The organism is Paenibacillus apis, from assembly GCF_018333295.1.
GTDB lineage: Bacteria > Bacillota > Bacilli > Paenibacillales > Paenibacillaceae > Fontibacillus > Fontibacillus antibioticophila.
Window position 1 is genome coordinate 1 of the sequence record NZ_BORS01000017.1, and the last position, 56,548, is coordinate 56,548.

General features: G+C 48.6%; 61 protein-coding genes, 1 pseudogene and 1 other annotated feature (1 of these 63 cut by a window edge). Of the genes and pseudogenes, 46 read left to right on the top strand and 16 right to left on the bottom strand.

Going from position 1 to position 56,548, the window contains the following annotated elements; translation table 11 throughout:
* Positions 1–527 precede the first annotated feature (527 nt).
* A complete protein-coding gene (locus KI362_RS20535; RefSeq protein ID WP_301630029.1) occupies positions 528–992 on the bottom strand; it encodes a MarR family winged helix-turn-helix transcriptional regulator in 465 nt (154 codons plus the stop codon).
* A gap of 200 nt (positions 993–1,192) precedes the next feature.
* Here KI362_RS20535 and KI362_RS20540 point away from each other — a divergent pair, with 200 nt between their 5' ends.
* Both KI362_RS20540 and KI362_RS20545 read left to right on the top strand, forming a co-directional pair.
* Positions 1,193–1,681, top strand: a complete 489-nt coding sequence (locus KI362_RS20540) for a glutathione peroxidase (RefSeq protein ID WP_301630031.1) — start codon at positions 1,193–1,195, stop codon at positions 1,679–1,681.
* 223 nt (positions 1,682–1,904) lie between these two features.
* Entirely contained in the window at positions 1,905–2,072 is a 168-nt protein-coding gene (locus KI362_RS20545; RefSeq protein WP_301630033.1) for a CxxH/CxxC protein, read from the top strand.
* Between the two features lie 151 nt (positions 2,073–2,223).
* Here KI362_RS20545 and KI362_RS20550 read toward each other — a convergent pair whose 3' ends face one another.
* Positions 2,224–3,531, bottom strand: a complete 1,308-nt coding sequence (locus KI362_RS20550; protein ID WP_301630035.1) for an MFS transporter — start codon at positions 3,529–3,531, stop codon at positions 2,224–2,226.
* A 472-nt stretch (positions 3,532–4,003) separates the two neighbouring features.
* Between KI362_RS20550 and KI362_RS20555 the strand changes: the two genes are divergently transcribed.
* Positions 4,004–5,749 (top strand): Imm51 family immunity protein, encoded by a 1,746-nt coding sequence (locus KI362_RS20555; protein ID WP_301630036.1) that lies wholly within the window; start codon positions 4,004–4,006, stop codon positions 5,747–5,749.
* Positions 5,750–5,874: 125 nt separating this feature from the next.
* Here KI362_RS20555 and KI362_RS20560 read toward each other — a convergent pair whose 3' ends face one another.
* Positions 5,875–6,420: a hypothetical protein gene (locus tag KI362_RS20560; protein WP_301630038.1), complete on the bottom strand. Its 546-nt coding sequence runs from the start codon at positions 6,418–6,420 to the stop codon at positions 5,875–5,877.
* A gap of 320 nt (positions 6,421–6,740) precedes the next feature.
* Between KI362_RS20560 and rlmH the strand changes: the two genes are divergently transcribed.
* Genes rlmH through KI362_RS20575 form a run of 3 tightly spaced genes read left to right on the top strand, consistent with a single transcriptional unit; the run spans position 6,741 to position 8,750 of the window.
* The gene (rlmH, locus tag KI362_RS20565) at positions 6,741–7,220 is read left to right on the top strand and encodes a 23S rRNA (pseudouridine(1915)-N(3))-methyltransferase RlmH (RefSeq protein ID WP_301630040.1); all 480 of its coding nucleotides are present in this window, start codon (positions 6,741–6,743) and stop codon (positions 7,218–7,220) included.
* A 34-nt stretch (positions 7,221–7,254) separates the two neighbouring features.
* Positions 7,255–8,019 carry a helix-turn-helix domain-containing protein gene (locus KI362_RS20570; protein WP_301630042.1) on the top strand — a complete coding sequence of 255 codons (765 nt, stop codon included), beginning with the start codon at positions 7,255–7,257 and terminating at the stop codon, positions 8,017–8,019.
* A 29-nt stretch (positions 8,020–8,048) separates the two neighbouring features.
* Complete coding sequence (locus tag KI362_RS20575) at positions 8,049–8,750, top strand: transglutaminase-like domain-containing protein (RefSeq protein WP_301630044.1); 702 nt, start codon at positions 8,049–8,051, stop codon at positions 8,748–8,750.
* A gap of 107 nt (positions 8,751–8,857) precedes the next feature.
* Here the strand turns inward: KI362_RS20575 and KI362_RS20580 are convergent.
* A pseudogene (locus tag KI362_RS20580) lies at positions 8,858–9,060 on the bottom strand (hypothetical protein); the annotation flags it as partial.
* 331 nt (positions 9,061–9,391) lie between these two features.
* A complete protein-coding gene (locus KI362_RS20585; RefSeq protein ID WP_283248997.1) occupies positions 9,392–9,517 on the bottom strand; it encodes a hypothetical protein in 126 nt (41 codons plus the stop codon).
* Between the two features lie 183 nt (positions 9,518–9,700).
* On the opposite strand from KI362_RS20585, the gene KI362_RS20590 reads away from it, so the two are divergent.
* The 9 genes from KI362_RS20590 (at position 9,701) to KI362_RS20630 (ending at position 19,109) form a co-directional block, all read left to right on the top strand.
* A complete protein-coding gene (locus KI362_RS20590) occupies positions 9,701–10,075 on the top strand; it encodes a GntR family transcriptional regulator (protein ID WP_301630048.1) in 375 nt (124 codons plus the stop codon).
* Positions 10,076–10,077: 2 nt separating this feature from the next.
* The gene (locus tag KI362_RS20595; RefSeq protein ID WP_301630050.1) at positions 10,078–10,941 is read left to right on the top strand and encodes an ABC transporter ATP-binding protein; all 864 of its coding nucleotides are present in this window, start codon (positions 10,078–10,080) and stop codon (positions 10,939–10,941) included.
* A 1-nt stretch (position 10,942) separates the two neighbouring features.
* Complete coding sequence (locus KI362_RS20600) at positions 10,943–11,569, top strand: ABC-2 transporter permease (RefSeq protein ID WP_044481509.1); 627 nt, start codon at positions 10,943–10,945, stop codon at positions 11,567–11,569.
* 54 nt (positions 11,570–11,623) lie between these two features.
* Positions 11,624–12,904 (top strand): TraB/GumN family protein, encoded by a 1,281-nt coding sequence (locus KI362_RS20605; RefSeq protein ID WP_301630053.1) that lies wholly within the window; start codon positions 11,624–11,626, stop codon positions 12,902–12,904.
* A 183-nt stretch (positions 12,905–13,087) separates the two neighbouring features.
* Positions 13,088–13,771, top strand: a complete 684-nt coding sequence (locus KI362_RS20610; RefSeq protein ID WP_301630055.1) for a response regulator transcription factor — start codon at positions 13,088–13,090, stop codon at positions 13,769–13,771.
* A complete protein-coding gene (locus KI362_RS20615) occupies positions 13,772–14,773 on the top strand; it encodes a sensor histidine kinase (RefSeq protein WP_301630057.1) in 1,002 nt (333 codons plus the stop codon). It begins immediately after the preceding gene.
* 101 nt (positions 14,774–14,874) lie between these two features.
* Entirely contained in the window at positions 14,875–15,813 is a 939-nt protein-coding gene (locus KI362_RS20620) for a VanZ family protein (RefSeq protein ID WP_301630059.1), read from the top strand.
* Between the two features lie 24 nt (positions 15,814–15,837).
* Complete coding sequence (locus KI362_RS20625; RefSeq protein WP_301630061.1) at positions 15,838–16,521, top strand: ABC transporter ATP-binding protein; 684 nt, start codon at positions 15,838–15,840, stop codon at positions 16,519–16,521.
* On the top strand, positions 16,518–19,109 hold the full coding sequence (locus KI362_RS20630) for an ABC transporter permease (RefSeq protein WP_301630064.1): 2,592 nt from the start codon (positions 16,518–16,520) through the stop codon (positions 19,107–19,109). The genes KI362_RS20625 and KI362_RS20630 overlap by 4 nt, the downstream gene beginning before the upstream one ends.
* A 207-nt stretch (positions 19,110–19,316) precedes the next feature.
* Here KI362_RS20630 and KI362_RS20635 read toward each other — a convergent pair whose 3' ends face one another.
* The 3 genes from KI362_RS20635 to KI362_RS20645 are packed head-to-tail and all read right to left on the bottom strand — an operon-like array spanning position 19,317 to position 21,233.
* Positions 19,317–19,931, bottom strand: a complete 615-nt coding sequence (locus tag KI362_RS20635) for a DUF2306 domain-containing protein (protein ID WP_301630066.1) — start codon at positions 19,929–19,931, stop codon at positions 19,317–19,319.
* A gap of 57 nt (positions 19,932–19,988) precedes the next feature.
* Positions 19,989–20,993, bottom strand: a complete 1,005-nt coding sequence (locus KI362_RS20640) for a DJ-1/PfpI family protein (protein ID WP_301630068.1) — start codon at positions 20,991–20,993, stop codon at positions 19,989–19,991.
* A gap of 42 nt (positions 20,994–21,035) precedes the next feature.
* Positions 21,036–21,233: a hypothetical protein gene (locus tag KI362_RS20645; protein WP_301630070.1), complete on the bottom strand. Its 198-nt coding sequence runs from the start codon at positions 21,231–21,233 to the stop codon at positions 21,036–21,038.
* Positions 21,234–21,453: 220 nt separating this feature from the next.
* On the opposite strand from KI362_RS20645, the gene KI362_RS20650 reads away from it, so the two are divergent.
* Entirely contained in the window at positions 21,454–22,161 is a 708-nt protein-coding gene (locus KI362_RS20650) for a response regulator transcription factor (RefSeq protein WP_301630072.1), read from the top strand.
* On the top strand, positions 22,139–23,212 hold the full coding sequence (locus KI362_RS20655; protein ID WP_301630074.1) for a sensor histidine kinase: 1,074 nt from the start codon (positions 22,139–22,141) through the stop codon (positions 23,210–23,212). The genes KI362_RS20650 and KI362_RS20655 overlap by 23 nt, the downstream gene beginning before the upstream one ends.
* Here KI362_RS20655 and KI362_RS20660 read toward each other — a convergent pair.
* Entirely contained in the window at positions 23,152–23,775 is a 624-nt protein-coding gene (locus KI362_RS20660) for a GNAT family N-acetyltransferase (protein ID WP_301630076.1), read from the bottom strand. The two genes, KI362_RS20655 and KI362_RS20660, sit on opposite strands and share 61 nt — an antisense overlap.
* 176 nt (positions 23,776–23,951) lie before the next feature.
* Positions 23,952–24,347 carry a hypothetical protein gene (locus tag KI362_RS20665; RefSeq protein WP_049895095.1) on the bottom strand — a complete coding sequence of 132 codons (396 nt, stop codon included), beginning with the start codon at positions 24,345–24,347 and terminating at the stop codon, positions 23,952–23,954.
* Between the two features lie 138 nt (positions 24,348–24,485).
* Here KI362_RS20665 and KI362_RS20670 point away from each other — a divergent pair, with 138 nt between their 5' ends.
* Positions 24,486–24,833 carry a helix-turn-helix domain-containing protein gene (locus KI362_RS20670; RefSeq protein WP_301630079.1) on the top strand — a complete coding sequence of 116 codons (348 nt, stop codon included), beginning with the start codon at positions 24,486–24,488 and terminating at the stop codon, positions 24,831–24,833.
* 105 nt (positions 24,834–24,938) lie between these two features.
* Here the strand turns inward: KI362_RS20670 and KI362_RS20675 are convergent, their stop codons facing one another.
* Positions 24,939–25,355, bottom strand: a complete 417-nt coding sequence (locus KI362_RS20675) for a MerR family transcriptional regulator (RefSeq protein ID WP_301630081.1) — start codon at positions 25,353–25,355, stop codon at positions 24,939–24,941.
* Between the two features lie 184 nt (positions 25,356–25,539).
* Between KI362_RS20675 and KI362_RS20680 the strand changes: the two genes are divergently transcribed.
* From KI362_RS20680 to KI362_RS20690, 3 genes are all read left to right on the top strand, one after another.
* Entirely contained in the window at positions 25,540–26,580 is a 1,041-nt protein-coding gene (locus tag KI362_RS20680) for an NAD(P)-dependent alcohol dehydrogenase (RefSeq protein ID WP_301630083.1), read from the top strand.
* 55 nt (positions 26,581–26,635) lie between these two features.
* Positions 26,636–26,900, top strand: a binding site (T-box leader).
* Between the two features lie 42 nt (positions 26,901–26,942).
* Positions 26,943–28,577 carry a methionine--tRNA ligase gene (gene metG, locus KI362_RS20685; protein WP_301630086.1) on the top strand — a complete coding sequence of 545 codons (1,635 nt, stop codon included), beginning with the start codon at positions 26,943–26,945 and terminating at the stop codon, positions 28,575–28,577.
* A 130-nt stretch (positions 28,578–28,707) separates the two neighbouring features.
* On the top strand, positions 28,708–29,589 hold the full coding sequence (locus KI362_RS20690) for an AraC family transcriptional regulator (protein WP_301630088.1): 882 nt from the start codon (positions 28,708–28,710) through the stop codon (positions 29,587–29,589).
* A 99-nt stretch (positions 29,590–29,688) separates the two neighbouring features.
* Here the strand turns inward: KI362_RS20690 and KI362_RS20695 are convergent, their stop codons facing one another.
* Positions 29,689–30,048, bottom strand: a complete 360-nt coding sequence (locus KI362_RS20695; RefSeq protein ID WP_301630089.1) for a DUF4190 domain-containing protein — start codon at positions 30,046–30,048, stop codon at positions 29,689–29,691.
* Positions 30,049–30,269: 221 nt separating this feature from the next.
* Between KI362_RS20695 and KI362_RS20700 the strand changes: the two genes are divergently transcribed.
* Both KI362_RS20700 and KI362_RS20705 read left to right on the top strand, forming a co-directional pair.
* Positions 30,270–31,400, top strand: coding sequence for a hypothetical protein (locus KI362_RS20700; RefSeq protein ID WP_301630091.1), 1,131 nt, complete (start codon positions 30,270–30,272; stop codon positions 31,398–31,400).
* A gap of 249 nt (positions 31,401–31,649) precedes the next feature.
* Positions 31,650–31,955 (top strand): hypothetical protein, encoded by a 306-nt coding sequence (locus tag KI362_RS20705; protein ID WP_301630093.1) that lies wholly within the window; start codon positions 31,650–31,652, stop codon positions 31,953–31,955.
* Between the two features lie 151 nt (positions 31,956–32,106).
* Here the strand turns inward: KI362_RS20705 and KI362_RS20710 are convergent, their stop codons facing one another.
* Positions 32,107–32,577: a pyridoxamine 5'-phosphate oxidase family protein gene (locus KI362_RS20710; protein WP_301630095.1), complete on the bottom strand. Its 471-nt coding sequence runs from the start codon at positions 32,575–32,577 to the stop codon at positions 32,107–32,109.
* A gap of 244 nt (positions 32,578–32,821) precedes the next feature.
* Between KI362_RS20710 and KI362_RS20715 the strand changes: the two genes are divergently transcribed.
* The 13 genes from KI362_RS20715 (at position 32,822) to KI362_RS20775 (ending at position 46,560) form a co-directional block, all read left to right on the top strand.
* Entirely contained in the window at positions 32,822–33,664 is an 843-nt protein-coding gene (locus tag KI362_RS20715; RefSeq protein WP_301630097.1) for an alpha/beta hydrolase, read from the top strand.
* Between the two features lie 111 nt (positions 33,665–33,775).
* Positions 33,776–34,012: a DUF6953 family protein gene (locus tag KI362_RS20720; RefSeq protein ID WP_301630099.1), complete on the top strand. Its 237-nt coding sequence runs from the start codon at positions 33,776–33,778 to the stop codon at positions 34,010–34,012.
* A gap of 94 nt (positions 34,013–34,106) precedes the next feature.
* A complete protein-coding gene (locus KI362_RS20725; protein WP_301630102.1) occupies positions 34,107–34,466 on the top strand; it encodes a collagen-like protein in 360 nt (119 codons plus the stop codon).
* Between the two features lie 782 nt (positions 34,467–35,248).
* Positions 35,249–36,706, top strand: coding sequence for a nitrogenase cofactor biosynthesis protein NifB (gene nifB / locus KI362_RS20730; protein WP_301630104.1), 1,458 nt, complete (start codon positions 35,249–35,251; stop codon positions 36,704–36,706).
* A gap of 286 nt (positions 36,707–36,992) precedes the next feature.
* A complete protein-coding gene (gene nifH, locus KI362_RS20735) occupies positions 36,993–37,856 on the top strand; it encodes a nitrogenase iron protein (protein ID WP_044481478.1) in 864 nt (287 codons plus the stop codon).
* A gap of 59 nt (positions 37,857–37,915) precedes the next feature.
* Entirely contained in the window at positions 37,916–39,370 is a 1,455-nt protein-coding gene (gene nifD / locus KI362_RS20740; protein WP_301630107.1) for a nitrogenase molybdenum-iron protein alpha chain, read from the top strand.
* A complete protein-coding gene (gene nifK, locus KI362_RS20745; RefSeq protein WP_301630109.1) occupies positions 39,367–40,899 on the top strand; it encodes a nitrogenase molybdenum-iron protein subunit beta in 1,533 nt (510 codons plus the stop codon). The genes nifD and nifK overlap by 4 nt, the downstream gene beginning before the upstream one ends.
* Positions 40,900–40,973: 74 nt before the next feature.
* The gene (gene nifE, locus KI362_RS20750) at positions 40,974–42,341 is read left to right on the top strand and encodes a nitrogenase iron-molybdenum cofactor biosynthesis protein NifE (RefSeq protein WP_301630111.1); all 1,368 of its coding nucleotides are present in this window, start codon (positions 40,974–40,976) and stop codon (positions 42,339–42,341) included.
* Positions 42,331–43,656 carry a nitrogenase iron-molybdenum cofactor biosynthesis protein NifN gene (gene nifN / locus KI362_RS20755; protein ID WP_301630113.1) on the top strand — a complete coding sequence of 442 codons (1,326 nt, stop codon included), beginning with the start codon at positions 42,331–42,333 and terminating at the stop codon, positions 43,654–43,656. Before nifE ends, nifN begins: the two co-directional genes overlap by 11 nt.
* A complete protein-coding gene (locus tag KI362_RS20760) occupies positions 43,631–44,041 on the top strand; it encodes a NifB/NifX family molybdenum-iron cluster-binding protein (RefSeq protein WP_301630115.1) in 411 nt (136 codons plus the stop codon). The genes nifN and KI362_RS20760 overlap by 26 nt, the downstream gene beginning before the upstream one ends.
* A 16-nt stretch (positions 44,042–44,057) precedes the next feature.
* Entirely contained in the window at positions 44,058–44,573 is a 516-nt protein-coding gene (locus tag KI362_RS20765) for a DUF269 domain-containing protein (RefSeq protein WP_301630117.1), read from the top strand.
* A 26-nt stretch (positions 44,574–44,599) separates the two neighbouring features.
* Positions 44,600–45,400: a HesA/MoeB/ThiF family protein gene (locus KI362_RS20770; RefSeq protein ID WP_301630119.1), complete on the top strand. Its 801-nt coding sequence runs from the start codon at positions 44,600–44,602 to the stop codon at positions 45,398–45,400.
* A gap of 32 nt (positions 45,401–45,432) precedes the next feature.
* On the top strand, positions 45,433–46,560 hold the full coding sequence (locus KI362_RS20775) for a homocitrate synthase/isopropylmalate synthase family protein (RefSeq protein ID WP_301630121.1): 1,128 nt from the start codon (positions 45,433–45,435) through the stop codon (positions 46,558–46,560).
* A 152-nt stretch (positions 46,561–46,712) separates the two neighbouring features.
* Here the strand turns inward: KI362_RS20775 and modB are convergent, their stop codons facing one another.
* Positions 46,713–47,387, bottom strand: a complete 675-nt coding sequence (modB, locus tag KI362_RS20780; RefSeq protein ID WP_301630123.1) for a molybdate ABC transporter permease subunit — start codon at positions 47,385–47,387, stop codon at positions 46,713–46,715.
* Positions 47,388–47,396: 9 nt separating this feature from the next.
* A complete protein-coding gene (modA, locus tag KI362_RS20785; protein WP_301630125.1) occupies positions 47,397–48,245 on the bottom strand; it encodes a molybdate ABC transporter substrate-binding protein in 849 nt (282 codons plus the stop codon).
* 190 nt (positions 48,246–48,435) lie between these two features.
* Between modA and KI362_RS20790 the strand changes: the two genes are divergently transcribed.
* The 6 genes from KI362_RS20790 (at position 48,436) to KI362_RS20815 (ending at position 52,854) form a co-directional block, all read left to right on the top strand.
* Positions 48,436–49,455 (top strand): helix-turn-helix transcriptional regulator, encoded by a 1,020-nt coding sequence (locus KI362_RS20790; RefSeq protein WP_301630127.1) that lies wholly within the window; start codon positions 48,436–48,438, stop codon positions 49,453–49,455.
* Between the two features lie 963 nt (positions 49,456–50,418).
* Entirely contained in the window at positions 50,419–50,748 is a 330-nt protein-coding gene (locus KI362_RS20795) for an ArsR/SmtB family transcription factor (protein ID WP_301630214.1), read from the top strand.
* The gene (locus KI362_RS20800; protein WP_301630130.1) at positions 50,745–51,143 is read left to right on the top strand and encodes an SRPBCC family protein; all 399 of its coding nucleotides are present in this window, start codon (positions 50,745–50,747) and stop codon (positions 51,141–51,143) included. The genes KI362_RS20795 and KI362_RS20800 overlap by 4 nt, the downstream gene beginning before the upstream one ends.
* 57 nt (positions 51,144–51,200) lie before the next feature.
* Positions 51,201–51,911: an FAD-dependent oxidoreductase gene (locus KI362_RS20805; protein ID WP_301630132.1), complete on the top strand. Its 711-nt coding sequence runs from the start codon at positions 51,201–51,203 to the stop codon at positions 51,909–51,911.
* Between the two features lie 16 nt (positions 51,912–51,927).
* Complete coding sequence (locus KI362_RS20810) at positions 51,928–52,296, top strand: iron chaperone (protein ID WP_301630216.1); 369 nt, start codon at positions 51,928–51,930, stop codon at positions 52,294–52,296.
* Between the two features lie 156 nt (positions 52,297–52,452).
* Positions 52,453–52,854, top strand: coding sequence for a hypothetical protein (locus KI362_RS20815; RefSeq protein ID WP_301630134.1), 402 nt, complete (start codon positions 52,453–52,455; stop codon positions 52,852–52,854).
* Between the two features lie 3 nt (positions 52,855–52,857).
* Here the strand turns inward: KI362_RS20815 and KI362_RS20820 are convergent, their stop codons facing one another.
* Entirely contained in the window at positions 52,858–53,796 is a 939-nt protein-coding gene (locus KI362_RS20820) for an SDR family NAD(P)-dependent oxidoreductase (protein WP_301630136.1), read from the bottom strand.
* 247 nt (positions 53,797–54,043) lie between these two features.
* On the opposite strand from KI362_RS20820, the gene KI362_RS20825 reads away from it, so the two are divergent.
* The 4 genes from KI362_RS20825 to KI362_RS20840 all read left to right on the top strand — a co-directional run.
* Positions 54,044–54,898: an ABC transporter ATP-binding protein gene (locus tag KI362_RS20825; protein WP_301630138.1), complete on the top strand. Its 855-nt coding sequence runs from the start codon at positions 54,044–54,046 to the stop codon at positions 54,896–54,898.
* Positions 54,891–55,547 (top strand): ABC-2 transporter permease, encoded by a 657-nt coding sequence (locus KI362_RS20830; protein WP_301630140.1) that lies wholly within the window; start codon positions 54,891–54,893, stop codon positions 55,545–55,547. Before KI362_RS20825 ends, KI362_RS20830 begins: the two co-directional genes overlap by 8 nt.
* Position 55,548: 1 nt before the next feature.
* The gene (locus KI362_RS20835) at positions 55,549–55,914 is read left to right on the top strand and encodes a GntR family transcriptional regulator (protein ID WP_301630142.1); all 366 of its coding nucleotides are present in this window, start codon (positions 55,549–55,551) and stop codon (positions 55,912–55,914) included.
* Positions 55,915–56,070: 156 nt separating this feature from the next.
* Positions 56,071–56,548 carry the 5' end (the start) of a hypothetical protein gene (locus tag KI362_RS20840; protein WP_301630144.1) on the top strand. The gene runs 545 nt beyond the window's last position, so only the first 478 of its 1,023 coding nucleotides appear in the window; its start codon is at positions 56,071–56,073; its stop codon lies off the right edge, out of view.

Here is a 56,548-nt window from a genome sequence, read left to right on the forward strand (position 1 = left end):
TCAAAAAGTATCGCCGGAAAGAGCCACCTGTCAAGAAAGGCGCTTGACAGGCTCTTATTTAAGCGCGTCAAAAACGAGAGAGTCACAGAGGCGCTTGACAGGTTTCGTTCATATCAACGGACATTATGTCTCCTTACGTTCCGCCTTTGGATGAACCCGAATTGTAACGGACATTTTGGCTGTTTAGAGAGTAGAATGGAGTGAACCAGAGTCGTTTGAGCGTCCTAAGCGCCCGAAATGTCCGTTACCCCTTCGAATCATGAGAACAAGTCTCCTAAGAGTCTAGAATGTCCGTTAGCGAAATGTCCGTCAGTGAGTTCAAAATGTCCGACAGTGAGCAGCAGATGGCTAATCAGAGAACCGGTTCCTCCCAAATAGGAGCCTGATTAGGAGAGGCAAGCATCACAATGGATTTAGAAGAAGACATTCCCGCAAATCACCTCGTTCCGTAGTAAGCACTGCCGTCAATTGTCTCGACGATTGGTAGGAATGATCCAAAGTGTACTTTGGGACAGCCCCTTGTCTTTTTAGAGCGCGCCATCTGATTCAAGCTTATGCAGAAAGCCGCGGATTTGGGCAAGCTGTACCTGGATGTCCTCTGGATTGATGTTGGTGTCTTGGTAGATTTTGCAGGGGATTTCCTTGGCCTGGTGCCGGAGTGCCTGCCCCTTCTCGGTCAGGGTGATGATGACGTTGCGCTCGTCCTTCACATCACGGGTGCGGGTCAGCAGTCCCATGGCTTCGAGCTTCTTCAAGAGCGGTGTCAGTGTCCCGGAATCGAGGAACAGGCGGCCGCCAAGCTCCTTCACGGTGACTGCATCCTGCTCCCACAGCGCCAGAAGGGTAATATATTGGGTATAGGTCAGTCCCAGCTCTTGCAGCAGCGGGCGGTACAGCTTCATGATGCCCCGGGAGCAAGCATAGAAGGCGAAGCAGAGCTGGTCATCGAGTTGGAGTGAGATGTTTGTGTTAGTGCGATTGGTCTCGGACATTGTTGTTAGTTCACCTGCCTGCGATTGAATTGGACACAATTCATTTGTTGGTCGAATTATAGCATGAGGTATGGAGCGGGGTCAAAGCGGCTCAAAGCGGTATGAAAGCGCACGAAAGGGTGCAGCGGCATTTGACTTCAATAATTAAATTGCATACAATTTAATTAGGAAAAATTGAATTCAGCAAAGGAGATGGAATCATGTCAATCTATGATATCGAGGTAACTACGATCCGCGGGGAACAGCAGACGCTGGCACCTTACAAGGGACAGGTGATGTTGATCGTCAATACGGCGACGAAGTGTGGATTTGCTCCTCAGTTCAAGGGGCTCCAGAAGCTACATGAGGATTATGGCAATCGCGGATTGGCGGTTCTCGGCTTTCCGTGCGGTCAATTTGCAAATCAGGAGCCGGGAGAGAATGAGGATATCGCTGCCGCTTGTGAGTTGAATTTTGGCGTGACTTTCCCGTTGTATGCAAAGATTGAAGTGAATGGGGATGATGCGCATCCGCTGTTCAAGCATTTGACACAGGAGGCTCCCGGGCTGCTCGGTTCGAAGGCGGTGAAGTGGAATTTCACGAAGTTTCTGATCGACCAGGAGGGCAAGGTGGTTAAGCGGTTCTCACCGACAGATGAGCCGTCCAAAATCGAAGGCTATATTCAAAAGCTGCTGGAAGAAGGCAAGTGATAGGAGCTTTTTTGGACAAGGAATAAGGGTTATAATCAGCAAGGCGGTACCGGGAGTTCAGTTCTGGGTGCGGCCTCTTTTTACTGTAATTGTAAGAAAATGTTCGCTAGATGGAGTGAGAGAGCAGGTTCCTTTTTTGCGCTGAGTATGATAGAACAGATAAAGGACAACCTGAATACGAGAAGCGCGCCGCAGGAGCGGTAGAGGAAAGGATGCTTTGAGCATGTACGTGGTATGCAAGGATCATGTGGAGCTAGCGATTGATATGTTTGTGGACGAGTTCGAGGAGGCCCCGGACGTGGTGGATCTCGAGCACACGAAGTTCATTGATTGGGAGCCGCCGGTCAAGTGCGAGGAATGCGACTGTGAGGCGCGGTTTTTGGTGGTGTAAGAATAAGGTAATGATAGGCGGTAGTCTGCTCCTTTGCGGGTAGAGGCCGCCTTTTTGCTGCCGATAAGAGATGGATAGGTTGGGAAAAAGAAAGCAGGACAAGCGCTGGCTTGTCCTGCTTTTATGGAGCGTGTACGAAGGTTGGCGGAGATTAATCGGCTGCGATATCTTGCTCGGCGGGGGCGCGGAAGCTTCGGCGGCCAAGCACGCCTACGATAAAGGCAACCATAGTTAGCACGGCAGCGAGCAGGTAAAGGTTCACAATGCCGAACCATTCAGCCAGACCAGCCATGCCAAGCAGCGAGATGCAGAAGACCAGGTGCAGCAGGGAGGCCTGGGCGGACATGACCTTGGGCAGCATGAGCCTGCCGACACTACGCTGGATGAGTGTGCGGCGATTGACGATGGACAGCTCGGCGAACGGGCCCATCAGCAGCACAAGAATGAGGGCGATGTAGGGCTCGGTGTTAACGGCATAGACGGCAGTGAGTAGACCGTAGCCCGCCATGCCGATCAGCATCGCCGACAGGAAGCGATCGCCAATGGTCCGCACTAACGCCAGCACCAGCAATCCACCGCTGACCGTTCCTGCGAAATACGCCGCATTAATGAAGCCCCACCATTCCTCACCTTGCCCAAGCGCGGTCTGTACGAAGGCGAGCGTGAAGGCACCGACCCAGACCGAGCCGCCCAGCATGTCGATGATGTCCATAAAGGTCAGCAGGCGAAGGCGCGGCATGCGCCAGATCGTCTTCCAGCCTTCGGTGAGTGTGTGCCAGCGGGAGGGGCCGGTGGTGGCGGAAGCACTAGAAGTACCGTCGGTGCCAGACATGCCGGAAGCTGCAGTGGTGGCATGGGCTGCGGAGTCACCGGACTCAGCCGGTTCCTTCACGCCCAGGGTAAAGGCCGCCGCCAAGCCATAGATCACCGCTGTCACCAGCAATGTCGGACTCGGGCCAAGCATTGCGACGACGATACCGCTCAAGCCCCAGCCGGCAAACTGCACCACCTGATCGCTGACACTGATGAGACCATTGGCTTTGAGCAGGCTTTGCTCATCGGGAACGAGCCGCGGCACAAGCGCATTACGGGTCGGTACCGTCCATCCATCAAGGAAAGACATAACAAAGACGAGTGCAAACACAAGAATAAGGGAAGCATCGCTCCCTTGTATTTGCAGATAGACTGCCAGGACGATGAACAGCAGAAACTGGCCTGATTGTGATAAGAGAAGTAAGGAAGGCAGCCTAAAGCGATTGATCAGCAATGGTGCGATCAGACCGCTGATCATTTGAGCGAAGCTGCGCATCAAGGGCGTTAGCGCCGCTGATACGAGCGAGTTCGTCTGGTTCAGCACCAGCACTGTGAGCGCCATAATGTAGAGCACGTCTGCGGCATTGGCCGCAGTCTGAGTGGTCCACAGATAATAAAAAGGCCGGGACATCGGCGAGGATTTCATGGTAGTTCGGGTCTCCGTTTCTTGGGATGTAAGGATAGGGTAAGCAGATAGATAGCTGAAGATAGGAAAATAAGTACAAATAATACTAACATAGCAACAAGATTAAGGATAAGGGAAGTTATAGGGTCTTGCAACCGGGCTATCAATGTAACATATCAAATCGGTGATAGTTGCATTGAGAGAATAGTAGCATCTTCTTAAAATAACATCTAACGTTCGTTTAATGAAACCGCAGCAGTCCAGGACTTTATTTGATCTGTCCATGGGTGCTGCTGTTTCTATTCCTTTGCCTATGGGTCATCATGACTGCCTGTTGCTACCGATTGGAAGGACCAGGGTTATGGTTGGGGAGAGCAGGAGTAGATCAAATTACTCAATTTACGGGGGAGCAGGGGGATTGCGCTGGATCGCAGATGCATATTATAGGGAGGGTTTGGTAGGATGGAGAAAACGTCTTTATTTCTGGAGGTAGATGAAAGTGGATCAAGCGTTGCGGTTGCAGTTGGAACAGTGGTATGAGGAAGATGAGCATCAGAATATTGTAGACGCTTTGGAAGCTATCCCTGTTGCTAATAGAGATTATGAAATGGTCGGTCAGTTGGGCCGTGCTTATAACAATGTAGGGCGTTATGAGGATGCGTTGACACAATTTGCCCAAGTTGATGAGCAGGGGGAGAACGATACTGCGTGGCATTACCGGTCAGGGTACTCTTATTATTTTCTGGGGAGATTTGAGGAAGGAGCGCAGGCATTTACGAAGGCGCTGGAGCTCGATCCGGAGGATGAGCACTCACGAGAGTTGCTTGGCTGGTGTCAGGAACGCCTTGATCGTCAGCAGCAGAATCAGATGATTCGGGAACAGGCGTTGCGGCAAAAAGAGCAGACTCCAACGAAGCCGATCTTCGAGGGTCTGGATTTGTCTGAATTTTGGGATAACGGCAGCTATGCCGAGAGTACATATACGATGGATCCGCCTAGTGATGCATTGATTGCCAGTGTGGAGGAGGAGCTAGGCTACAAGCTGCCCGCTTCCTATATCGCTTTAATGAAACAGCGTAATGGGGGCGTTCCTCGGAATACCTGCTTCCCAACGCAAATTTCTACCTCTTGGGCTGACGACCATATAGCGATCTCATCGATCATGGGAATTGGGCGAGATAAAGATGAATCGCTCTGTGGGAATATGGGTAGCCGATTCATGATCGAGGATTGGGGATACCCGGATATCGGGGTCGTCATTTGTGACTGTCCTTCGGCGGGTCATGATGTGGTCATGCTCGATTACCGTCATTGCGGCAAGGATGGGGAGCCCGAGGTAATCCATGTGGATCAGGAGTCGGAGTATGAAATTACTTTCCTGGCGCCGGATTTTGAGACCTTTATTCGCGGCTTGGTGAGTGAAGAGGAGTACGATACCTCAATGGAGGATAAAGCGAACGATTTGCGCAAGGTGGCGGAAGGAAAGTTCTCACCTTTGCTGGAGGAGCTGTGCAGCAAGGCGGAAGCGGTGGATGCCGAGCAGCTTGAATCGCAGATCCGGGCGGTATGTACACGTATTGTGGGGGAAAAGGGACATTTCTCCTTCCATGCGGATGACTTGTCGCTGCTGATGTACGATGTGCAGTTCTGGCTGTACACAAATGCTTATCCACGGCCTACGCGGGAGGAATATCTCGATATTTATCCGAAGATGATTGCGTTCGGCGGGGAATTTGGCCAAAGCGGCTATGCTCCTGCCTGGATCACGGACTGGCTCGATAAACGCATGCAAGAGGGCTTGATTAAGAAGGATCAGGGGACTCTGAGCTTGGCAGAGGATGCGCGTAAGGAGATCATCGCTCGTCTGGAGCTGGAGGCCGGAGGAAATGCGGCGGAAGACGAGGATATGGATGTAGCTCCGTTTAAGCTGGTGGATCAAGGAGAGCGGGGGATGTCGGTCATTTTGCCGGTTGGATCATATTTGACGGAATTGTTTGCGTCGCGGGCCGACGAAGGCTTTGAGGGCAGCGGGTATGATTGGGCGTCTCTGGCCTTTGTGTATCTGGCTGAGCAGATGCCCGACCTGCAGGGCATCATCCGCTTCGACCCGGAAGGGTCGATGTTCTGTGCCTATTCCTCCGATCGGGAGGCGCTTCAGGCCTTTGCGGTTGGCTTTAAACAAGCCTGTGAGAATGAGGCGCTGATACGCGATTTATTCTTGCGGGCGGAGTTGGATTAATTAGCGCAGCTTACTGTATTGGGCGAAATGAAGAACTAAACAGCAAGCGTCAGGGCCGGGGGAGATTTCTCCCGGGTGGCTCCTGACACTTGCTGTTTTTTTGCGATTGCAGAGGGACTTTTGCTTTAATTGAGCGTAATTTCTTGTTCCCAAGTCAATTCCTGACCCTGCTCATTCACGAATACGAAGGTGACCTTGCCTGCTTCGCCCTTCATGTCTTCGGGATAGAAGAAGCCCATAAACTGCCCGTCGCCGCTGATATAGAAGCCGTCTTCGCCGGTTTGTCCATGCTCTATGGCCTCTTCAAACGTATTGACGGTGTTGTTATTTTCGGACGACCACTGCATTTCCTGAAGTCTGTAGCCTTCGGGGACTTGCTTCACCTGAAAATCAAAGCTTCCTTTGTTCTCAATCGGCTTTGGCGTCTGATCAATATCAATGAGGATCTCCTCACTAGGCTTATCATTCTCCGGGTTAGAGTCGACAGGGTCTGTGAGGGCGTTGTTGGCTGAGTCTGTGTTGTTATTCCCTGCTTGTGTCTGATTCGTCGCATTGGATTCGGGTTGATTGCCAGGGACCGTTGTGCCTGCTTGCGAGTTGTTTCCGCAGGCGCTCAATAGTAGTACGGCGCTTAAAGCAGCCATCAACATTATTGGTTTGGGTTTCGTCATGTGATTTCCTCCAGTTGTGTTCAATGTATTTCATAGACAAAGACAAGACTAGGGCAGAGCCGCGTATCCTGATACAGCGTGCTGGGAAAGCGAATCACGATCAGGAAAAAGGGACGATATAGGTTATTTACCGCCAGATAAAAAAACTAAACATGGGCTGTATGGCTAGGAGCGGGCTAATTGATAGTTTATGCTGGGATTAAATTGTGTATTAGGACGGTTTTGGCGAACTATACTATAGGCAGGAACAAGGCATTTTTGTGATATGCTAGAGATATATGCGGCGTTATACATAATGAACATGATGGTGGTGCAAATCATTGAATATACAAATTATTGCAGTAGGTAAGCTGAAAGAGAAGTACTTGACCCAGGGCATTGCGGAGTACGCGAAAAGGCTCACCCCGTACATCAAATTGACGTTAACGGAGGTCCCTGATGAAAAGGCACCCGAGCAGTTAAGCGCTAGTGAGGAAGAGCAAGTGAAACGCAAAGAAGGAGAACGAATCCTCGCGCACCTGAAGCCAGACACTTATGTTGTGGCAACTGCCATTGAGGGCGAGCTCTGGACGTCGGACAAGCTGGCCCAGCATATGGAGGAATTAGCCACCTATGGCCGCAGCCAGATCGCCTTTGTCATCGGCGGAAGCTTGGGCCTGTCCGATGAAGTCCTTCAACGTGCCAACCTGAGGATATCATTTGGCCGCTTCACCTATCCCCACCAGCTTCTGCGGCTGGTACTTGTGGAGCAGGTGTATCGGGTGGTGAAGATTATGAGGGGGGAGCCTTATCATAAGTGACGGCGAAACTAGATGAGCTTGGAGTGATTAGAGGATGATGAATTTATATGGAGCGGAGCATCACTTGATGGTGGTGTCAGATTCTATTGATGCGGAAGAGCACCGGCATTCTTTTTTACAGGTGACGATTTCATTAACAGGCGAATTTGACATTGAGGTAGCGGGGCAAAGCTTGAGTGGTCCAGGTATCATTATCAATTCGAACGTTGTTCATCGCTTAAAAGAAGCGGGACACCTGTTGATGCTCCTTCTGATAGACAGCACCTCTGAGATGGCTGCAGGCTTTAAGCGGTATCTGGAGGAGCAGCCGTATCATGTGTTTCCGCAAGGAGAGATGAAGAGCATTCGCGAATTTGTGCAAAAAGAGTATGCTGGCGTTAAGGACCCGGACAGCTATCGTTCTTTTCTGGGACAACTCATGATGCTATTGGGCGTACAACAGGTGAATACAGCTATTGTTGATCCGAGAATAAGAGAGTTTATTCAGCTCATAAAAGATTGCACCGACTCCGAACACTCCGTCAGTCAATACGCCCGGCAATTTGGTTTATCCAACAGCAGAATGTCGCACCTCTTTAAAGAAAATACAGGCATTTCGCTTAGCGGGTACATGGTGCTTCACAAGCTGCAGAAGGCAACCTATTTCATTTTTGAGGGGCTCAGCATTACGGATGCGGCTATGGCAGCAGGATTTGATAGTCCGTCACATTTAGCCGCCACCAGCAAACAGTTGCTGGGAATGACGGCGAAGGATATCCGCAAAGATAGCGTCTTTTTAAAAGTTTCTTGCCTGTATTAACCTTACAATGGGTGCAGGAGGTGTGTTCCATGAGTGCATACTTGAAGGAAACCGCATTGCTGAACTATTCTCACCCATTGATTCTGCAAATTGTTCACAGCCGCCAGTGGGATTCGATGTCCAGGAAGGAACAAATTCTCGGCATATATAACTACGTCCGTGACGAAATCCGGTTCGGCTATAACCGGGCGGATGATATTCCGGCCTCGGAAGTCTTGCAGGATGGCTACGGTCAGTGTAATACAAAGGGTGTGCTTTTTATGGCGTTGCTAAGGGCTGTGGGCGTGCCATGCCGTATGCATGGATTTGCCATCGATAAGAAGCTGCAAAAGGGGGCAATGAAAGGGTGGTATTACCAACTGTCCCCCCAGGAGATCATTCATAGCTGGGTTGAAGTGCTATATGAAGGTAATTGGTTGAAAATTGAGGGATTTATACTGGATATCCCCTATTTGACCAAGCTTCAGCAAAAATTCGAGCAGTGTACGGGTTCATTTTGCGGTTATGGCGTTGCAACCGATAATTTTCAAAATCCGGATATATATTGGAACGAAAATGATACCTACGTGCAAAAAGAAGGAATCGTTCAGGATTTCGGGATTTATGACAGCCCCGATGCCTTCTTCACGGGCCATCCGCAAGGGCTCAGTCCGTTCAAGAAAATAATCTATAGCAGGGTGGTTCGGCATCTGATGAACCGGAACGTCGATCAGATAAGGCAGGGGAGCTGACTGATTCTAAATGTGAAAAGCTGCTTACGATTCTTGGCAGCCACTACTTATTCTTAAAATAGTAAGAAGAGTCAGCCATCATCGGACTGACTCTTCACCACGTCATTTTACCTTTGCCTTTTTAGAGCAATAATTTCAGCCTCAGACAGTCCAGATGCCTTCACGATAATAGCTGTTTCGACTCCAAGTTTGAGAAGTTCCAGAGCCATCTGAGCAGCTTTTCTGTTCTCGCCTTCAGCTAATGCTCCTTCAATCATAGAAGCTCGTCATGCAGATACTTTTGTCTGTCTTCGTACAATCGGCGGGCCTCGAAGCAGACACCAAAAGTGACTTTGCGTGCCTGTATTAACCGTTGTATGCGAATGTAACAGAGTAGCCATGTCACCCGATAGTTTATCCTAAAAACCGTTACGGTGAACCGTATCACAAGTAGGGCGAAATTTTGAGGTCTGGGTAAAAAAGCCTCCCCTGTGGTCTTAACCCTGTCAAGTAGACAGTATAAAAGAAGACAAGATTTAAGCTACGGCCGTTTCCCGGTATTCTACCGGGGAACGGTCGTTTAGTTTTTTCTGAAATCGGTTTGGTTGTAAAACAGTATGTATTCGCTCAAGCACTCGCAAGTCCTCTACAATCTGGAATATTCAATCTCCGCTCGCAAATAAGCCATTTCTTCTTGCATACTGGAAAACTTCTTCATTGACCAGCCGGGCTGCCTCCAATTTTAATTCCAAGGAGTACCTCCAGAAAGTTTGTCCTTTTTTAGCCATGAAAAAATCCCCTCCATTAGGCAAGATTAAGTCCATCTTAACAGATGTCTTTTTTCTCTTGTCTACTAAAAGGGATAATACCACTGTGGAGTTTTTTCTTCCCTTTTTTATTGACAAAACGACAAAATCGAATCATAGTGTACTTATACAATAAGTACACTATGATTCAATTGGGGGATTAGTGTGGATATCATCATCAGCAGTAACACCAGTAAGCCCATTTATGAGCAGATCACGTCGCAAATCAAAGCCATGATTATGAATGGGGATCTACAAACAGGTGATCCGATTCCATCCATGCGCTCACTGGCCAAATCAATCCACGTCAGCGTGATTACGGTGCAAAAAGCTTATGAAGATTTGCAGCGGGATGGATTTATAGAAACAACTGTTGGCCGCGGCAGTTTTGTGGCGGCGAAGAACAGAGATTTTATGCAGGAAGAGCTGCAGAAAAAAGTAGAAGAACATTTAAATCTTGCGGTTGAGACTGCCCGTACCGGCGGAATTAAATTAGAAAAAATGATTGAGCTGTTGACCATTTTTTATACGGAGGAGTAATTATGACTTACAGCTTGGAAATAAAAAATCTGACCAAAACCTATCCCCAGTCCGATTTTCGTCTGGACAATGTATCGTTTTCTATTCCCCGCGGAACGATTATGGGGTTTGTCGGCGAGAACGGATCGGGAAAGACGACAACCATGAATGCCGTTTTAAATACCATTAAGAAAGACAACGGCACCGTGAAAATCCTTGGCCGGGAAATGGGTGACAAGGATACGGATATTCGCGAGCAAGTGGGCGTAGTGTTCGATGCGGTCAACTTCTCCGGGATACTGACACCGGCAAAACTGGCGAAGGTGATGGCGGGTGTATATAAACAGTGGGATCAGGAATTTTTCCTGAAAACTACAGCGAGATTTAATATTGACATGGGCAAAAAAATCAAACAGTTTTCGCGGGGAATGACGATGAAGCTGGCACTTGCCGTAGCCTTGTCACACCGGCCGCAACTGCTCATTTTGGACGAAGCAACCGCCGGTTTAGACCCTATTGTCAGAGAGGAGATTCTAGGTGTATTTCTGGAATTTGTCGAAGACGAAAACCATTCTATTCTGATGTCCTCACACATCACCAGCGATTTAGAGAAGATTGCCGATTACATCACCTTCATTCATCACGGAAAAGTGATTTTGACGGAGAAAAAAGATCATCTGATCTATGATTACGGCATTGCCCGCTGTAAAGCCGAACAGTTTCAGCTTATCGACCGGACGGACATGATGGCTTATAAAAAGAGAGATTATCAAATCGATGTGCTGGTGGAGAACAGGAAAGCTTTCGAACGAAAGTACAGCGGGATTGTTGTCGATACGGGAACCATTGATGAAATCATGCTTTTGCTGATAAAGGGGGAACGGTAAGATGAAAGGTTTGCTGGCAAATAACTTATATTCTATGCAGGAAAATATCAAGCTGTCACTCTATATCACTTTGCCGATGGCGTTTGTCCCGCTTCTGGAAGCTTCCATGATTTCCATGATCGTTGCCATGCAGGTCTTCATGTTTATCTCCAATATGGGCGCCTCTTTGAAGATGGATGAAACCTCCGGGTGGAACAAGTGGGAAATTACCATGCCGGTCAGTAGAAAGACAATTATCAATGCCAAATATATTTCGTTTATCCTTCTAATCCTAATGGGATTGGCGGTCAGCTTGGTTACAGTGGTGCTTCTAAGCTTGCAGAACGAGTTCAACGATACACTCATCTTCGGCTACAGCTATGGCTTGCCGTTGTCCATTTCAACCGCTGCGATCGCCTATCCGCTTATTTTGAAGCTTGGAGCCGAAAAAAGCGATACTCTGCTGATTACGGCGGGCGGACTGTCGGTGGGACTGCAGCTGCTGGTCTGGTATCTCTTGCATTTGTCCGACAGCACTATTACTTACAGAAGTCCTGTCGTGGGGCAGGTCTCCCTGGCCATTGCGTTAGTGATGTTTGTTTTGTCCTATTTTTTATCTGTACGAATCCATCGGAACAAGGAATTTTAAGGAAGGCGGTAAGCTATCCTTGCAAATAATACTTTGAAAGTAGGGAAGAATGAAATGAAGAAATTAACGGCATTATTTTTAAGCTTTGTCATGTTGTTTGTATTTGCCACTGGTGCACAAGCGCAAGCTGCTACACCTTCCGTACCGATCATGCTTGGTGAAAAGCAGCTTACATTTGATAACGGACAGCCGTTTTTTGAAAATGCAACCACGTTGATTCCAGTTAAGCCCTTCCTGGAAGGACTGGATTATGAACTGAGCTGGGAAGCGGAGACCTCTACTCTTTATGCATCGAAAGGCGAGCTATCCTTTGCCCTGAGACGCGACAATAATCAGGCCATGGCGAACGATGAGGCGCATCAACTGACGGTTGCTCCAAAAATCGTAAACGGTACACTCTATGCTCCGCTTCGTTTCCTGGCTGAAAATGCAGGTTACCGCGTTGGCTGGGATGCCAAAAACCGTGCTGCTGCTCTGGAGCAGCAAGACAGCAAGGGCTTTTTCTGGAAAGTAGAGAAGGACGGCTCGGTAGTGTACTTGCTTGGTTCTATCCATGTTGGCAGCGACGATTTGTACCCGATGCGTCCTGAAATGAATGTGGCGTATGCTAATTCCGATCATCTGGTTGTGGAAGTAAACACTGTTGCTCCAATGGACGAGGAAGAGATGGCTGACATACAAAAAAAATATATGCTGTATGATGATAACACAACTCTGGCTGACCATATTGATGCCAAAACGTATGCAAAGCTTCAAGACATTTTAAAGGAACTCGGAGCACCTGAAACAGCATACGATTCTATCAAAGCTTGGTTGGTCTACAGTAGGTTGGTTCTTATCAAATCCCAACTAAACGGTTATGAAGGCGGTCTTGGCATTGATACGTATTTCCTGCAAAAGGCGCTGGCTTCCGGGAAGTCTGTACTGGAACTGGAGTCCCATGATTCCCAGTTTTCAATGTTAAACAATTTCTCGGATGAGCTTATAGCTTCTTTGCTGAAGGAAACGGTTGAAACATTCCATCAACCTGATAACAGCGCTGAGACAATGGCTGGTGTGTTTCGTACCAACAGCATTGAGCCAATGGTGAATGTGTGGCTTGCTGGAGACGAAGCTGCGCTGACGGAATCGACGGAAGCCATGAAGGAAAAACCGGAATATTATAAAGCCGTGATCAAAGACCGCAATATCGGAATGATTGAAAAAATTGAAGGTTATCTGGACAATGAAAACAAAGAAACATATTTTGTAGTTGCCGGAGCGGGTCATATGCTGGGTGAAGACGGGATTGTAACCAAGCTGAAGGAAAAAGGTTATACCATTACTCGCCTGTAAGTCGCAACGCAATGGTCATCCAAGCAATTAGTACGCGTAAAAGCTAACGAGAGATCCCGGAATTCGTTTTCTTTATATCACTAATGCAATCCAAAGCAACGGTGAAGCCTGCCCGGGAAATCTGTTATAATATCGAAACTAAGATGAGGAGTGAATTTACTCTAACGTAAGGATGATCTGCATATGAACATTTTATTGGTCGAAGATGATAAGACGATCGCGTCGGGACTGGAATATTCGTTGCAGCAAGATGGATATCAAACTGTTCTCTGCCATGATGTCGCTTCAGCCAAAAAGGTGCTTGCCGAAGACATCGATCAGTTCGCTTTATGCTTGTTCGATTTACAGCTTCCGGACGGAAACGGCTATGAATTGTGCAAGATGGTGAAGGAGCGGCGAGACATTCCGGTCATCTTCTTAACGGTGATTGACGATGAGGTCAATGTCGTGATGGGGCTCGACATGGGAGCCGATGATTACATTACCAAGCCTTTTCGAGTTCGTGAGCTTCTCTCCCGGATCAAGTCTGTCTTACGGAGATACCAGAAGCCGTCCCACACCGGAGCGATCATCGATATCGACCATGTTCGAATCCATACGCTGGAAGGCAAAGTGCATAAAAACGGTGTCGAAATTCCGCTAACTGCCTTGGAATATCGCTTATTGCTAATCTTCGGCAACCACGTTGGACAGGTTCTCACACGGAGTCAGCTCTTAGAGCAAATCTGGGACGTGGCCGGCGAATTCGTGAACGACAATACGTTAACGGTATATATCAAACGGTTGAGGGAAAAGTTGGAGGATGACCCAGGGCATCCGACTTTGATCAAAACGGTACGCGGTTTAGGCTATAAGGTTGGTGATTAGATGCTGCGAAATCGGGAAAACCAAATATTATTGCTCGTTATGGGCTCGATTGGTATAACGGCGACCGTGGTCGCCGCTTTCTTTTCGTCCGTCGCGGCGATATTTGTTTTCATTGTATCCTTGCTGCTTATTGGCACGAGCTTGTTGTTCACGAGCTGGAGATACCGCGAGTTAGCGAAGCTCTCCGTCTACTTGCGGGAAATAAGCAACGGCAATGACTCCCTTGACGTTCGCGATAACCAAGAAGGCGAGCTTAGTATTTTAAAGAATGATATTTACAAAGTAACGCTCATGTTATCGGAGCACCGTTCACTATTGCAGCGGGACAAAGTTCAACTGACGGATGCCATCTCCGATATTTCACATCAGCTCAAAACGCCGCTCACCTCCATGACGGTGATGGCTGATTTATTAAGCGCCCCTGACCTGCCTCCGGCCAAAAGAGCGGAGTTCACCCATCATATCCGCGTCCAGCTTGAACGCATCGATTGGCTTGTTTCTTCCTTACTTAAGCTATCGAAAATAGACGCGAAGACGATCCCCTTCAAAAAAGATCGAATACTCATGAAAAACCTGATCCAAAAGGCACTAGAGCCGGTTATGATTCCGATGGATATTAAGGGACAGACAGTGTCCATCGCGGGCGATGACGATGTCTCTTTTGTCGGAGATTTCAATTGGACTGCCGAAGCGGTCATCAATATTTTGAAGAACGGCGTGGAGCATACACCTGTAGGCGGAGAGATCGCCATCACATTTTCCGAAAACGCGCTATTTACGGAAGTCGTCATTGCTGACAATGGAAAAGGCATTCCAAAAGAGGATTTACCGTATATTTTCAAACGTTTTTACAAAGGAAAGAACGCTAGCGAAGGGAGCATCGGTATAGGGCTTGCGATGGCTCACAGCATCATTGCCAGCCAGAACGGCGTGATCGATGTGACGAGCGACAGCGAGAAGGGTACGCAGTTTCGGATTAAATTTTATAAGCACGTGATTTAGCGGCACTCTGTAAGTGACTGAATTGTCACCTCCATCGTCACGGGAAAGTCATTTTAGACCGTTAAACTGATATTCATCAGACGAACGATGGAGGTAAGACTATGCATGTAAAGCAACAGCGTAAGATTATTTTTGCAATCACAATATTCTATACCCTGTTGATTCTTTATTTTTTGTTTTTCGCTTTCGGCAGAGCAGATAAGACAGATCAGATCAGTGAGTACACCTTTATTTTTTTGCCGGACGCTTTTTTTAAGCTGCCGGGTCTATCCGATCTTCTACATCCTGTGCTGATGGATTTGGTGGATTTCGGGAACATCGCCGCCTTCATCCCTTTTGGCATATTGATTCCGTTGTTATATCGAACCCACTTTGCCCGCTTTATGACTTTGTTCCTCCTGTCCATTCTCGTGCTGGAGACCATTCAGGCCCTAACCTTCCTTGGCAGCTTTGATATGAACGACGTCATCCAGAACTCTTCGGGCGCAGCCATCGGATTCGGGGCGTACAAGCTTGGCTTTCGTACAAAAAACAACTGGAGAAATATTGCCGCTACGGGTATTTCCGGCATTGTCTTGATGCTCGGAGTGTGGGGGTTCTTCGGGATGCTTGATCAAGTATTCACCAAAGAGATGGGGCCCTTTGTGGCGATAAACGAATTGAAGGATAGTACCGGGAACACATTAACGGGAAGTAAACCGTCCAATCTTAAGATTGGCGGTCAAGACGTGGAGCCTCAATATAATGTGTATAGCATCGAAGGTAAAAAGAAAGAAACGTACACGTATACGTTGGACAATAAGGAGGAGTTGTATCTTTTCTTTAATTATGGAATTCCCGATCAAAAAGATTTCCAGGGCAGCATCAAGCTGATCGTCGATGGACATGAGTTCCTATCCGTATCTGCAAAAGATCAACGCCATGAGCCGGAGATGAACAAAATTTTCCTCCCGCAGGCCAATGAGCTTACGATAACCATCGAGGGGAATGAAACCCTATGGGATTTTGGATATCGAGAGATGGTATATTTCTGGAATTGAACATCAAGGGGAGAGGGGACAGCCATGGAAATTTTAAAAATTGAGCATCTGTCTAAAGTATACGGCACAGGCGAATCGGCGGTGAAGGCGCTTGACGATGTTTCCTTTTCAGTCCAAAAAGGCGAATTCGTCGCGATTATCGGCCCGTCCGGATCGGGGAAATCGACGCTCCTTCATATGCTGGGCGGCGTGGATCGGCCGACTGGCGGGAAGGTTTATGTTCAGGATACGGACATGTATGGCTTAAACGAAACGCAGCTGGCCATCTTCAGGCGCAGGCAAATCGGCCTGATCTACCAGTTTTTTAATCTGATTCCCGTCCTGACGGTGGAAGAGAATATTACGCTGCCGCTCTTGCTGGATAAACAAAAGGTTGATCAAAAACAATTGGATGGCCTTGTGAATACGTTGAATTTGCAGCATCGATTAAACCACCTGCCGAATCAGCTATCCGGCGGACAGCAGCAACGTGTATCGATCGGCCGAGCGCTCATCGGCAATCCTGCGATCATGCTGGCCGATGAACCGACCGGGAATCTGGACAGCAAGAATAGCAGCGAGATCATCGACTTATTAAAAATGCTGAATAAGACCTATCATCAGACGCTGATCGTGATCACGCACGACGAACGGATCGCCTTGCAAGCCGACAGGATCATTTCGATTGAAGACGGGAGGATTGCCAAAGACGAGGTGATCCGGCGATGAATATTGTCAATACATTAACCATCCGGCATCTGAAGCAGAACAAGAGACGAACGCTTGTCACCATCATCGGCGTCATCATTTCGGTTGCCATGGTGACCGCTGTCGCTACGCTTGTCTTTTCCTTTTCGGATTTAATGATTAGGCAGACCATCGCGGATACAGGGGAGTGGCATGTCCAATATCAAGATGTAACCAAAAAACAGCTGGCGGCGATACAGGGCGATGACAAAGCCAAAACCGTTGCGGTCTCAAGAGACCTTGGCTATGCCTCATTAGAAGGGGGACAAAATCCCAATAAGCCGTATTTGTTCATCAAGGAATATGATGCACAGGGCTTCGCGCAGTTTCAGATTGAACTAAGCCAGGGGCGTCTTCCGCGTACGGGCCAGGAAGTTGTGATCTCCGAGCCCGTTGCCACGAACGCCAAAGTGAAGTACGACATCGGCGATCGTCTAACCCTTCGCGTCGGTGAGCGATTCGAACAAGGGGGCGATCATCCCCTGGATCAGACTGAATCGCTGCGCAGGGAAGACGGCGCATTGACCGAAACGTTGCAGCATATCAAGCTAAGGGATTATACGGTGGTAGGCTTCATCAAGCGTCCCGTATGGGAAGCGGCCTGGGCCCCGGGCTATACGATCATTAGCTATGTCGATGATCATATCATCGGGGGGAACGATCGAGTCGATGCGTCGGTAGTCTTGCAGAGTGTCAATCCGTCCTTGTTCGCTCATGCGGAGGAATTGGCTAAGCAAAACCAGATTGAAACCGTCCAATTTAATAACGATTTGCTTCATTATTATGGCTTGTCCAAAAGCAAAGCCTCGTACAGCATGATGTTCTCCTTATCGGCGATCATCATGGCGGTTATTATGATGGGCTCGGTTTCACTCATCTATAACGCTTTTGCGATCTCCGTCTCGGAGCGTTCCCGCCATTTAGGGATGCTCGCGAGCGTGGGGGCTACAAAAAGCCAGAAGCGAAATTCAGTGCTTTTTGAAGGGTTCGTCATTGGCTTGATCAGCATTCCCATTGGCATCCTATCCGGTCTTGCCGGGATCGGGATCACCTTTTGGTTCATGAACGCGATGATTGAAGGGGCATTAGGGACCAGTGAAAAGCTGAGGCTCATCGTCACGCCGTTATCGCTCTTGATAGCTTGTCTTGTTTCGATGCTGACGATTTTCGTCTCGGCGTATCTCCCGGCGCTCAAAGCATCCAAGGTATCCGCGATGGACGCCATTCGCCAAACGACCGACGTAAAGCTTACGGCCAAAGCGGTGAAAACGTCGAAGTTCATTCGCAAGCTCTTCGGGATCGAGGCAGAAATCGGGCTGAAAAACTTAAAAAGGAACAAACGGAGATATCGTGCTATTCTTTTTTCACTGGTCATCAGCATCGTTTTGTTTTTGACGGTATCTTTTTTTACGGCTGGCATGATACGCTCCCTGGAACTGTCGCGGGAAGGCGTCAATTACGATATTGAAGTGTCGTACAGCAATGGACAAAGAATAGATGGCCGGTTGCTGCAATCGATTGTATCCCTGGATGGCGTCACGGAATACAACGTGATTCACGAGTTATACGGGAACGCTTGGGTCGATGCGGCGATCATCGCTGATGAATTGCAAGAGTGGGTTAAGAAGGATAACAGTCTGCTGCAGGACGGGAAATACCCTTACGATATTAAGATTCTTGCATTGAACGATTCGAGTCTGCAAGCCTATGCCAAAGCGGTTGGTGCAGACTACGAGCAGCTTACGGATCCGGATCATCCCGCCGCGATCGTGATGGATACGATTCATTACAAAGATATGGGTACGGGGAAATATGTTCAGACAAAGGCCGTGTATACGAATGTCGGTCAAAGTATCGAGCTAACGAACTTTTATAAAGAGAATGGGGAAGAAACGAAGCCAGACAACGTGATCGTTGCCGCATTGACGGATCAAGCCCCTATGGGGATGAATCCGATAGGCTTAGGCGGGCTAAATATGATCGTGTCGGAACGCGTCATGAATCGGATGGCAGACGACGAGGATCTAGCTAACGCTGCGACGTACCTCCACTTGAAAAGCACGGAGCCGATGAGAACGCAGCAGGAAATTGAAGAGATGTATGAGACCAATCTGAATGTCTACAATGTATATCAATCCAGAAAAAGCGAAGAACGTCAGATTCTCTTGATGTCCGTCTTTTCTTACGGTTTTATCGTATTAATCTCTGCGATTTCCATTGCGAATATTTTTAATACGATCTCGACGGGGTTGTCTCTTCGCAAGCGAGAGTTTGCGATGCTGAAATCCGTAGGCATGACGCCAACAAGCTTTGCAAAAATGGTGAACTATGAAAGTGTTTTTTACGGGGTCAAATCGCTGTTGTTCGGGCTTCCCGTTAGTTTCGTCGTGATGGTTCTGATCTATAGAGCGTTTGCGAACAAATTTAGCTACGGATTCACCCTCCCTTGGATGAGCATTCTGTCTGTCATTGTCGCCGTATTTGTCATTGTCAGCTCCGCGATTGTTTATTCCGGCGCGAAAATAAAGAAGGAAAATATTATCGATGCATTAAAGCAAGAGAATATATGATGGTCGTCGGCCCTGACTTGGTTGAAGTCAGGGCTTGCTTCGTTTAATCTTCAGGTTTCGACGCATGTAATCTCCCGTTACTAGGGTCGGAGATGACCCAAAGGAAGGCGAAAAACGTCCAAAGTAACCGACCTGATCGATAAGTAATGAAGTAATACAAACAACCATTGATGACCTGGAGTCGTCAATGGCTGTTTTTTTAAGAGTTCAAAAGAATAATCTCCTTCTAATCATAAATTCTGACCCAAGTAGATTAAGAGACCAACTTAACCAGACTGCTATTGTGTAGGAAGTTCCATAAGAAAAATTCATTAGGTTATGTGAAATGGCTACAATGATATAAATAGTAATATTTGCAAAGGAAAGAAAGAAACTTCGAGTGATCCATTGACTATGCAGCATAACTCTTTGTCTTTTGATATACCAAAATCCGAGAATAGTTGTTATAAGCCATAATGAATTTAAAATAAGAAACCCAATTATGCTAGGTAAGCCTCCTGTAGCAAAGAAAGAGACATAGACGCCGGGTATGAAATTTAAAATAATGGACATCACATATATTCTGCCATTCCAACGGTGAAAGTTTCTTGATTTATCACGGATTGCTTTTATAGCTCCAAGAGGTCCAGTAATAAGAGAAATAATAGCAAGTAGGATATGAATACGAATCATTGAAATCCATAAGTTATGATCTGTTAAAATTTGATCTTTTCTAGAAATAAACTTCTCAAATTGAGGGTCTACCATAAAATTCTTTGAAAATGTGTGAAGCACCCACATCATTGAAATGATTAAAATAATTATACCCGCTTTTCGTTTCATTAATGAAAACCTCCAATGATACTTAGGAAAGCCAACCTGTCTTATATTCTTCCTGTTTTATGAAATTCGATGCCCGACTAACTTTGAAGCAGGCAGCATTCCGGCTTTTGCTTCACCAATCATATTGTATCCATCTACAGAAACGATAAATTTTAAGTTAAGACGCATAGGCTTAAGAACTTTCATAGCCCACTTTAGTTGATTCCCTTCTATTACTAGATTGTCTAAAGTGACATGATCTTCTCCTTGCTTTGCAGTTCCTGTTATCTGTCCATCCTTAATAGTAAAATTTAATAAAACGGAGAGCGTTCCAATAGGAGTGGAAATAGTAGTATCCCATTTTCCTTGAAAGTCAAAGTTCATATCAGGTTTGATTAAGGTATCATCACTTCTAGTTTCAATTATATTTTCTTGTTGGTTCTCTCTCGGTATATTTCCTTCTGCTCTCCAAACCGTACCCCTCCGTTCATACTCAAACAGTTGCTCCACGGCGTGTGCTATACGGGGACCTAATTCTCGCTCAACAAGGTAAAGAGCAACATCGAGTCCCGAAGTAACGCCGCCACCCGTAACAATATTCCCATCATCTACAATGCGAGCATTAACTGGAATAGCATTGGCAGCACTCAAAAGCCCCATTCCCATGTGATGGGTAACGGCATGCCGATTTTCTAACAATCCACCCATTGCTAAAATGAGAGAACCACCGCAAATTGTGGAAAGCAATATATCTGGTTTCTTAATGGCCTCTTTGAGTAAATTACCTAATTCTGTTTCTGTGGCTTGTTGCAATTTAATGGGTATTGATTCAGGTCCATTATCATGAACTGAACCAGATGCACCCGGAACAAGAATAATTCCTTTACTGGTTAAGTCAAGTTTACTACTTGCTTGGATTTGTAAATGGTTAACTCCGCTTGTCACCATTCTTTTACCTTCAGCAGAAACGAGTTCAACGGTGATATTTTCATTTGAGTACATATCAGCGGCAGTAAACACTTCATAAGGAGCGATGGCGTCTAATAGATCGAATCCATCAAACAACACAATTTGAATATGCATATATATTCCCTCCATTTAAAATGATCCGAAATCGATTATGTTTTATTTTGCAAGAAGATTTTTCAGTTTTTGATATTCCGCCTCGCTCAGTTCCCCGTTAATTACTAGGTCTTTAAAATAGTCCATTTGCTTATTCCTTGAGCGTATTGCGAATATGCGAACCGCTACAAAACAGAATAATGTAAGGCAAAACAAAGCGCCGAATGGAAAGAATGAGAAAGTTGGATCTTCAATACCCATTTATAAATCCTCCTTTAAAGTACAAATATGTGCTGATTGCTTCACAATAAAAGAGTAACTTTTGAATATCTCAAAAGAGGGTATAAAACAATCACAAAATAATCACAATTTTTCATAAAACATATTTTTCATTAGAAAAATGATAAACTGAATTTGAAATTTAAATGTTGTTAGGTTTGTAGTATCCAGGGTGTGTCATCGAAGGAAAGGTGGAATTTTCGTGAACGAAGGACAGACGATTCTAGTCGTTGACGATGATAAAAGTATTGTAGAACTATTGAGGGATTTCTTAGAAAGTGAAGGTTATTATGTGGAAACTGCTCATGACACTGCTCAGGCACTTGTCATTTTGAAACAAAGCACAATGGAGTGCATCATTTTGGATATCATGATGCCAGGACAAAGCGGTTTTGAGTTATGCAGGCAGATTCGGATGGAAAGCAATGTCCCCATCCTTTTTTTGAGTGCTCTGAGTGATGATGTAGATAAGATCCGCGGACTAGCACTTGGAGGGGATGATTATATAGTCAAGACCGCGTCACCGGGTGAGATTGTTGCAAGAGTGAAGGCTGTATTGAGGCGTTCGAATTCTAAACAAAGATCCAGGAAGGTCCTGGATTATGGGCGTCTGTCGTTGGATTTGTCTACAAGAGAAGTGTTTATAAAAGGGCAGCCCATTTCACTGACACCAAAGGAGTATGATTTGCTGCAATTGTTTGCCGAACATCCTAAATACACTTTTTCATATGACCAATTACTTGATAAATTTTGGGGAGGGATTGGTGATAAACATACTGTTCGTGTCCATCTAAGCCGGCTTCGCGAGAAAATTGAGGCTGATCCGAATAATCCGCAATTTATTGTGAACGTATGGGGGATAGGCTACCGTTTTAAAGGAGAAGAAAATGAAAACTATTCGTATTCGTAAATTCACCATGCTTAGTTTATTTATTATACTTTTTTTTCCGTGGGTATTTTATGTAGGCGGGCATTTTGTTGAAACCAATTCGTTTCATCTTGGCGTTGCGACCCATTCAAAAACGACTCAAATCGTTGCGGGAATCACGGGTCTACTATTGGCCTTTTTGATTGTGGCTTATGCCATGCGAAGATATATTCTTATTCCGCTAGAGAAAATGAGCCAATGTGCCCGGCAGATCGCAGAGGGAGATTTGGATATCCAGATACCTTATTCAAGGATTTCAGAAATTGCTGAAGTCCATAATGGATTTAATATTATGGTTGATAGTCTAAAAAAATCTTTTCAGAAACAGGTTGAATTGGAAGATGAACGGAGGTTTGTGATTGCTGCTGTTGCGCATGACTTACGGACGCCGTTATTTGCCTTGCGGGGTTATTTAGATGGCCTAGAGCAAGGTATTGCTGATTCGCCTGAAAAGAGAGCAAAGTATTTGGCAGTATGTAAGGAGAAGTCAGTGCAGTTAGATCGACTTGTAGAGGATCTTTTCACGTTTGCGAAGACAGAGTACCAAGAAATAATACTAAGCGAAAATATGATTGACCTGAGCCTTGTTTTCAAGAACTCAATTCAAAGCCTAAGCCCTCAGGCTGAGCAAAAGGATATCTATATTATTGCAGATCATTTGACAAGTCATTGCAATATCAAGGGCGATTCACACTTATTAGAGCGAGCCATGAATAACTTAATAGATAATGCGGTCAGACATACACCTAGGGGTGGTAAAATTTTCATTAATTGTGATAGAGATGAAACCTGTGTGATCTTTACGATACAAGATACAGGAGAGGGGTTCTCTGCAGAGGATCTTCAAAAAGGATTTGAACCCCTATATCGAGGGGAGGCATCGAGAAATCGCTCAACTGGAGGAGCAGGATTAGGGCTAACGATTTCACAACGAATTATTAGACAACATGGTGGAGAATTAGTTGTAGGAAATCACCCGGAGGGTGGCGCATTCTTAAAAGGTTGGATACCAATAGTAGTACCCAATGCATAATTCAAATTTTGCTCACGAATCGCTGCCAGCATAACGGTGTCATGAAATTCCTTGCCAATTAAATATTTTTTAAGTATACCTTCCTCAGAGAACCCTGCCTTTCTTAATACTTTTATTGAAGGTATATTTTCCGACATAACCAATGCCTGTATTCTATGCAATCTTAAAGCGTCAAATCCGAAATGAGTTACTTCCTTCACCGCTTCCGTTGCAAATCCCATTCCCCAATATTCAGGAGAAAGATAGTAGGATATTTCGGCCATTGATTTTTTTGCAAAACCACCCAGATCAATTCGGCCTATGACCTTATTTTCTTTTGTAAGCTCCACACACCATGTAATCACTGTTTTTGTTTTAAGAAGTCTACCATTTATATTGTTGAGCCAATTTGATATATGCGGTTCTTTGTTGAACAGGTTAACTCCTCCGCCTAAGAACTGCTGCACCTGAGGATCGTGAATAATTCCTAAATAGGTGTCTATATCATCGCTGCAGAATGAACGTAATGTTAATCTATCGGTTTTAAGGAGCGGGATTGTTACAAAATAATCGTTAAATTCCATATTCATTCCCCTTTTAAAATTCAACATATTACATTGCCTTACTTGCCTCATGTGTCATTTCATCAATCTAAATGCTAGAGATATAATGATTAGATCGCAATCGTAAACTTCACACGAGTGAATTAGAATCATTTTGGAGGGCACGTCTTACTCTCATGAATTTTTAAAGAGGATTACTACTTAAGCTTCGGAAGTATTAATTTTGAACTGACCATAGTTAAAGTATCTGCAGTTTTTTGAATAAGCTTATCCGTATTCTTTTGATCTATAGTAACGCCATCTTCGGAATAACATAGAAGATCAATTCTATTTACTAGATCAGCAATTTCAGGGTCAATATTGGGGGCTTTATGCATCAGTAAAAGGAAATCATCAAAGATAGTATCTTGGCTAGATGAATTGGACCTAATTTCATAAATATATAAAGCACGCGCTATGGACGTTAATGCCAAGTTGCAGAGTATAAGGGATGTTTTGAACTGATGGTTGTTTCTCATAAAATAAGCTAACTGCATATGATAATGAGCTAACTCTCGATAATTCTTTATTTTGTAGCAAAAATCATTTTCCATCAATTCACGTCCTTTGAGAGCAATAAGACCACACACAAAATAATACATATAAATATTAAATTAGTAAATGATATTTATATATCGGTGTTTACTGTTGGAAATCTTGTCTACACTTTTGACTTAGAGAGGGTGTATGACGTGAAGGATAAAGAAGTATTGAAGCTCGTAGGTGCTCGTATTCGATTGTTGCGGAAAGAACGGGGCCTGTCCCAAGAAGCTTTGGGGGAAAAGGGCGGGTTTCACTTTTCATATATTGGCCAGGTGGAGAGAGGGGAAAAGAACATCTCTTTGCTCAATTTAGCCCAAATCGCTGAAGCACTTGAGGTCAATTTGATCCAGCTCTTCTCTTATGTTGATGAGAAAATTGAAGTTACTTCAACAGATAACAGTATTCAAGAGATCGTTGGAATGCTTCGAGAAACTACTGATGAGAGGATAAGACTGGCTAAAAACGTATTGAAGGAAATATTGAACGCGAATACTTAGGGATTGAGAATATAATAGCTAAACAGAATAGGAACGGAGTCGGCTAAATACAGCTGTCTCCGTTTTTATTTACACAGAACCGCAGCTCGAAGACCGGGTACCGTATCATTCTGGTTCAGAGTCATCTTTAAAACTTTTCTTGTGAATACTTTCCGTCCCTGCATTCAAAGCAGTCTTGTAATATGAGCATTTATGCTGGATCAGCTCCATGGTTTTCTTCAGTTCTTCCATTTGTGCCTCTACCGTTGCTTTTCGTTCCATGAACATGTCATATCTTTGCTGTAACGTGGAATCCCCCTCTGAGCACCAATCAATGAAGTTCTTAATCTCCTTAATGGGCATCCCGGTTGATTTTAGACATTCAACAATTTTTAAAGCTTCGATATCGGATTCCTTAAATATTCTCGTTCCGCTGGGAGCGCGTTCTACAAAAGGCATCAGCCCCTCTTTGTCATAGTAACGCAAGGTATATGCTGTCAGATTCAATGCTTGGGCGACTTCGCTGATCGAATAGGCTTTCATCATATGTCTTCCTTTCACTTCGATATAAACCTCGAGCTAACTCTAAGTGCAAGGAAAGTGTATCACGGTGTTTGCCGGATATCAAAGTCAATATAATTTCCATTTGACCTAGAGTTAACTCTAAGGGATATGATGCTGAATAGGCCTATTTCTTTAGAAAAATTTATTAGGAGGTATTATTTTTATGATAACTGCAAAAGCAAGAGCTGTAGATGGTCCGGACAAATCGTTTCGAGCTGCTGAGATTAAAAGACGTGATCTTGATTCCCATGATGTTCTGATTGAAATTAAATACGCGGGCATATGCCATTCCGACATTCATACTGCTCATGGAGAATGGGGTCCGGTTAACTACCCGCTCGTGCCTGGACACGAGATTGCCGGGGTTGTTACGGCTGTAGGCCCTAATGTATCAAAGTACAAGGTGAATGACCGGGTAGGCGTAGGATGTATGGTTGGTTCCTGTGGCGAGTGTGAGAACTGCCGTAATGGAGAAGAACAATATTGTCTCAAAGGAAATATACCAACCTATGCGGGTGTGGATCAATACGGCGAGCCTACACAAGGGGGCTATTCTACTCACATTGTCGTAGAGGAAGATTTCGTACTGCGGATTCCGGATCATATTGAGCTTGACGTGGCAGCACCGTTGCTTTGCGCTGGCATTACGACCTATTCTCCGCTAAAGCATTGGGGAGCAGGTCCAGGTAAAAAGGTAGCTGTAGTAGGTATGGGCGGTCTCGGACATATGGCGGTAAAAATTGCACATGCTATGGGAGCAGAAGTTACCGTCCTGTCACAAACCTTGAATAAAAAGGAGGATGGCTTGCGATTTGGTGCGGATCACTATTATGCAACAAATGATCCGGAGACATTTAACAAGCTTGCCGGCCACTTCGACTTAATCATAAACACAGTAAGTGCCAACATTGATATTAATGCTTATTTCTCACTGCTAACTCTTGATGGTACCCTGGTTATCGTGGGTGCACCCGGAGAGCCTTTATCGGTCCAGGTGTTTGCTCTTAGCAGTCGGAGACGTTCATTCGCAGCTTCCATGATAGGGGGCATCCGCCAGACGCAGGAAATGTTAGATTTCTGCGCCCAACACGACATTGTTCCTGAAATTGAAGTGATCTCGGCAGATCAAATTGATGAGGCCTATGAACGAGTGTTGTCCTCTGATGTGAAATATAGATTCGTCATTGACATTAGTACCATGTGAGCTACCTTGACTTTAGAAACGACATTCATTATAATTTCCAGTAACTTGAATATGCTCAAAAGCTAAGAAGAGAAAGAGTACCTTGGTGATATCTTTTTTACAGAGAGCTCCGGTAGCTGAAAAGGAGTAAAGAATAGCTAAGGGAATATGGTCTCAGAGCTGCGCATCGAAACCTCATGTGGTTGTAGGCTGCGCCGGAACCCGCACCCGTTACTGTGCTAGGGTATACACGTGAACAGCGTCGTACCTGAAGAGGTGAATGCCGTGAGGCATTTGATGAAATTGGGTGGTACCACGTGAGCACAACTCTCGTCCCTTTGGGATGAGGGTTTTTTTGTGTGCATAAATGAGGAGGGAATCTCATGGCAAAGGTATTTATTGGCGGGGCATGGCCGTATGCTAACGGTTCATTGCATCTGGGACGATTGGCAAGTTTATTACCGGGGGATGTAGTGGCACGTTATTTTCGTGCAAAGGGAGATGAAGTTTTATATGTGTCGGGCAGTGACTGTCATGGAACCCCTGTAGCGGTTCAAGCGATTCAGGAGGGAGTCTCGCCAAGTGATATCGCGGATCGATATCATCGGGAATTTGTTGAGTGCTTTGATCGTATGGGCTTTACTTATGATTTGTACACGCGTACCGATCAGGAATTTCATCATCGTGTAGTCCAGGATTTGTTTTTGAAGCTTCTGGAAAATGGTCATCTATATAAAAAGACCGTTCTACAGACGTATTGTGAGACCGATCAAAGGTTCTTACCGGATCGATACGTTGAAGGGAATTGCCCTGTTTGCGGTCATCGTGCCCGAGGGGATCAATGTGATTTTTGTTCAACAATGCTTGATCCGGCGGACTTGTCAGAAAAAACATGCAAAATTTGTGGAGATCCTCCTATCGATCGGCCAACGGAGCACTTTTACCTTGCACTGTCTCGATTCCAGACTGCACTGACTGAATACGCAGAAAAGGCCCAAGGATGGAAAGAAAATGCGGTCCATTTGACGCGGAGATACTTGGATGAGGGGCTTCAGGATCGGGCGGCGACTAGAGATTTAACGTGGGGCATTGACGTCCCGGTTGAAGGATTCAACGAAAAGAAAGTCTACGTCTGGGTTGAAGCTGTCAGCGGCTACCTGTCCGCAAGCAAACAATGGGCAAGTCAGACAGGCAGCAGCTGGGAATCCTTTTGGCTGGACGAAGAGAAGGATCTAACCGCTTACTATGTTCATGGCAAGGACAACATCCCTTTTCACACCCTGATTTGGCCTGCTCTGCTCTTGGGAGTAGGAGGGCTGCATTTACCGGATCGAATCCTCTCATGTGAGTACATGACACTAGAAGGGAAAAAGTTCTCAACAAGTCGTAACTGGGCAGTCTGGGTGCCTGACATTCTGAAGAGGTATCAACCGGATTCCATACGCTACTTCCTGATTGCAAATGGGCCGGAGAAGCGGGATACTGATTTTTCATGGAGGGAATTCATTCACAGTCACAATGGGGAGCTGCTTGGTGCGTTCGGAAATTTTGTCAATCGAACGTTGGCCTTTATCGACAAATCCTTTGGAGGACGTATTCCTTCAGGAGAACTTAGTGAGGAATGGATAAGGGCAACTGAAGATTTGTATCGAGATGCCGGGGTCCTAATTGAAGATGGTCGTCTAAAAGAAGCCATTGAGCTGATCTTCACCTACGTTCGTCAAGCAAACAAATATTTTGATGAACAAAAGCCTTGGGTGCAAATCAAGGAAAACCGAGAGGCATGCGGACGCACACTATATTCATGTGTTCAACTGATAGCTAATCTCGCCAATTTGCTTGAGCCCTTCATTCCCTTCTCTTGTGAGAAAATAAGAACCTTCCTTACGCTTGAAAAACCGAGCTGGCAATTGATCTTTGTTCCGGCAGACTTACAGGTTCAAAAGTTAGAGCTTTTGCTCGAGCGCCTTGACGTAAGTCGGATTGAAGAAGAGCTAAGTATACTGGAGAAGCAATAATTACCGTTACAGACAATGTACTGAGCCGTATTCTAAATAAGGCAAGCTTCTCAGACAAAACAAAGCATCCGCGGACAGGAATCTATTTGGAGCTTCTTCTAAACTGAAAACAGAAAGGAGTTGGAAGCGAGTGGAGGCACTTCGATTACTTCGGCAGGCGATTGATTACATGGAAGAGAATTTGCAAGCGGACATCAAAATCGAGGACGCGGCTAGAGCTGCGATGTCATCTAAATATCATTTTCAGCGAATGTTTCATGTATTGACGGGCTTTACGGTGACCGAATATATCCGCAATCGTCGACTTACGTTAGCGGCGGAAGAATTGGCAGGCACGGACGGCAAAGTCATCGATATTGCCCTGAAGTATGGTTACGAAAGCCCGGAGGCATTCGCCAAAGCCTTTCAACGGATTCATGGCGTAACGCCGCTTGCGGCGAAGAAAAAGAACGTGAAGCTCAAGGCGTTTCCTCGGATCTCCTTTCAAATTCAGATTAAAGGAGAGACTGAAATGAACTATCGTATCGTTGAAGAACAGGCATTTAAGGTCATTGGCAAAGAAGTCATTATTAAGAAAGACGCATTTACAGAGATACCGGCCTTCGTGGAGGAAATTTGGAAGAACGGCACGACTGCACGGATTAATGAGTCGGCAGGCAGAGAAAGCGACGCCTTGCTGAACGGCTATCACTACGATTTTAGAGAAGATGGAACCAGACGTTATCTCTTTGGGGCCGTTCTGCCGGACGGAAATGCGGTCCCCCCTGAATTTAAGGTGTTGGCTATTCCTGTCCAGACTTATGCCGTATTTGATAGCCGTGAGAAAGCGCCTGAGAATGAAGAATTGGGCCTTGAAGTTCTAAATGTCTGGAAACGTATTTACTCGGAGTGGTTTCCGTCGGCGAGCTTCGAGCAGGTTGAAGGACCGTGTTTAGAGAAGTATAGCTGGACGGACGAAAGCCAAACGGATTCGATTTGCGAAGTTTGGATCCCAGTTAGAAGAAAGGCGTAATTCGAATTACTGGCTGCCATCTTGGCGGCCTTTTCCTATAATGAATGCAAAATTGAATATTTGGCATAAAGGCGCCCATCGGGCGCCTTTGGATGGTGTCTACGCATTATTCATTGCACTCATAAAGCCAATCACAAACGAGATAACAAAAGCAAATACATTGAGAGCCGTCGCGACGATTCCGCATACCAATCCTGCAATGGCCATACCGCGTCCTCGCACCTGTACTCGCTTGATTTCTTTAAACGCTAAAGACGATAACACAATCGCAACGATACCGCTGAAGAAGCCAATGGTTCCAAGGAATATGATTGCTCCTCCTAACGGCAAAGTAATTAAGGATACGATACCTAGTATTAAAGAGGTAATTGCTTTGCCGCTCGTCTTCGCCTGTGCCGGAACGTAAGATTGATTTGGCGGAGAAAATCCGTATTGCGGGTCTTTGTAATTGTTATCCAAGGAATACCCTCCTAATTAATGAGTCATTATTTCCATTATACTTCGCGTAGTAAATTACTGTAAGGCTATCCCGTAAATTAAAATTTTTTCCCCGAACCTTATACAACGCCCTCTAACTCACAAGCAGTTTGTATGTAAAAGATCATGGAAATTAATTACAAGCTATTTATAAAATACTTAATAATAAGACAGAAACTAAACGTGAAAGGTGATTTCTTTCTATGAATGACAACCGGCGAATCTATTTGGCCAAGGTGAAAATGTTAATTGTTAACTTTTTACTGCTTGCACTGATTGTTGTACTTGCGGCTTGCGGCAGCTCTTCCGTGAGTAAGACAGCAAATAAGTCTGGACAACCGATCAAGGACACAACTGTGATGACACAGGCATCCAGCCATATCTATCTGTACGGTGAAATACATGCCGAGGCCAAGATTATGGATAAAGAATTTGAATTGTGGTCTGATTATTATCAGAATGAAGGCATGAGACATTTGTTCGTCGAGCATCCCTATTATACTGCCGAGTATTTAAATCTATGGATGCAAGCGGACAATGATGATATTTTGGAGGCCATCTATAAGGACTGGGAGGGGACAGCTGCTCACACTCCACATACCAAGACATTCTTCAAAAAAATAAAAAAGGAGTGTCCAGAGACTATTTTTCACGGCACAGATGTCGGACATCAATATGATAGTACTGGAATTCGCTTCTTATCTTACCTTGAAGCAAACGATCTGACTGAATCGGAGCAATATACTCTAACTGCTGAAGCGATCCAGCAAGGTCGTTTGTATTACAGCAAAGAGGACGATGTATATCGGGAAAATAAGATGACTGAAAACTTCATCCGTGAATTTGAAAAGTTGGACGGCGAGAGCATCATGGGTATTTACGGCGTAGCACATACCGGGCTTGATGGAATGGATTATCATACCCAATCCGTTCCTAGCATGGCTAATCAACTTCAAGAGCATTATGGAGACAACCTTTCTTCTGAGGACTTGAGCTGGGTTTTTAGAGATATTGAGCCCCTAAGAGTCGATTACATTACCTTGCGGGGGAAGAAATACGAGGCAGCTTATTTTGGAAAACAGGATTTGACCGGGTTCAAGGATTATGCTTATCGAGAATTTTGGCGACTAGAGGGCGCTTACGAGGATCTCAAGGACCTGACATTGACGGAAAATGTTCTCCCTTATAATAACTATCCGATGTTGATTGAAACAGGACAGGCTTTTGAGATCAGGTACACTAAAGTAGACGATACAATAGAAATCGAACACCATCTGTCTACCGGGAAGGTTTGGGAAGGCATGGATTCAACTCAACAAATTATAGTAGAGTGACTCCGGGATTTAGAAGCAGATTTGCGTGAGCCATGCGGCAATCTCTATAGTAGATAGTAGAAGGAACGACATACGAATGGAGTGGTAGGGGAAAATGGAGAACGAACGCGTGCTTCAGCAGGATTTAAATGAAAAACGAGAGTTTCAGCGGTTGTTTCAAATGTATCTGTTGTTTGAGGATAACGTGGAACGCCCAAATGCGAGGCGGTCAGGAACGCAATAGAAGCCCGATGCGGGAAAACGGATACCGTGTCGCCAGACGATTCGTTGTCGTCGTTTGCTGTAGAAGCGTATAAAGTAGTCTATCAGGAGGGGGAACTGCCGGCCCAGGTCATGATGGCAGACGTCACTCCGTTTGAACAGGAGATGATTACCGATCTGGAGCGCACCCAGTTTTGGACGATGCGGGATGCGGAGGACGTGCTGCAAACATGCCGCTATAAGCTGCTGATCAGCGACTTCATGGCAGCAGGGCTGGGGTACAAATCGCGCAGCGCCTTATTGGCGGACTGGCTGGACTTTAAAAAAGCGGGACTTTTCAGAGGTAGTCTATGACTGGCAATGCTGCTGAACCCTGCTTTAAGTAACGACAAAAAGAGGGTGTCCCAAAGCTTACTTGCTTTTGGGGCACCCTCTTGAGCTAATATAGTCTGTTATCAAATGTCCACTTCACATTAATCCGATCAGGCGAAACCACATAATCCACCTAGGTTGCCGTCTTATTGATAAAATCAATCTCGTTTCTGATCCCCTTGTGGGCATCATTCCATAGACCCTTTGTCAGGCGTATGCGCAGCAGGCAGGTGTTAGGGTCTTCGTCGTTATTGGCTTCGTAATACCATGCGGCGAATATCTTGCGCAGCTTTGTCATCATCTCCGCGTTTTTCTCGTCACACACCCAGCCTAGGTTTTCGCCGATACCATCGGCCGTAAAGTTCTCGACAATGATACAAACGGCGACTTCGGGGTTTTGGGCGATCTGCTGCATCTTGTTTGAGGTCGCATAGGTAACGGTGTAGAACGCGCCGTCCTCATAATAGGCGTCCACAATGCGGGCGGCGGGACGGCATTTGCCATCGGCCCCCGGTTCCAGCGCGATGGTGGACAGCGTGATCAGACCGTCCTTGTTGCCCACTTGATCTTCCAGCAGCTTCATGGCTTCGTCGTACTTGCTCACTTTATTACCTCCCAAAGTGGAATAGGACATACATTATTAAGATTAAGCTTATCATTGTAAAATCTAATTGCATGTGAAGAATAGTACGCTAAAAAAGTGAGCAAGTGACGGTATTTTAATCAGAGGTCCTTCGCATGAACCGGCTTGGCAAGGTACAGCGCAATTCTGCTAAGGTTAACGAGTATTGCTTTCCATGGGGCTGCACGATAAGATTCATGTAAATACAATCATAGGAGAATGTTTCATGACGAAGAATACTGCCTTGCCTTGGAGAGATGTTCTGCCTGGCGATAAGCTGCATACCATTACCGGTGATGTCAGGGTGATTCAGGCTTTTCCGATTCCTCAGCTGCAGACAACACGCAGGGTGTGGATCTATCTGCCGAGAAGCTATCATGAAGGCACTCGCCGTTATCCTGTCCTGTATATGCATGATGGGCAAAATGTATTCGATCAAGCGACATCTTGGGGAAACGAGTGGGGCGTCGATGAGACGTTGGAGCACATGACAATCCATGAGCCTGAGCTTGAGGTTATTGTGGTTGCGATAGATCATGGAGATAATGAGCGTAACCATGAGTATAACTTCACCATAAATGCGGAGTATGGCTTCGGAGGCAAAGGCGGCGCCTATGCCGAGTTCCTTGCGGAGACGCTCAAGCCTCATATCGACAGTTGCTACCGCACATGTCCTGGACCGGAGCATACGATGCTTGGGGGAAGCTCGTTCGGCGCATATATTTCACTCTACACGGCCCTTCGTTTTCCGGATCAATTTGGCAGGGTGAGCGGCATTTCATTCGTGATGTGGCAAGACCAAGGTGCCATGATTCAACTGATTCAGCAGTCGGTTAGTTCTCCCGCGCTGCGCCTCTACCTAAGCATCGGAGAATTGGAGACCGATAATGCCGACTTTAATCGGACTGCCCATGAACACGTTGAGCTGGTAAGACAAACACTGCTTGCTGCAGGAGTAAAAGACAGCCAAATCCGCTGCGACTTCATACCAGGCGGAACGCATCATGAATCGACATGGGGACCGTTATTCGCCGAAGCTCATCGTTGGCTGCTCGGGCTGCCGGAATGAGACGAGACCGGCATGCAAAATGTACAAGCCCTTCAGACCTTAGTCGTAATCAACGCATGCTTGGCTGAGGTCGGGCAATGGCAATAAGCGAGTGAAAAGGAGCATAATCCAATGGAAGTAACTGCGCAGGAAGCAGCAGAATGGATGGTCAAGGAGATCAGGTTTAGAGGGTCGCTATACCAGACCGATGCGATTGAATATATAAAGACCCATTTCGGCGAACAATTCGTATTCGTGAATGAGAATGGAAATGCCTCGCTGTCGAAAGAGGTGAAGAAGGCTTTTCGCAAGCTTCACGGAGGCCGAATTGCTTGGGACCGCGACGGATTCTTTTGGGCTTGGACCTGAAATAAATGACCCCAGAAACCAGCACATACGCGTCACTCCCTTTCCGCGGATGCATATGATGATTATGCCTATTCATTGAAGGGAGCGATCACATATGGGATTTTTTCCAGCGCCGGGTACCGGCGGAGGATTTCCGGGATTCCCGAGCGGACCTGGCGGACCGGGTGGGCCAGGGGGATTTCCGGGGGGTGCACCGGGAGGCGTTCAAGCGCCGACAGCTCCCCCGCCGCAATTCGTGCCGCAAATGTCGGCCACTGCATTTGCCATCGACCCCGGTGCGATCAGAGGCTGCCTGTTCCGCAACACATACATTTGGCTGAACAATGGCGAGCAATTCTGGTTCTTCCCGGTATTCGTCGGGCCTAATTCGGTTGCAGGGTTCAGATGGTTCGGGTTCTTCTGGGGGTACTTCGGCATTGATCTGAATCGGATTAGCTCGTTCACATGCTTCTAGGACAGACAGCCAAAGAGGACAGCCGCAGGCTGTTCTTTTTTTGTTTTTGTAGGCTTTAGCCGGTTGAGTGCGTGAAACGCGCGAAACAAAAAACCGCTATGCGGGTGAGAGAACAAAGGTTAAGCCAATAGGATCATTGCTCCAGCTTATATTCGACCTATGGTGACGGTTTAGTTGTAAAAGGTACGTCTAAGTTCTGAACTTTGGTTCCGAATTTAAAAGTAAATGTATGGAGTACATTTAGATTCGCAAAAACGCAACCTTTTTGAAAAAAAACGGATTTTTAGCTGCAGTTCTAACATTTAAACCTGTAAAGTTTGGAAATCGTAAGACTTTAGTTGTGCTTTCTACAATTAATTATCTAGGTTATCAGCGATCAGCCACAATAGGCATAAATGAAATGAAGCAACCAACAGGCGAAAAGTACGTGAGGATCTATTCAGCAAAAACTTTAGGCGCAGTTTGGCAACAGGGGGTTATACCCCAATAACAAACCACCCGTTGGACAGGTGGTCCTGATATGCCTGCTGGATTTGGCGTTTTCTCGGCAATTGAGAATTTGAAATGTAATCGGATCCATGTGATTCGCATGTCAACTAATATGACGCGGTTTTTGACCGATTTGTTAACTTGACGCAAAATCGGCAGAAATTGGTGATATGTTAATTGACGCATTCTTGACGTGAAACTATGATATAAATAAATTTTTACAGTTTATTCAAATTATTCGGGCCCGTTGATTTGGAAAGCTGACAATGCAGGAAATGAAAGGAGAGGGGCGCATGGATTCCGCAAGTGAAGCCGCCAGTCCATCCGTGAATGGGGAGGTCGCCAGGCACCCCTGCTACAGCGAAGCTGCGCACCGTTATTTCGCGCGGATGCACGTACCGGTGGCCCCGGCTTGCAATATCGGATGCCATTATTGCAACCGGAAGTTTGACTGCGTTAACGAGAGCAGGCCCGGCGTCGTCAGTGAGCTGCTGACTCCGGAGGAGGCGGCCCGCAAAGCGGCGGGCGTTGCCGCGCAGCTTCTGCAATTGTCCGTTGTCGGCATTGCCGGTCCAGGCGATCCTCTGGCCAATCCGGATAAGACGTTCGATACGTTCCGCCGAATCCGCAGCGACGTTCCGGATGTCACGCTTTGCTTGAGCACAAACGGCCTGAACTTGATGAAATACCTTGATCAAATCGTTGAACTTGGCATTGCCCATGTCACGATCACGATCAATGCGGTCGATCCGGACATCGGCAGCCAAATTTACGGCTGGGTATATGACGAAGAATCGGGCCGCAAATATGAAGGCAGAGAAGCGGCCAGCTTGCTTATCTCCCGCCAGTTGCTCGGGCTGAAAGCCTTAAGCGACAAGGGGGTGCTGGTCAAAGTCAACTCCGTGCTGATCCCAGGCGTCAATGACGAGCATATGCCGGTTCTGGCCGGCATGGTTAAGCGCCTGGGGGCTTTTATGCACAACATTATGCCTTTGATTATCGCTCCGGGCAGCCGTTATGAACAGGAAGGACGCGCGGCGCCGCCGCCGAAGCTTCTGCACGCCGTCCAAGAAGCTTGCGGCGGGGCGGGGGCGCAGATCATGAGGCATTGCCGGCAGTGCCGCGCCGATGCCATCGGCCTGCTCGGCGAGGACCGCAGCGGTGACTTTACGTGGGAGAAGCTCGCGTCGGCGCCGCCGATTGATCCGGCAGCGCGGGAGCGGCTGCAAGCCGATCTGGAGGAGAAGGTGAAGCGTCTGGAGGAACGCCAAGCGGCGAAAGCGGCTGCCGGACGAAAGTCCGGGAGCAAGTGCGCTTGCCCGGCGGCTGCCGCTTCGGGAGCGCCCGCGGAAGCTGCCGGCTACAGGCTGCGCGCAGCGGTCGCCTCCCGGGGCGAGGGCCGGGTCAACCTGCATTTCGGCTATGCCAAGGAATTTATGGTGTATGAGACCGACGGACAGAACGTCACCTTCCTCGGGATTCGCAAAGTGCAGGCTTATTGTCACGGCAAAGCAAACTGCAACGGGGACAAGGCGGCGACGCTGCGGGAAATTATCGCCAGCTTAAGCGATTGTTCGGTGCTTTTTTCGGCGGGCATCGGCAAAGTACCGGAAGCTAAACTGAAGGCGGCAGGCATCATTCCGGTAGTCAAACCCGGGCATATCGAAGAGCTGATTTTGCAGCATGCCAAATATGACCGTTACCTGCGTCCGCGGTCCGAAGCCCCCGCAAACCCGCTCGCAGGCACGTAGCACGTTAACTCATCCCGTCGCTATTTTTCCAACTAAAGAGGTTGTTCAAAAAGTCGTCTTTCGATCACGAAGTAGTCAGGAAGTGGTCTCGACGTCGAATCTTGGATTCAGCCGGGCCTTCCGTTGCTCACGTACCCAAAACGTACGCTCCGCTACTCAGTCCCTAGCTTCATCCGACCTAAAGCGTTTTGAAAAAACGCACATCGGAAGCATACGCTTCGGTGCTGAAAACCCGACTTTTTGAACACGCACTTAAAATCAAATTTCCCAAATGGAGGTCATTCCTATGAGACAAATCGCATTTTACGGAAAAGGCGGAATCGGTAAATCGACGACTTCGCAAAACACGCTGGCCCAGTTGGCCAAAAAATTCAATCAACAAATTATGATTGTCGGCTGTGACCCGAAAGCAGACTCCACCCGGCTGATCCTGAACACGAAAGCGCAGCAAACCGTTTTGCATTTGGCGGCAGAGCGGGGATCGGTCGAGGATTTGGAGCTGGCGGACGTCGTCCAGGAAGGGTTCGGCGGCATCCAGTGCGTGGAATGCGGCGGTCCGGAGCCGGGCGTCGGCTGTGCGGGGCGCGGCATAATAACGGCGATCAATTTCCTTGAGGAGGAAGGCGCCTATGAAGGGTTGGACTTCGTTTCGTACGATGTGCTCGGCGATGTTGTTTGCGGCGGTTTCGCCATGCCGATCCGCGAGAAGAAAGCGGAGGAAATCTACATCGTCTGCTCCGGCGAAATGATGGCCATGTACGCTGCCAACAATATTGCGCGTGGCATTTTGAAATATGCGAATAGCGGCGGTGTACGCCTCGGGGGATTAATCTGTAACAGCCGGAACACGGACCGCGAGGATGAGCTGATCACCGAGCTCGCCCGCCGCCTGAACACACAGATGATTCATTTCGTGCCGCGGGATAACGTGGTTCAGCATGCCGAGCTGCGGAGAATGACCGTCACCCAGTATAACGAAAGCCATTCCCAAGCCGACGAATACGAGAAATTGGCCGACAAAATTCTGCACAACGACAGGCTGACGATTCCGACACCGATCAGCATGGAGGAGCTGGAGGACCTGCTGATGGAGTTCGGGGTGATCGAAAACGAGGAAGAGGCCATGAAGCGGATGAAAACCGCGCTTTAAGCACGGCCGCGTGGCTGACTCCAGATTAAGAGATTAATAAAGGAGCGGGAGGTTGGAGAATGGGAACGACGGACGTGATCCAAAAGAAACAGCTCGTCGAGGAGATCCTGGAGATTTTCCCGGAAAAGGCGAAAAAAGAGCGCATACGCCACTACGAAGTCATGGAGGAGGACAACAAGCAGGATTGCAGTAAATGCGCCATCAAATCCAACGTCAAGTCGCGTCCGGGCGTGATGACGATCCGCGGCTGCGCCTACGCCGGCTCCAAAGGCGTGGTATGGGGGCCGATCAAGGATATGGTCCACATCAGCCATGGGCCGATCGGCTGCGGCCAATACAGCTGGGGCACGCGGCGGAATTATGCCAGCGGCATGCTGGGCATCAACAATTTTACGGCCATGCAGGTGACCAGCGATTTTCAGGAAACGGATATCGTGTTTGGCGGGGACAAAAAGCTGGAGCTCATTTGCCGGGAAATCAAGGAGATGTTTCCGCTGGCCAAAGGAATTACCATCCAGTCGGAATGCCCGGTCGGCCTGATCGGCGACGATATCGAAGCTGTGGCCAAAAAAATGAGCAAGGAACTGGGCATTCCCATCGTGCCGGTCCGTTGCGAAGGCTTCCGCGGTGTCAGTCAGTCGCTCGGGCATCATATCGCCAATGACGCCATCCGCGACTTTCTGATGGGCCGGGCGGAGCTGAAGGAGTGCGGCCCTTACGATGTCAACGTTATCGGCGATTACAATATCGGCGGGGACGCCTGGGCGTCGCGGATTTTGCTGGAGGAGATGGGTCTGCGCGTTATCGGGCAATGGTCCGGCGACGGCACGCTCCAGGAGATCATGACTGCTCATAAAGCGAAGCTGAACCTCATCCATTGCTTCCGCTCGATGAACTATATGTGCGAAGTGATGGAGAATGAGTACGGAATCCCGTCCTTGGAGTACAACTTCTTCGGTCCAACCAAAACGATCGAAAGTTTGCGCGAGATCGCGGCCTTTTTCGATGAGACGATCCAGGAGAATTGCGAAAAAGTAATCGCCCGCTATAAGGACGAAATGGATGCGGTAATCGCCAAATACCGTCCGCGCCTCGACGGCAAGAAGGTCATGCTCTTGATCGGCGGCTTGCGGGCTCGGCATACCATCGGCGCCTACGAGGACCTGGGTATGGAAATCGTGGCGACCGGTTATGAATTCGCCCACAAGGACGATTATTTAAAAACGATTCCCGAGCTGAAACAAGCGACGATCCTGATGGACGATCCGGGCTCGTACGAACTGGAGGAGATCGCCCAGCGGCTTGATATCGATCTGATGGGCGCGGGCGTGAAGGAAAAATACGTTTACCACAAAATGGGTATCCCGTTCCGGCAAATGCATTCCTGGGATTACAGCGGCCCTTATCATGGATTTGACGGGTTTAAGGTGTTTGCTCGGGACATGGATATGGCCGTCAACAGCCCGGTATGGAAATTGGTGAAATCCCGGCAGAAAAAGGAGGTGACGGCATGAGCGAAGCGGAGACGATTCTGGACCATAACAAGCTGTTCGCCAGCGAAAAATACGTCCGGCAGCGGGAAGGGAAACGCGAGTTCGAAAATGCCTGCCCGGAGGAAGAGGTGCTGCAGACCGCGGTATTTACCAGGTCACAGGAGTATATGGACAAAAACTTTGCCCGCCAGGCGGTGGTTGTGAACCCGGCGAAAGCTTGCCAGCCGCTCGGCGCGATGATGGCCGCTTTGGGCTTTGAAAAAACGCTGCCGTTCATCCATGGCTCGCAGGGCTGCACCGCTTATTTTCGCAGCCATTTTGCCCGCCACTTCAAAGAGCCGGTTCCCGCGGTGTCCTCGTCGATGACGGAGGACGGCGCCGTGTTCGGCGGGATGCGCAATTTGATCGACGGGCTGGAGACAAGCGTCGCGCTCTACAAACCCGAAATGATTGCAATGAGCACGACCTGCATGGCCGAGGTGATCGGGGACGATTTGTCGGCCTTTATCGGCAACGCCCGGAAGGAAGGCGTGCTCCCGGAGGGGATGCCGATTCCTTTTGCCAATACGCCCAGCTTTTCCGGCTCCCATATTACCGGCTACGACAACATGCTGAAGGCGATTCTTAGTTATCTGTACGAACGTTCCTCAGGGCAGGCCGTCGATTCGGCCAGCAGCGGCAAGCTGAATGTTCTGCTTGGATTCGAGCCGTATACCGGCAACTTCTCCGAACTTAGGCGCATTCTGGAGCTGTTCGGGGCGGACTACACCGTGCTGGGCGATCACAGCGGCAATTTCGATTCCGGAGCGGACGGAACTTATGCGTATTATTACGGCGGAACCCGGCTGGCCGATGTGCCGGACGCGGCGAATGCGCAGGGAACGCTGGCGCTGCAAAAATACAGCCTGCGCAAAACGGCGGAATATATCGGGGAGGCTTGGGGGCATCCGGTCCAGTCGCTGCACACGCCGCTAGGGGTCGCGGCCACCGACCGTCTGCTCGAAACGATCGGCGAATTGAGCGGCAGGCCGGTCCCGGAAGCGCTGCTGCAGGAACGGGCCCGGGTGGTCGACGCGATAACCGATTCCCACAATTATCTGCACGGTAAGCGGGTGGCGATGGCCGGAGACCCGGACCTGCTTTTGGGCTTGATCGGCTTTTGTCTGGAACTGGGGATGGAGCCGGTTCATATCGTTTGCTCCAACGGTGACGCCGAATTCGCACAGGAGGCAAGCTTGGCTTTATCGTCCAGCCCTTACGGCGCGGCGGGTAAAGTGCATATCGACCGCGATCTTTGGCATCTGCGCTCCCTATTGTTTAATGAGCCGGTCGATCTGGCCATCGGCAGCAGCCATCTGAAATACGCGGCCAAAGAAGCCGGGGTGCCGCTGCTCCGGGTGGGCTTTCCGATATTCGACAGGCATCATCTGCAGCGCTATCCGATCATCGGATATCAAGGTACCTTAAATTTGCTGACCTTATTCGTAAATACGGTGCTAGAGCGGTTGGATGAAGACGCTCCGGCCCACAGCTTTGACCTTGTGCGTTAACGCACAGGGTCAAACGGTTATTCGCCGGGATGCCGGGACAGGAACATTTCGGATAGCAGGAGGGATCAGAACGGATGGAAGCGATCAGTATGACAGGTTATGCCGGAATGGGTGATTCCTGCGGCAAAGAGGAACCGCAAAGCAAGCTGTGTCCAAGGCCCAAACCCGGTGAAGCGGCGGGCGGCTGTTCGTTTGACGGAGCGCAAATTACACTTGTCCCGATCGCGGACGCGGCGCATCTGGTTCACGGTCCCAGCGCATGCGCCGGGAACAGCTGGGGGACAAGGGGCAGCTTGTCGAGCGGCCCCCGGTTGTCGGCGTACGGCTTTACGACCGATTTGGGCGAACATGACATCATTTTCGGCGGAGAGAAAAAATTGCGCGCGGCAATCGAATACATCGCGAAGCAATTTTCGCCGTCAGCAGTTTTTGTATATTCAACCTGCGTCTCGGCGCTTACGGGAGAAGACATCGATGCGGTATGCAAGCGGGCGGCCGCCGAGCTGGGAATCGCCTGCATTCCCGTCAACAGCCCCGGATTTGTCGGCAGTAAAAACTTAGGCACCCGCCTGGCCGGGGAGGCGCTCCTTCAATATGTGATCGGCACCGCAGAACCTGCCGCAGTCCTAGACACGGCCGTGAATCTGATCGGCGAATACAACATCGCCGGCGAAATCTGGGATATTGAACAGCTGCTGAATCAGGCCGGCATTCACATTCATGCCAAAATAACGGGGGACGGAAGATTTAAGGAAATTGCCGAAGCGCACCGGGCCAAAGTCAATATGATCGTGTGCAGCCGGGCGCTGCTGGGCCTCGGGGTCAAAATGGAGCGAAAATACGGGATTCCGTATTTCGAGGGCTCGTTTTACGGGGCTAAGGAAACGAGTTATTCCTTACGGCAGCTAGCCTACCTGCTGGGCAGCCGGGAGGTGGAGCGGCGCGTCGACCGCCTGGTCGAGCATGAGGAAGCCCGCGTGATGCGCGAGCTGGCGCCGCTTCGCAAACAGCTCAAAGGCAAACGGGCGGTGCTGTATACCGGCGGCGTCAAAAGCTGGTCGGTGATCTCCGCGCTGCAGGAGCTCGGGATCAAGGTGGTTGGCGTCGGGACGAATAAAAGCACCGACGGAGAGATCGCCCGGATCGCCGAACGTGTCGGAGACGACGCGGTATACATTTCCGAAGGGGGAGCCGGGCGCATCCTAAAAACGGTGCGCGAACGCAAGGCCGACCTGGTCATCGCCGGCGGACGCAACATGTACATGGCCTTAAAGGAGCAAATTCCATTCGTGGACATTAACCAGGAACGGCATACCGCGTTTGCGGGTTATGACGGGTTAATCCGCCTTGCGAAGCAGGTGGTGTTTGCTCTTGAGCATCCTGTGTGGAACCTGGTGCGGACGCCGGCTCCTTGGGAAAGGGAGGGACATGATGACGATTAACCAAACAAACAAGCCGTTAAGCTGCAATCCCTTGAAAATCGGCCAGCCTCTCGGCGGAGTGTTGGCGCTGCAGGGCATCTACCGTTCGCTGCCGATCATCCACGGGGCGCAGGGCTGCACCGCGTTTGCGAAAACGCTGCTGACGAGGCATTACCGCGAGCCAATCGCAGTGCAGACGACCGCGCTGCAGGAGATGGATGTGATTTTTGATGCCGATCGGAATTTGGAGGAGGCGCTGGAAACAGTATTGGCGAAGCATCGTCCGGACTGCGTAGGCGTCATAAGCACCGCGCTCACGGAGGCGTCGGGCGCGGATTACGCCGGAAGAATCAAAACGTTCCAGCGCAAGCGCAATCTCCGCGACACGCTGCTGGTCACCTGTGCGCTGCCCGATTATCGCGGTTCCCTGGAGACGGGGTACGGCGCGATGGTCGAGTCGACTATCGACGGGCTGCTGGAGCAGGCGGGGCGCAAATCGCAACGGCCGGTAAAGCGCCAGGTGAATTTGCTGCCCGGTTCTTTTCTGACAGCAGTGGACGTGATGGAGCTTAAAGAAACGATCGCTTCGTTCGGACTGGAGGTCATCGCCCTGCCCGATGTGTCCACCTCGTTGTCAGGACATCTGCTGACCGGCTTTTCGCCGCTCACCCGCGGCGGGGTGCCGCTGGATTCCGCCCGGCAAATGTTCCGCTCGGAGCTGACGATTGCCATCGGCTCCAGCATGGAGCGTCCCGCTCGAAGACTGCAAAATGCGGCGGGCATTCCTTACCGGGTGTTCGACGGCGTATCGGGTCTTGCGGCCAGCGACGAATTTTTTTATTTTCTGCAGGAATTCAGCGGGGAACCCGTCCCTTGGCGTTATCGCTGGCAGCGGGAAAATCTGCTCGACGGCATGTTGGACGCCCATTTCAATTATGCCGGAGTGACGGCGGTCGTTGCCCTGGAGCCGGATCACCTCGTTTCGGTGGTCTCCTGGCTGAAGGAGATGGGCGTCGGACTTCAAGGTCTGGTCGCCTCCTGTGAGACGCCGTCTTTGCAGCGGCGGGACGAGGAAATCTGGATCGGCGATTTGGAAGATGCCGAGCGGCTGGCGGCCGGGGCGGACCTCTGGATCAGCAATTCGCACGGAAAAAGCGGGGCCGAACACTGCGGCGCGGCGTTTATGGCGATGGGTTTTCCGGTCCTCGACGAGCTTGGAGCCTACATGTCCCTGACGGTGGGATATCGCGGGACGCTGGATCTGATCAATAAAGCGGGCAACCGGCTTATCCGAAGGGAGGAGAACCAGCATGCGCGTAGCGTTTGCCACGGATGACGGCGTTCATGTGAACGCCCATTTCGGACACAGCCCGATGTTTGCTGTCTATGAAGTCCGCCCCGGGGACGCCAGGTTTATAGAGAACCGGACCGTTCCCACGCAAATTTCCTCGGATGAAACGGGAAAAATCGATGTGCGGATATCCCTGATCGGCGATTGCACGCTGGTGTTCCTGATGCAAATCGGAGCCTCGGCCGCGGCGCGTGTGACACGGCGGAAAATGATGCCGGTAAAGGTGCCGTCCGGCGTTCCGATCGAGGAACAAATCGGCAGGCTGCTGGAAATGCTGCGCGGCAAGCCGCCGATGTGGCTGAGCAAAGTGCTGCTTGCCGAGGAGGAGGCCGCTTCGGAGCAAGAAGTGGAGGGCCGCAACGAGGGATAAACAAGGAGGGGGAGGCATGGAAGAAGCCAAACGATGGGAAGGGCGAAACACTGAATATATAGGGGAAAGGGACCGGCGATTGTTATCGGCATTTAACCGGTCTCTTTGTCAAATGATCGATGCTTACGATTACTTCGGCAAGGGCAGCGGTCTAAGCGAGGAAGACAAGATCGCCCGGCTGCTGTTATTTACTCCGGAAGAGAAGCAGGCGCTAAGTCAGGATTGCACGCCTAACTCCAAGCTGCGGTTACAGGTCGAGCATGTGTTTCAAGCAATGGCGGTGACACTCGAGGTGGAGACGGAGCGGCTTATGCAAAGTATGGTGGAAATGAACGGGGAAGGGTTCGGAAGGGCCATCGTATCCAGCGGCCGGTTGATCCTCTCCTCGGTCACGTTGCGGGCCGGGCTGCGTTTTCCGTTTACTTCCGCGGCGAAACTGGAGAAATTTGCGTTAAGCCAAATGCGGGAGGCGCTGGACTGGCTGGGGCGGCATCAGGAAGTCGCGGTTGCGCGCAAACGAGGACATCTTTAAGTTTTAAAAAAGGGAGGGGGGACGACGTGTCGGGAACTACGGAGCAAAACGCGGTGGAGAAGATGGAAAGCCCGCAATACGCGGAGGAGAACCAGCAACTTGTGAAGGAGCTTTTCCGCTATGATCGCCAGCTCAAACTGCTGGGGCGGGAGGGGCAACGCAAACTGAAGGAAGCGACGGTGCTGGTTGCAGGCATCGGCGGGCTGGGCGGAACGGCGGCGCTCTATTTGGCGGCAGCCGGAATCGGCAAGCTGATCCTGGCGCATGAAGGGATAATCCAGCTGCCGGATTTGAACCGGCAAATCCTGATGGATTCCGCCCGCGTGGGCGAGGAGCGGATGGCTGCGGCAGAGGAGAGCTTGAAGCGAATTAATCCGGAGGTGATCATTGAAGGGCATAATGCCCGAATCACGCTTGCGGAAAGCGGCCCTTGGGTAAGAGCGGCCGATATCGTGATCGACGCGAGGTACGATTTTCCCGAACGGTACGCTTTGAACCACCTATGCGTGACTGCCGGCAAGCCGATGGTCGAGGCGGCTATGTACGGGTTTGAGGTTTCTTTAACGACGATCGTCCCGGGAGCGACGCCATGCCTTGCGTGTTTGTACCCGGAGCGCCCGCAGGAATGGGAACCCCTCGGATTTCCCGTTTTGGGCGCCACCTCCGGCCTGGCCGGCTGCCTGGCCGCTTTGGAGGCGGTCAAGTGGATTACCGGGGTTGGCCGTCCGTTTATCAATGCCATGCACCGGATCAACACGCTGAATATGAGCAATTATGTCGTTTCGCTCCGCAGCAATCCCGACTGCGTGTGCTGCAAAAACGTTTGAGGGTTTCGGGTACGGGAGGAGGGTAACCTTTTATGAAAAACTTACGGATTTGCGACACAACGCTGCGCGACGGGGAACAGGCGGCTGGCGTGGCATTTACGGCTAAGGAAAAACTGGAAATCGCCAAATGTCTCGCCGCCGCCGGAGTCGAGCAGGCCGAGGTGGGCATCCCGGCCATGGGCGAAGACGAATGCCGGGCCATCCGCCGGATCGCGGCGCTGGGGTTGCCCATGCGGCTCCTGGCCTGGAATCGGGCAAGCTGCGCCGATATCGACGCTTCCCTCTCGGCGGGCGTGGATGCGGCCCACATCGCCCTGCCCGTATCGTCGATCCAAATGCGTGCCAAGCTGGGGGCGGTGCCGGCCCAAGTCATCGATATGGGCAAACGCGCCGCATGTTATGCGCTGAAAAAAGGGCTTGCCGTATCGATCGGTTTCGAGGATGCTTCGCGGGCTGATTTTGCTTTTTTGCGCGAGCTGGTTTGCGGTTTCCGTAAAGAAGGAATCCGGCGCTTCCGTTATGCCGATACCTTGTCCGTTCACCATCCCGGCACGCTGTATGCGCGGGTGTCCGCGCTGCTGGCCACCTGCCCGCCCGACATCGAACTGGAGATCCACTGCCACAACGATTTTGGCTTAGCCACGGCAAATACGTTGGCCGGTATCGAGGCGGGAGCCAAGTGGGCCAGCACGACCGTGCTCGGCATCGGTGAGCGCGCGGGCAACGCCGCGCTGGAGGAAGTGGTGATGGCCTGGAAGCACTTATACCGAGGGGAATGCACGGTGCGTCCCGACAAGCTAAAGCCTTTGGCCGAGCTCGTCGCCCGTGCGGCCGGCAGAGACATCCCCGATGCGCGGCCGCTGGTGGGGCGGCTCGCCTTTGCTCATGAATCCGGGATTCATGTGAACGGCCTGATGAAAGACCGCCGGACGTACCAGGCGCTTGATCCTTCCGAACTCGGCGCGGATCACGTCATCGTGTTGGGCAAGCATTCGGGGCGCAGTTCGGTGCGTCTGGCGCTGGACGGGGAAGGGCTTAAGGTGAGCGAAGGAATTATCGAGACATTACTGGAGCGGCTGCGGCGGACGGCGGGGGAACGCAAATACCCGGTGGACAGCCGGGAAATCGGGGAGTGGGCAAAGGAGGAATTGGCGAAGTAAAGAAGCTGTACTGCTTCTCCCCATGCCGGTTTTGAAATAACGGCGCTGTGGCTGGCCGCCTTCGAGTCATAGACAGCGAAAACCCCCTCTTCTCGTAAACCAACTGGCGGCTTACTGAGAGGGGGTTTTCAGCTTGTGCTGTGAAGCGCACTCTAGTCGCTATTAAATCTGGAAGAGAGCATCAGCAGCAAAAACGACAGCAGGATCGTGCAGCCCGTGAGCGCCCAGGCGAGCGGCATATTGCCGGCATCAACGGCGAAATAAATGGCTGTCGGGATCGTTTGCGTCCGGCCGGGAATGTTGCCGGCGACCATCAAGGTGGCGCCGAATTCGCCCAGCGCGCGGGCGAAGCCGAGAATAAAAGCCGCTTGCAGCGACCGCAAGGAGAGCGGCAGCACGATATGAATAAGCACCTGCCACTCGTTGGCCCCTTGCGCGCGAGCCGCCTCCTTGACGTCTTTTTTCACCGACTGGAACCCGGTTTTCAGCGTTTGATAGATCAGCGGAAAGCTGACGACGCTGGCGGCGACGATCGCCCCGAGCGGCTGAAACACGAAGGACAGGTTAAACCAGGCGGAGGCCGCCTGACCGATCCAGCCGTTCCGGCCAAGCAGCACGAGTAGGATAAAGCCGACGACGCTGGGCGGCAGCACAAGCGGCAGCAGGAACGCCGTCTCCAGCAGCGATTTGCCGTAAAAAACCGCGGCCGCCATCCGCCATGCCACCACAAGTCCGAGGAGAAATGCAATCACCGTTGCGGCAATCGATACCTGAAGCGACAACAGAACCGGCGACCAAAAATGTTCCGACACGAATAATGAATTCATTACGGGCCGTTACTCCGCCGGGTTAAATCCGTATTTTTTAAACACTTCCATCGCCTCATCGGTTTGCAAAAACTCGTAAAAAGCTTTAGCCTCGTCCGGATGTTGGCTGCCCGTCAGCACGCCGGCCGGATATTCGATCGGGTCATGGCTTGCCGGGTCCACGGTTAGCGCAATCTTCACTTTGTCGGAGACGGCGGCATCCGTTTTATATACAAAACCCGCATCCGCATTGCCTGTCTCCACATAGGACAACACCTGCTTCACATCTTTCGTCATAACCAGCTTGGACTGCAAACTGTCCCAAAGCTTAAAATAGGAAAGAGTTTGCTGGGCATATTTGCCGACGGGCACGGATTCGGGCGTACCGATGGCGATGTTTCCGGCCTGCTCCAGGTCCTCCAGCGTGTTGATTTGAACGGCAGAGTTCCCCGGAACGATGAGCACCAGGTCATTGGTCAGCAGGTTTGTTGATAATTCAGAGTTGATAAGTCCTTTATCCAGTAAAGCGTCCATTTGCTTCTTTCCGGCCGACAAAAACAAATCCGCCGGCGCGCCTTGCTCGATCTGCTGCTGCAGCGTCCCGGATGCCCCGTAATTAAAGGTAAGATTAACATCGTTGTGGGCGGTTTCGTAAATTGTTTTTAACTCGTCCATACTCTCGGTAAGGCTTGCCGCGGCGGAAACGAGCAGTTCGACTTTTGGGGAAGCGGTTGAATTTGCGCCGGACGCTTCCGCCTGGGCTGCGGTATCCTTATTGGCCGATGCGGCGTTGTTTGCTGCGCTTCCGCAGCCGGAGATGATCAGCATAAGCGCGGTCATCATCACGGCCAGCAAAGGTATCATTTTTCGTTGAAACATGAATCTTCCTCCCTGGTTATAACTAATTATATCTAGATTATACTAAACATAATGAAGTGCATAGAGATTTCACGCACATTTCAAAAATAAAATTCGTCCTGACCGCGCCGTTCATTGAAATATAGCGGGAACATCAGTAAGATAAGTCTAGCTGGAACAATTCATAGATGACGTGTACAAGGAGAAACTCATGACCGAACCGATCTCTTACACGACCGAAGAAATCGCCAAATTACTTAAAGTATCCAAATTAACCGTTTATGATCTGATCAAAAAAGGCGAGCTGCCCGCATATCGCGTAGGCAAACAAATGCGGGTGGATTCCACGGATCTCGAAGCGTATAAACTTAAAGCGAAAAGCGGATACACAGCCGGCGGTACTGCGCCAGGCCGGCTTGGCGGCGGACCCGCTGGCTTCGTTGCCGCGGACGTCCAACTAACGCCGTTGACTCCTGTATCGCTGCCGGTCAGCAGCGCTGACGCCAATGACGGAGTAAAACCGCTGGTCATCACGGGGCAGGACCCAGGCCTTGATTTGTTGGCGAAAGCGCTGGAAAAGCGAAGCTCCAAATTCCGGCCGCTGCGCTCCTTCGCCAGCAGCATGGACAGCCTGGTGGCCATGTATAACGGCGGGGCGGATATCGTCAGCACGCATTTGTACGATGGCGACACCGGGGAGTATAACCTTCCGTATATCCGCAAATTGTTTATATCATTGCCTTATCTTGTGTTTCATTTCGTGACGCGTAAAGCTGGATTTTACGTGAAGCAAGGGAACCCTTTGGGAATTACGGCCTGGGAGGACCTGTCGCGTCCGAATATTCGTCTGATTAATCGGGAAAAAGGCTCGGGCGCCCGGGTTTTGCTTGACGAGCAGCTGCGGCTTAGGGGCATCGTCCCGTCGTCCGTTAACGGCTACGAGCAGGAAGAAACGACCCATATGGGTCTTGGCGGCCGGATTGCGCTGGGAGGGGCCGATGTCGGCGTCGGAAGCGAGCGCCCGGCCCGCATCGCTGGTTTGGACTTTATCCCGCTGATTGCGGAGCGGGTTGACCTGGTTGTGCTGAACAAACCTGAAAACCGGGAATGGATTGGCCTGCTGCGCGAGGCGCTGCTGTCTGCGGAGCTTCACGATGTGCTTTTTTCCTTGGGTGATTACGATTTGTCCTCAACCGGACAAGTGATCGCCAGCAGCGAAGCTGGATTGTGATATAAAGCGCGTGAAGGGACAAGCAGGAGGGGGCTACCGAAACGGGGTTACGAATGTGTACACCCACCCTCTGGACGATGATTAAAATCTGCTGCTGCTGCGTTCTCAAAGCAGTGTCGACCGCACAGTCATTGCCGGCGAGCGCCTCATCATACATAGCCCCAAAGTAGACCGCTTCATCCCGATCGGGGGTAGTGTCATATGGTCTTGACAGCGTACGGAAGCAATTAGAAAGTATAATATCGATGACGAGCTTGTAGATCCGTTTAGCAGCAACAGGGGGTTATACCCCAAGAGCAAGAGGCTGTCCCTAAAGTAACTTTGGAACATCTCTACCAACAAAATAAGATGATATTCGTAAAAAACCTAGGAGCTAAGCGGTCTGTTTTCGCTCAGCTCTTTGGTTTTTGGCGTCTATAATAGGCCAACCAGTAATATCTGGCTGACCTAATAATACGAAATAATACGAAAGGGGTGTCCCAAAAGCCCCTGAACAAAATAAGCCAGAAGGAAAAGGTGATATTTTCTATCCGGCTTATTTGTGTTTGTAGGAAGTGGCCGCGGCGCAAATGTTTTTTGTACGAATTTTCGTATATACCTGCTCCTTGATTCATTGACTGGAAGAGTTTGAACGATATTTCATACAAATTGCCCTCGTCCCCTCACTTCACGGGCGCTTTTATACGATATTTCGTTCAAAATCCTGGATTCAGACGGTGCGTGAGGGATGTTGTGCGACTTTTCGTACAAAACTCCGACATGGGAACCGTCCACCGAGCGGGGTTGGCTGTATAAAAATCCGGCAACGCTGGGCATTTGATTTGACGACCTTTCGGGACATCCCCCCTGATTTTACGGCTTCTAATGTTGACCGGACACTAAAAGGTGTCGTATAATAAAAAAAGACACCAAATGGTGTCGTTATGGACGAAATCAACTATGAAAGAAATCTGGTGGATTAATATGAGCCAAGCTGCTCAAATTAGGGATGTGTTTGACGCGATTGCAGATCCGACGAGGCGCCGGTTGATTCATTTGTTATCGAATGTGGATGAGATGCCGCTTCATGAGATCACACCGCATTTCCCAATGGGGCGTACGGCGGTGTCCAAGCATCTGACAATTCTTAAAGAGGCAAGTCTGGTGCATGATCGTAAGGTTGGCAGAGAAACGCTATACAAGCTGCACGCTGCTCCACTTAAAGAAGTGGAAGACTGGGTTGCTTTCTACAAGAAGTACTGGAGTAACAATATGATGCGTTTGGGCCAGCTATTAGAGGAGGAGAATGAATGAGTTTATCGTTAAACATGGACTTTCAATTCACGACATCGGTTGACAAGCTGTGGTCAGCCTTGACTGACTCAAGCAAGTTAGCCAAGTGGATTGCGGAGAATGACTTTAAGCCTATCATCGGACACCGCTTCCAGTTTCGCCATCAACCGAACGAGTATTGGGATGGAATCGTAGACAGCGAGGTGCTGATCGTAGATGAACCTACCCTATTGTCCTTTACCTGGGCAGTCGGAGAAGAGAAACATACGGTGAGCCTGACAATACAGGATTTGGGGGATGGGAAGGTAAACCTGCATCTCGAGCAAACAGGAATTACGAATGAGCAAGGTCTTGCAGGCGCTAAGTACGGCTGGATGGCATGGATTGATAAGCTTGAAAAGGTGCTGGAACCCTAATTGCCGTAGGAAGGCAGCAAGAGTTGGCAGGAGGTAAAAGTAGAAGGAGTTGGATAAATGGGCTTTTTTCAGGATAATTTAGTGCCGTTTTTCAAAAAGAGAGAGTTGCAGTTTATAGAAAGTTATAAGGAAGCAGACGATGTATATTCATTTGTGTTCGCAAAAGAAGAGGATTTGACCTGGAAAGCAGGTCAGTATGGTTTATTCAGCATTACGCATAAGTCTATTAATAATGGCACGCGTCCATTCAGTATCTCGTCTGCCCCTGATGAGGATGCGGTCAGAATCACTACACGTATTGGTGAACAACGGAGTGAGTTCAAAAGTTCACTGATGGAATTAACTCCAGGCATGAAAATAATGATGCGCGGTCCGGTAGGGCCTTTCTATCTCAGAGACAACAGCCCAACACTTCTAATCGCAGGCGGGATTGGTATTACCCCATTTCGGTCGATACTAAGACAACTGGAGACAGCACCGAATGAAGCCGAAACCCGAATTCACCTTCTCTATTTGGATGGGAATAGGGACTATTTATTTAAGGATGAACTTGCTGATATGGAGAAACGCGCCTTGGTGAGTGTGACCTATCTGGATTCAAGGGACGAATTACATCAAGGGATACAAAAGTTTAGCGCTTTACACAAGAACAATGGCAAGTACTATGTCGCAGGACCGAAGGCGATGATAGAGTCGGTTACAAGCTGCTTACAGAGCGATCAAGTTTCTAAGCAAAATATTAAAAAGGATGCCTTTTCCGGGTATTAGATTACGAGGTGACATGATGGAACTGTTTGGGGAATTTCTATCAAAAATCGATAACCCGCTGCACCGAGCACGTATGGAAGAAGTCTTGTCTTGGGTCATGGAGAAATTTCCGGATGTAGAACCGGCAGTGAAATGGAATCAGCCTATGTTTACCGATCACGGAACATACATTATTGGCTTTAGCGCATCCAAGAAACATATGTCCGTTTCCCCTGAGCAGGCGGGAATGTCTCGTTTCTCCGAAGAGATCTCGGAGGCAGGCTATGAGCAGACGAAGGAGTTAATGCGGATCCCGTGGAATCAAACAGTTAATTACTCCTTACTTGAGAAAATGATTGAGTTTAATATATTGGATAAGGCAGGCTGCTCCACCTTTTGGAGATAGTATCAGCACATTTTAAAAAATGAGACCACCTGGAACGTTGAATTCACAACGCTTTAGGTGGTTCTGTTGTTTATGATTATAGAATAAGGGAATCACAACAACTATCAGACGAATAATGGACAAAGCATGTACGATGAATTTCATTCAAATAAAATCATGGGGAACTCGGATTATGTTTCGTTCAATGAAGCCATGTGTGTGCATCCGGCGTCCAAGCCCATCTTTGATGATCGATTTATTCAGCTTCGTGCAGAAGGGCATCAAAGCTCCGTAGAAAGCTACAAGAAAATAGTCATAGCGCCATTAAAGCCTTTATTTCAAAATCACTATCTCATGCATCAACAGAAGCCATCGCTAGCATTATTACCGGTCATGTACCAAGCGATTGAACTGCATTTAAGTATGCTTGCTGAAGACAACAGCGTAACGAAATATATCAAGAACCACGCTCATCTATCCGAAGCGGAATTGGTGAAGCAGCTCATTTCTGTATTTCCGGCACTTGGATATGGGGATCTGCAATATATTGAACTCATTAGGCAAGTGCGAAAAGCTTAAAATTCAATCCTCAGTGAGCAGGTTGTTTAAACTCCATATACGTTCAACGTTTTCAGGATTTGCAGCATAGCTAGGATAGCTGCTTAAGCCGAAGATATTCTTCAATTGAGTGAAGCCCTTCTCGGTTGAGGCTGGTTTAACAATTTCTCTCTCGTGATTGATTAGCTGCCCAGTAACATCCTTGAATTCATCCGAAGTGGTAATCTGAAAATAGTTGTCAGCCATGCCTGCCGGTAAAGGGTTAGTGATATTTTGCGCCCATGCCAATACTCTCCAAAATGACTTCATTTTTTTAATCGTCTCTTTTGAAAGTTTTACTCGATTAATTTGAATGGCATTGACCTTGATCCCCCTGCTTTTAAATTCCTCTGCTACTTTGAACGTAAGCATCAAGAGGGCCATTTTCGAGTCTCCATACATCTTATACGTGCTGTAAGGCCGGGTGTCCTTCAGTTCTCCGCGCAAATTATCAAACTCGATGGTTCTTTTAGGGTCGAAGAAGTTTTTGATGTTTGTTGTGCAAGCATTGAGCACTCTGGGGTCTTGGGATTGTGCAAGATGATCGGCTAGCAGTCGCGTCATCAAAGTGGGGCCGAATGCGTTCGTAGCGAAAGATAATTCGATATGATCAGGGCTGAGTTTATACTCTTTTTCCCCATGATTTAGGTAGGCAGCATTATTGATCAGGATGTCCAGAAGCGGATATTTCGCTTTAAAAGCCGCACAAAAATTACGAATGGAAACAAAGGAGGAAACGTCGAGCTCCATCAAATCCACCTCGTTATTTTTTGTGGTTTCAATGAGTTCCCTTTGTACGGCTGCACTGATCTCCATATTGCGGCAGGCCATGATCACACGATATCCTTCTGCTGCAAATTTGAATGCGGCTGCTTTACCAATCCCCGAATTTGCCCCTGTTATGATGACGATTTTACCGTTCATCTCAAACCTCCTATTTTCGGCTAATTATCTTTATTCTAATGGAAATCCATCCTACATGGGTTAAGTTTCTTCGATTTCTACATAGACCAAGTGCAACCCCTGATTATAGGCACGGAGTAGTGCGTTTCAGTGGTGTTCGTGATGCGCAGAAACGTATTCAGAATTAGATTAAGGGTAATTGACTTCATAAGCTCTCCGTGATATATTGTGCATGCACAACATACACAATTTTAGAGGGAGGTATAACATGCTGGCTTTAGATATTCGAAATTTAAATAAGAAATACCCGAATTTTCAATTAAAGGATATATCGTTTCAATTAGAAAAGGGCTATATTATGGGGTTTATCGGTGCCAATGGCGCAGGGAAGACGACCACGATCAAATCGATCCTGAATATGATTCATATCGATAGCGGAGAAGTGCGTATTCTGGGCAAGGATATCGCCGAACACGAAACCGAATTGAAGCAGGAAATCGGATGCGCTTTTGGCGGCGTTGATTTCTACACCCGCAGCAAGTTAAGAACATTGACCGAGGTCATTAGGAAGTTCTACAAGAACTGGGATCATGACACCTATTACAACTATTTGAAAAGATTCAAATTGGATGAGAACAAGAAAGTAGCTGAATTGTCGGCAGGAATGAGAGTAAAATATAATCTGGCTATTGCTTTATCGCATGGTGCGAAGCTCCTCATTCTTGATGAGCCGACAAGCGGACTCGATCCGGCGGCAAGAGACGACCTGTTGGATATTTTCCAGGAGCTCGTCATCGATGGTGAAATCAGCATTCTTTTCTCAACTCACATTACATCGGATCTGGAAAAATGCGCGGATTTTATTACCTTTATCGACAACGGACAAATCGTCGCCAGTTCAGAGAAAAATGAACTCCTGGAGTCCTATCGCTTACTAAGCGGCAGCCAAAGCCAGCTGAACCAAGTCAAAGATAAAATGATCTCCTATAAAGTAAACTCATTCGGTTTTACCGGATTGATCTCTTCCGGAGACTTTGATTCCTCTTCCGGTATTAGAGCAGCTACGCCGAGTCTAGAGGAAATTATGATCTATTTCGCGAAAAAGGAGGATATGTATGTATAACTTGGTGATGAAGGATTTGAAATTAGCGATCAGTCCCTTTTTTCTGATCCTCCCTGTGCTTCTAGGCGCCTTAATGCTAATTCCGGGTTGGATCTATTTCCTTGTCATACTCTATTTTTGCTGGATCACGGTACCTGTTATGTTCGGACAATTTAGAGCACAGAACGATTTGTTATTTACCTCGATGATGCCCATCACCAAAAAAGATATCGTGAAAGCAAGGGTGATCGTTATGGTCATTCTGGAATTATTGCATGTCGGAGTGGCTATGATCTTTAGTGTGGTCAATATTTACTTATATCCGGATCTGACCCATTTTTTCTTCGGACCGTACATGGGTTTTTGGGGCCTGTGCTTTATCATGCTTGCGATCTTCAATGTGATCTTCATCTCCATGTACTACAAGACAGCGTATAACTTCGGCGGAGCAGCGCTTGTATCCATTCCGGCCGCTATGTTGTTTGCCGGAGTTGCCCAATGGATCGGAATTGCCAGTCCGGTGGTGTCCGACATTTTCAACGGTTCCGGGGTCCATAATACAGAACTTCAAATATCTATTCTGGCCGCAGGCATCGTGATCTTTGTTGCATTGAACATGATTACCTATCGGATTGCGGTTAAGCGATTCCTCAAAGTGGAGATTTTGTGAAATGAACGTATCGATCTCAAATACATCGGAAAAACCGATTTATCAGCAGCTTTTCGAACAGATTAGCGCCCTAATCCTGAAAGGGGAACTCGAAGGCGGCTATTGCTTACCGCCGATTCGGCAGGCAGCCCAAGAGCTTCGTGTTAGCGTCATTACCGTAAAGAAGGCTTGGGAAGAACTCGAACGAAGCGGATTGATCCATACCGTCACGGGTAAAGGCTGTTTTGTAGCCGAGTTCACTTCCGACGAGATACTGCAAATCCGCAACGACATGGTTCTGAGCCAAATGAAAATCGATACCTCCTACTACAAATCCTTTGGACTTACCCTGGATGAGGTGATCGAGCTGCTGAGAAAGAATTATTAATGCTATGTCGGAATTGCAGGTAAGGCTGAACAAAAGGCAACCGCTCTCCGGATGAGATCAACACAGAGATCGCCCTGCGCTTGAATCGCGCGGAGTCTCCGGCTATGCAAGCATGGCTGGCCGAGGCGGTGGAGTAAGACAAAAGGAGGTTCGCGAATGCGCAAGAAATGGAAAAGAAGAATTCTGATCAATAATCCTGCCACACTGGACCGGGTACAGATCAAGCAGGACTTGCGTGATGGGAACCAAGTCATTGTCCAGTTCTCTCATCCGGACTTCTATGGCTCCATTTTAGAGGAAGTAGACGAGCTGTGCGCGTCTTTGGATGAAAACTTCGGAGTACGGTTCTATGCCCATTATTCCCTCTCGTTCGACGACCGTACACTCCTGAGAATTCCCCATGTCAAAATGCTGCATCTCGATAGTCTTGTCCAGGCGCATCACACCGAAACGTTGGCCGTGCTGGAACACTTATGCAGTTTGAATCTGGGTATATATGAGTTAGAGAACACGGATATTTTGGGATTTGACTCGCTGCGTTCTTTAAGGGATTTGGTGATTATTTCTGATAAAAGGGTGCTCAACCTGGAGTATTTCAAAGCGTTCTCCCAACTGGAACATTTGCATGTCGGGG

Excerpts from the sequence above, each read along its gene's own strand:
- KI362_RS20760 (WP_301630115.1), top strand. The coding sequence starts at position 43,631 with ATGCGCGTAGCGTTTGCCACGGATGACGGCGTTCATGTGAACGCCCAT.
- KI362_RS20540 (WP_301630031.1), top strand. The coding sequence starts at position 1,193 with ATGTCAATCTATGATATCGAGGTAACTACGATCCGCGGGGAACAGCAG.
- KI362_RS20795 (WP_301630214.1), top strand. The coding sequence starts at position 50,419 with ATGAGCCAAGCTGCTCAAATTAGGGATGTGTTTGACGCGATTGCAGAT.
- KI362_RS20575 (WP_301630044.1), top strand. The coding sequence starts at position 8,049 with ATGAGTGCATACTTGAAGGAAACCGCATTGCTGAACTATTCTCACCCA.
- KI362_RS20655 (WP_301630074.1), top strand. The coding sequence starts at position 22,139 with ATGAAAACTATTCGTATTCGTAAATTCACCATGCTTAGTTTATTTATT.
- KI362_RS20610 (WP_301630055.1), top strand. The coding sequence starts at position 13,088 with ATGAACATTTTATTGGTCGAAGATGATAAGACGATCGCGTCGGGACTG.
- KI362_RS20550 (WP_301630035.1), bottom strand. The coding sequence starts at position 3,531 with ATGAAATCCTCGCCGATGTCCCGGCCTTTTTATTATCTGTGGACCACT.
- KI362_RS20640 (WP_301630068.1), bottom strand. The coding sequence starts at position 20,993 with ATGCATATTCAAATTGTGTTGTTTGATGGATTCGATCTATTAGACGCC.
- KI362_RS20675 (WP_301630081.1), bottom strand. The coding sequence starts at position 25,355 with ATGAAAGCCTATTCGATCAGCGAAGTCGCCCAAGCATTGAATCTGACA.
- KI362_RS20715 (WP_301630097.1), top strand. The coding sequence starts at position 32,822 with ATGACGAAGAATACTGCCTTGCCTTGGAGAGATGTTCTGCCTGGCGAT.
- KI362_RS20805 (WP_301630132.1), top strand. The coding sequence starts at position 51,201 with ATGGGCTTTTTTCAGGATAATTTAGTGCCGTTTTTCAAAAAGAGAGAG.
- KI362_RS20615 (WP_301630057.1), top strand. The coding sequence starts at position 13,772 with ATGCTGCGAAATCGGGAAAACCAAATATTATTGCTCGTTATGGGCTCG.
- KI362_RS20595 (WP_301630050.1), top strand. The coding sequence starts at position 10,078 with ATGACTTACAGCTTGGAAATAAAAAATCTGACCAAAACCTATCCCCAG.
- modA (WP_301630125.1), bottom strand. The coding sequence starts at position 48,245 with ATGTTTCAACGAAAAATGATACCTTTGCTGGCCGTGATGATGACCGCG.
- nifK (WP_301630109.1), top strand. The coding sequence starts at position 39,367 with ATGAGCGAAGCGGAGACGATTCTGGACCATAACAAGCTGTTCGCCAGC.
- KI362_RS20605 (WP_301630053.1), top strand. The coding sequence starts at position 11,624 with ATGAAGAAATTAACGGCATTATTTTTAAGCTTTGTCATGTTGTTTGTA.
- KI362_RS20765 (WP_301630117.1), top strand. The coding sequence starts at position 44,058 with ATGGAAGAAGCCAAACGATGGGAAGGGCGAAACACTGAATATATAGGG.
- KI362_RS20810 (WP_301630216.1), top strand. The coding sequence starts at position 51,928 with ATGGAACTGTTTGGGGAATTTCTATCAAAAATCGATAACCCGCTGCAC.
- KI362_RS20820 (WP_301630136.1), bottom strand. The coding sequence starts at position 53,796 with ATGAACGGTAAAATCGTCATCATAACAGGGGCAAATTCGGGGATTGGT.
- modB (WP_301630123.1), bottom strand. The coding sequence starts at position 47,387 with ATGAATTCATTATTCGTGTCGGAACATTTTTGGTCGCCGGTTCTGTTG.
- KI362_RS20800 (WP_301630130.1), top strand. The coding sequence starts at position 50,745 with ATGAGTTTATCGTTAAACATGGACTTTCAATTCACGACATCGGTTGAC.
- KI362_RS20700 (WP_301630091.1), top strand. The coding sequence starts at position 30,270 with ATGAATGACAACCGGCGAATCTATTTGGCCAAGGTGAAAATGTTAATT.
- KI362_RS20620 (WP_301630059.1), top strand. The coding sequence starts at position 14,875 with ATGCATGTAAAGCAACAGCGTAAGATTATTTTTGCAATCACAATATTC.
- KI362_RS20775 (WP_301630121.1), top strand. The coding sequence starts at position 45,433 with ATGAAAAACTTACGGATTTGCGACACAACGCTGCGCGACGGGGAACAG.
- KI362_RS20825 (WP_301630138.1), top strand. The coding sequence starts at position 54,044 with ATGCTGGCTTTAGATATTCGAAATTTAAATAAGAAATACCCGAATTTT.
- metG (WP_301630086.1), top strand. The coding sequence starts at position 26,943 with ATGGCAAAGGTATTTATTGGCGGGGCATGGCCGTATGCTAACGGTTCA.
- KI362_RS20720 (WP_301630099.1), top strand. The coding sequence starts at position 33,776 with ATGGAAGTAACTGCGCAGGAAGCAGCAGAATGGATGGTCAAGGAGATC.
- KI362_RS20535 (WP_301630029.1), bottom strand. The coding sequence starts at position 992 with ATGTCCGAGACCAATCGCACTAACACAAACATCTCACTCCAACTCGAT.
- KI362_RS20635 (WP_301630066.1), bottom strand. The coding sequence starts at position 19,931 with ATGAAACGAAAAGCGGGTATAATTATTTTAATCATTTCAATGATGTGG.
- KI362_RS20645 (WP_301630070.1), bottom strand. The coding sequence starts at position 21,233 with ATGGGTATTGAAGATCCAACTTTCTCATTCTTTCCATTCGGCGCTTTG.
- KI362_RS20725 (WP_301630102.1), top strand. The coding sequence starts at position 34,107 with ATGGGATTTTTTCCAGCGCCGGGTACCGGCGGAGGATTTCCGGGATTC.
- KI362_RS20625 (WP_301630061.1), top strand. The coding sequence starts at position 15,838 with ATGGAAATTTTAAAAATTGAGCATCTGTCTAAAGTATACGGCACAGGC.
- KI362_RS20560 (WP_301630038.1), bottom strand. The coding sequence starts at position 6,420 with ATGACGAAACCCAAACCAATAATGTTGATGGCTGCTTTAAGCGCCGTA.
- KI362_RS20585 (WP_283248997.1), bottom strand. The coding sequence starts at position 9,517 with ATGGCTAAAAAAGGACAAACTTTCTGGAGGTACTCCTTGGAATTAAAA.
- KI362_RS20660 (WP_301630076.1), bottom strand. The coding sequence starts at position 23,775 with ATGGAATTTAACGATTATTTTGTAACAATCCCGCTCCTTAAAACCGAT.
- KI362_RS20835 (WP_301630142.1), top strand. The coding sequence starts at position 55,549 with ATGAACGTATCGATCTCAAATACATCGGAAAAACCGATTTATCAGCAG.
- KI362_RS20600 (WP_044481509.1), top strand. The coding sequence starts at position 10,943 with ATGAAAGGTTTGCTGGCAAATAACTTATATTCTATGCAGGAAAATATC.
- KI362_RS20545 (WP_301630033.1), top strand. The coding sequence starts at position 1,905 with ATGTACGTGGTATGCAAGGATCATGTGGAGCTAGCGATTGATATGTTT.
- KI362_RS20665 (WP_049895095.1), bottom strand. The coding sequence starts at position 24,347 with ATGGAAAATGATTTTTGCTACAAAATAAAGAATTATCGAGAGTTAGCT.
- nifN (WP_301630113.1), top strand. The coding sequence starts at position 42,331 with ATGACGATTAACCAAACAAACAAGCCGTTAAGCTGCAATCCCTTGAAA.
- nifE (WP_301630111.1), top strand. The coding sequence starts at position 40,974 with ATGGAAGCGATCAGTATGACAGGTTATGCCGGAATGGGTGATTCCTGC.
- KI362_RS20830 (WP_301630140.1), top strand. The coding sequence starts at position 54,891 with ATGTATAACTTGGTGATGAAGGATTTGAAATTAGCGATCAGTCCCTTT.
- KI362_RS20555 (WP_301630036.1), top strand. The coding sequence starts at position 4,004 with ATGAAAGTGGATCAAGCGTTGCGGTTGCAGTTGGAACAGTGGTATGAG.
- KI362_RS20815 (WP_301630134.1), top strand. The coding sequence starts at position 52,453 with ATGGGGAACTCGGATTATGTTTCGTTCAATGAAGCCATGTGTGTGCAT.
- KI362_RS20790 (WP_301630127.1), top strand. The coding sequence starts at position 48,436 with ATGACCGAACCGATCTCTTACACGACCGAAGAAATCGCCAAATTACTT.
- KI362_RS20630 (WP_301630064.1), top strand. The coding sequence starts at position 16,518 with ATGAATATTGTCAATACATTAACCATCCGGCATCTGAAGCAGAACAAG.
- nifD (WP_301630107.1), top strand. The coding sequence starts at position 37,916 with ATGGGAACGACGGACGTGATCCAAAAGAAACAGCTCGTCGAGGAGATC.
- nifB (WP_301630104.1), top strand. The coding sequence starts at position 35,249 with ATGGATTCCGCAAGTGAAGCCGCCAGTCCATCCGTGAATGGGGAGGTC.
- KI362_RS20680 (WP_301630083.1), top strand. The coding sequence starts at position 25,540 with ATGATAACTGCAAAAGCAAGAGCTGTAGATGGTCCGGACAAATCGTTT.
- KI362_RS20570 (WP_301630042.1), top strand. The coding sequence starts at position 7,255 with ATGATGAATTTATATGGAGCGGAGCATCACTTGATGGTGGTGTCAGAT.
- nifH (WP_044481478.1), top strand. The coding sequence starts at position 36,993 with ATGAGACAAATCGCATTTTACGGAAAAGGCGGAATCGGTAAATCGACG.